The following is a 57,671-nucleotide window of genomic DNA, read 5'->3' as shown; positions in this document are numbered from 1 at the left end:
CTAAATTATTGAACGGTTCTGTCCAGGAAGCCATCCTTAAGAAATTAGATCCCATAATTCCTAATGCATTGAAGGTAGTCTCTGCAATGAATAACGTTGGACCTACTAAGAGAACAAATCCTAGTAAGAAAAAGGAAAGCCATAGATTCATATCACTAAGTAGGCGAATACCTCGCTTCAAACCAAAATATGCGCTTAAGGCAAATATGCACGTACATACTATTAATATAAATGCTTTCATAGCTTTTGTTTCTTCTAGTCCAGTCAGGTCATGTAGGCCTGCTGAAATTAAAGGCATTGTTAGACCTAATGTTGTACCCGCTCCTCCTAAAAGACCAAACAAAAATAGGATGTCAATTACATTCCCAAGAATACCATCGACTTTATTGCCTAATAGAGGACGACACGCTTCACTTATTTTTAAGGTAGGTTTCTTACGTACATAAAAAAAGTAAGCCATTGAAACGGCAGGTAATGTGAAGATTCCCCACGGTACTAACCCCCAATGGAAAATCCCGTACGCAGATGCCCAGCTTAATGCTTTATTGGATTCCGGTTCTATTCCCATCGGTGGTGCAGTGTAATAATATACCCACTCAATGGCAGACCAGTACAAAATACTTGCACCAATTCCCGCAGTAAATAACATGGCTGCCCAGGATAAAGTAGAGAATTCAAGGTTTTCCTTTTCGCCTAGTTTAATACTTCCAAATCTACTGAAAGCAAGGTATAGTAAAAAACCAAATATCCCAAGTCCAAAAGAAAGGTACACGAAACTCAAGTTTTTTGTCATCATGTCCTTTAACATTAGTACTACTTCTTTGCCGCCTGTTGGGAAAAGTATGAGGGGCAATGTTACGAAGGTTAATAAAGCTAATGCACCTATGAAAGTAGTCCAATTAATTAGTGATCTGTTCAAGATATCGCTCCTTTATGTAATTATTTCATATTATAATATGTTTTATACTTATTACTATAACAAAAGTATAACCGGTGTATTAACTTATTGTGAAACAGTAAATTTACGAAAAATAAAGGATGAGCGATAATCATAACCATACATATTACCAATATTAGCATTTTACTTCAAAATACTCTGAATAACTTTAATATACGTTTTATACAGACTAAACAGAATAATAGTATTAATACACGTTATCCTTGTGTACGTTCTCCCAGCTACACTAACCTCCTAAAGTAGAGACGCATAGTTGTTTTCTAAACTGTATCGAATACCCTTATGCCCCTTCCTATAACTAGAACCAATATATTAATCATACAAACCCTGCTGCTTTAGGATTTGTCCCTTTTAAGTTCGATTTATATAGTTATGTGATGTACAACAAGCTAATTATCGAAATAGCTGGCAAATACCATATACTAATTCAAACAAAATAAGAGCGATCTCGCTGTTTGAGATTCGCCCCATTCTGGAATAAAGTTGAATATATCTAATTCTTTAAGTTAACTAAACAAAATATTTCCTAATAGACCAAAAAGGATCATTAATACAATGCCTCCATATAGAACATATCCTATTAATCTTATGGGAAGGGGAAGTTTACCCTTGCTTGGCTGAGGATACCCCTCTATCTTCTGCTGGTGGTCTACAACATCATTAAATGGCTTATCATCATCTTTAGACACGGTATCACCACCTCTATATATAATCATTATTCACTTAAAGTAATTAAAAGCGCTGGGAGTAGGATATTTGTAAAAGTTGATTGACGATGTTCTTCTTTCCATTTATGATTCTGCCATTTTGGACATACAAAAGTTCACCGACTATGCTGCCGCAGCTGTTTAACCATCGTTCTTTACTTGTAAAAATGATTGCGGGCCTCCATGACAAAAGAAAACAGAGGACACTTTATACCCCTGTTTTCCTTTTATAACCATTAAGCATTACTATTGTTATAGTTATTCATCACTTTTGGAACATAAGCCATTGTTTCTTCAAACGGTGGGATTCCCCCAAACTTCTCTACATTGCCAGGACCTGCATTATATGCTGCAAGAGCAAGCTCCGTATCTCCATTATATTTATCCAGCATTTGACGCAGGTACCTTGCTCCCCCATTAATATTTTGCTGTGGGTCCATAATATCTACAACGCCTAGCCCTCTTGCAGTGGCAGGCATTAGCTGCATCAAGCCGCTTGCCCCCGCCTTACTGACGGCATTGGGATTATAATTCGATTCTTGTTTAATGACGGCGTGTAAAAGATTGGGATCAACATTATGCTCCCTCGCCGCCGTGTTTATGTATGACTGTATAGATTCAGAGCCAGTGTTATTGGGTGAGCTCATAGACAAATAAGATGCAGTTGGCATAGAAGGCAACGCAGGAGCTGCTCCAGTAGGAATTTGGGTCGTTGGTAATGGAGATTTTGACATTTCACTTGTAAGCATTTGGGAAAACAAAGAAGATACACCCATATCAGAAGAAGGGCTGTTAGTTCCTATGTTTCGTATAGCTTGAAGCTGTGCAAATTGCTGCCACAACTGAATATTAATATTCACGTAACCATCCCCTAAAGAAATCATTTACTACTTATTATAAAGGAAAAACCAGTTAAAAGGGAGATTCCTACAAAAATTAAGGAGATTTTACATTTTTTATATATTATAGATAGGATGAGATTGCTCCAAGACCTATCCACCCTAAGCCTTTCAGTGATGGGTCCTATCCGTTTTTCAGGGAAAGGTATGGCCTGGAAAACGCTCGCTTTCCTGCTGATGAATGGCCAAGCCTCCTCGAAAAATGATGGAGTAAACTCCACCATTTTCCTGTGGGGTCTTGGCTCATCCATTTTTCAGCGGGAGTCTCCCATTTTCCAGGCCATACCTTTGCCGTAATAGGCGAACGGAACCGTCGTTTTTGCAGTCAACTTATTGTATAAGAGGAATATTATCGTATTTATAAAAAAGCTATGTTAAAGGTTATTGTTGATAAATGAGATAAAAAAAGGGGAACCCCGCCAACAGCGTGGATTCCCTTAGTTACTCAACAATCGCTCCCTTTTCTGGAATAACCCGTAGCTGGTTCATTGGAGTTGGTTTATTTAAAGACATTTATCATACTTTCATTTTGCTATCACATCTTGATAAAACTTTAATTTCGAAGGATGAACAGTGTAGAGCAATAGTACAACTGATACAATAAGCATGATTGAAGCTCCGGAAACAACAACAAATCTTATAGATATCAGGTCAGAGACAATACCAAAAATGGCAGTGAATACGATAATAAGTAAGGCTTCGACCAAACTATAAGCACTTCCTATCCTTCCCATAACATCCACAGGTATATTTGTTTGATAAAAGGTATAAAAACCTGTATTAGCAAAGGCAGTAGCAAATGACAGTCCGAAACAACCTACAGAGGCTATTAAAAATGTATTAGATGATGTAAAGACCATATATCCTATTGCAGTTATCATTGAACCCATACCAATTAGCCAAGAGGTAGGGATTTTTTCAACAGTGATTGTGTTTACTAAAGAGCCTACTAATACCCCCGCACCAGCAATACTAACTAACATACCATATTCTCCTTCAGATAAAGAAAGGATCTGAGTGGCAAATGCAGCTTCTAATGAATCCGTAGCTGTCATCATAACGAGCATGGCACTAAATAGAAAATAAATCATCATAATATAAGAATACTTACGGCTAAAACTAATAACAATCTTCCAATCCTCTTTCAATAATTCAACAGATAACTTCCCTCCTGATGCTCTAGCAAGTTGTGTAGACGATTCAACATTAGGCATTCCTATTGTAATAGATGCCGATAAAAATAAGGCAATTGCATTAATATAAATAGTCATATTAGGTGTCCCAATCATAAACATCATTCCTGCTATAGCTGGCCCCGTCAAAAAAGCTCCCGAATCAAGCAAACTACGTAAAGAATTAAATCGTTTTCTTTGTTCTTCTGGTATTAGTTTCGTGATATAAGTCATAGATGTTGGGTGATACATAGAGCTAGCCATCGTGATAATAAAGGTCATACAATAAATATAAGCTAAAGAAGAAAACAAAGGTAATAATGCAATAAGCACTGTTTGAATGAAATTAAGTGCTATCATGAGATATTTCTTGTTCATACGATCTATCAGACTTCCTGACCAAACATTCGTAAACACTGTTGATAGAGCCCTTATAATATACAATCCAGAAACAGCAAGAGCTGATGCTGTTAGGTTGAGAACAATAAGGTTTAAAGCTATAAAATAAACCCAACTACCTACGCTTGAAATACCGATACTCAATAATAAGATGGATGGAAACCGCCATTTTTCTAATAATGTTTTAAAACGCAATTAGATTCCTCCTAAATACTTAACGTTTTGAACAAAATAAAAAATCTCACCCCCAAGACATTTTGTCTTGAGGACGAGATTAGAAATACATCGCGGTGCCACCCCAGTTTATTAATATGTCACCATATTAATCTTATTAGGTACGACAAATAAAATTTGTTTATACCCTATCTCTATAACGGGAGATCCCGTCACACTATCCCTTATAAAAGTTCCAGTGTGAAGCTCTGAGGCTTGCTTCAGTAAATAAATCCTTACTCCTTTTCACCAATCAAGCGGAGCTCTCTGGAAAAGATTACTTTTACCTACTCTTCTCTTCATCGCATTTTAATATTTATATATTATCTAATATTCAATAAATTTTGTAAATAGTTAATTTACAAATACAATGTGGTCAAATTCAGAACAACATATTCACTTCAGATATGCTCCCCATTGCTTGTAAAACTGGAAGGATTACTGTTATCTACATGTATTTCGGAGTATAGCCTTTACATAGAAACTCCGTTCATATTTTGAACGGAGTTTCCTTTCTGCTAATCTTGCTGCTTCTTCAATGCTTCTTGTAAGGAGACCTGTTTGAGCTTTCTTCTAGAGAATGCTAAAGAAACGTAATAAGTGAGCATGATAATGGCAAATCCCACCACAACCATATACCAGCTCAATTGCACCGGAAAGGAAAATCCAGTTTGCTCTACTAATGAAGCCATCATTTGATCAATACTTACAATTCCAATAGGTACAGAAACAATATAGGCTAATACCACTATCGGTGTGTACACATTGACGATTAGCTTGGATATCTCTTTATCCATATATCCCATTACCTTGAATAAAGAAATGGAAGGGGAATTTTCCTCAACTATTAAATTAGTAATCAATGTGAGAACGACAACACCAATGAAGAAGGCAAATACAGAAATACCTAAAATAGCATATCTTGTTAAACTAGATGTACTTTCAAAGCTCTCAATTATATCTTGTTTATTCTCAATAAAGAGTACATCTTGTTCATCAGATGGGTCTTTATTAGTCCATTTAGCAGTATAGGCTTCTTCGGGATAACCAAAGAAACTATTTACCTGTTCCTTCTGATAGTATATGGAATTTCCAATATATAGCTTAGCTATACTGACTATTTCTTTCTCAAGCTTTTGATTGTTTACGCTATTTTCGACTGTAATGGTATCTCCCGCTTCTACATTTAAAATGGTAGCTAACGGCTGACTAATTACGAAGCCTTCTTTTGTAACCATATTTACGGTTTCATCTGCTTCATTTGTCAGTTGAATTAAATTCGTTTCAGGCTCCATTCCATATAGTGTAATACTTGAATCAACATCCTCTTCTTGATCCCCTATTTTGGTTACAGACACCTCATTTGTCGTAAAAGGGCTTGCTGCTTCTTCGGTATTACTTTCTTGCAACGTGGTGTAATGGACAGCATAATCATATGTTAATATTTGTTTATACGTAGAATCGACTAAGTCACTCATAGCTGTAGAAGTAACGAAACCAAACATAAGCAGGATAGTAGAAAACATTACCCCAATCCATATATATACGGCTCTAGTTTTACTTCTAATCATCAAGCGCAGCCTAAACCTAGTTAAGAAGGACCCTTTTTGGAAAATAGGTAGTTTTTCTAGCATAGACTTTTTACCGGTAGACATATCCTTTGGGCTTAAGAGCGTCAAAGGTGATTGTTTCAGCGGCTTCCTGATTACAAAATACGTAATGGCAAGCAGTAATATATTTGGAATAATAAAACCTATAATGAGCACCGTTATATCCCAATCGAAAAATGAGAGACTCGGTAGGTTGTAATAAGTAGTATATAAATTTGTTAGTGGGATGGAAAAGGCTGCCCCTGCGATGATACCAACGATGGTGCCTACTAGTCCGATGACGACAGGAAAGGTCATATATAATTTTAGCAGCTCCTGACGACGATATCCTAGAGCCATTAATGTTCCAAGCTCTTTTCGTTGCATTTCCATTCTACGCTTAAGGATCATTACAGCCATCATAATCGATAAGGCTAAAATGAATAATGGTAAGGTTGTCGTTACTGCTTTCGAGCCCTCTATTTCGGATTCAACGAATTCAATTCGAGGATTGTCATCTGCCTCCAGCCATTTTAGGAGGGTATGGGTACTCGTCAAATTGTCCTTGAACTCTTCGATTTCTTCCTTACTTGCTTTATCTGCAGAAATCTGTGTAATGACATTGCTTCCTAGATTATTAATCGTCTCCTCTGAACCTATGGCAATACCAAACAACTTCGGGTCATTAATGAGGTCACTTTCTCTTTCCAAAATATAAATGTAATCTGGAAGGTACATGAAGCCTGTCACCGTTACTTCTTGTTTTCCAAGAGAGATAGTATCTCCTACTTCTACATCATGTGTATTTGCGAATACTGGAGAAACAGCTATCTCCTTTTCCTTTTTCGGCATTTCTCCTTTAGAAATATATGGCTTGTTTACATGATTACTCACTTCCAGTAACCGAAGTGTTGTATCGTTCGCAAAGTCCAAATCAGTATACATTCTTTTTTCAAGTGTTACATCAAATTCTTCCTCCCATGTAGAGAGCTGACTCCCCTCTACTTGCTCAGAAACAATGAAATGAAAGTCTTCTTGATTATAGGCTTCTTTAAACTCTTCATTTCTGGTTTCCATTGTCGTAATTGCCATGGATAACGCTACATATAACAATATAGAAATGGCTAATAGGACAATTACCCCCATATATTGAAGCTTCTTTTCCTTCATTTGACGGATAACACTCTTCCGTAACATCATACCCAGCTCACCTTCTCCGGAGCGAGAGGTTGTTCATTAAAGTAATTATCCATAATTTCACCGCTTTTCATACGTATTACCGTATGTGCCATTTCTCCGATGCCATTGTTGTGAGTAATAATACAAACCGTTGTACCGTATGTTTCATTAACATATTTTAATAGGGTTAAAATTTTCTTCCCTGTCTCTTCATCTAAAGCACCAGTTGGTTCATCACATAATAAATAAGCTGGATTCTTCACCAGGGCTCTAGCAATGGCCACCCGCTGCTGTTCCCCTCCACTCAACTGAAAAGGGAATTTATCTTTCTTATCCCACATCCCCACTTTTTCAAGAATATCCTTTTGGTCGAGTGGATTTTTACTCAGCTGACTTCCTACTTCTACGTTCTCTGACACCGTTAAGGTAGGAATGAGATTATACTGCTGAAATATGAATCCTAGCGCATGGCGCCTATACTCAGTTACTTGCTTATCTTTCATTTCATCTAACATATAATCACCTACAGAAATGGTGCCACTATCATGACGATCAATTCCACCAATTACATTTAGCAACGTAGATTTCCCGGAACCAGAAGGTCCTAAAATGGCTACTATTTTATTATCAGGAATGTGTAAAGAAGCATTTCGCAACGCATGAACCTCGACTTCACCGCTTTTGTACACTTTGTTTACATTTGTTAACTCGATCCCCATACGCTCATCTCCAATAAGATTTTTTGAAATATTATAGTTTCATCATTTCAATTCTATATGTAAATCGTACAGCAAATTCCATTCGATTACAATCCTTTTGAAATATATATTTTAATTTATTTCAAATTATTCATATGAGTGCCTGGTGGGGAATCGGAATACAAAAAAACCATCCTAATATGCGCTTATTAGATGGCTCCTTGTTCTGGAATATGTAACTTTGTACTTACATTACGTTTTATGAATAACTAGATGCATTACCTTGTTTCTTTCAGACAAACATAAACACCACCACACCAAGAGATAAGCATACCCTATTAAAAGCAATATAAGTCTATACAGCCATGCTCTGGAATTACTAGAACATAGTATGGATGTTTTTTTAACTCGGTATTCGTAAGCCGACCACTCCTTTGATCACCCGGGGAGAGACTCTATGTAAATGGACACTCCACCTTTTCACTATTACACATTTTGATCAAAACACTTATCCGAATGAGTCGTAACGACAGATACATGTTACGGTGCAACTCTTCTTCACTTAAACTATTTCTTTTTATAGTCATCCAGAAAGTCCTTTTGATAGCTCGTCGTAACGTTATTCTGATTAGTTTCTTTTACCTGCTTGAAGGGGTTCGCTCCATATTTCTCAGTAAGTTCATCAATAGCTGAATATAATGGCTCTTTCTTTACCTCGTCCTCATACGTAAACAGATTTAATTGCATGCCTGCTTGTTGTTTTTCTATAAAGCTTTGTGCAGTGACTCCTAGTAAACGGATAGGCTCCTGATTCCAATTTTCATCCCATAGCTTTACTGCATAGTGATAAATTTCGTCTACTTTTTCAACAAATTCTGGCAGCTGCTTACTGCGAGTAATCGTCCGTCGATCTGCGTATCTAATCATAACTTGAATGTTTTTCGATATGACTTGCTTTCGATCCATTCGATCCGCTACTTTTTGGGAGAGATTCCTTAGCATACTGGTTATTTCTGTTTCATCCGTAGTGTCCTGAGGCAATGTTGCTGAATTACCTATACTTTTAAATTCTGATACTGCATCTGGATCAACAGCACGATTATCCTGTCCATTGGCACGGTTTTGCAAACGCTCACCATTTATACCAAGAAGACCTTTTAACTGCATAACGTCACCGGTTGCTAAATCTCCTATCGTTTTTATGTTAATGGCTCGTAATTTCTCGGCAGTTTTTGCTCCAACTCCATACATTTCTTCAATATCCAATGGCCATAGCTTAAGGGATATATCCCGTTTGCGAAGAACGGTAATTCCCATTGGCTTCTTCATATCGGAAGCCATCTTGGCCAAAAATTTATTCGGAGCGATACCGATACTGCAAGGTAATTGCAAGCGCTCAAAAATGGTATTCTGAATTTGTTGAGCAATGTCAAGCGGCGTACCAAGCTGACTGCATTCAGTAATATCCATGTATCCTTCATCAATAGAAACTGGCTGTACATAAGGAGTAATGTCAGCTAAGATTTGAAAAATCTCTCGTGATGCTTCCCGGTACCGCTCGAAATTGGGACGCATCACAAGAAGCTCTGGACAAAGCTTCTTGGCTTCCCATAAAGGCATGGTTGTTTTTACACCTTTAGCCCTAGCTTCATAGCTGCTGGTGACCACAATTCCTTTCCTTTCTTCCGGATTTCCGGCAATAGCTAAGGGCTTTCCTTTTAGCTCAGGATTTCTTGCTATTTCGACAGAGGCATAAAAACTGTTCATATCCACATGAAAAATAACTCGCCCTTTTTTAGGATACCAAGTTGACATAACCCCCCCTCCTTTCACGAACATAGGTTCTAATATTATTGTACCATACTCCCAGTCGTAATAACGACATACGTACTTTCTCTTGAGCATTGTGATTGCTACAGAGGAAAGATACGTGGTATATTTCTCACGTACCTACCAGTTGGTATGTAATCAAAGGAGGTTAATGGAATGTCTGAAAATAAGCTAATTATTTATTCTGATTTTATATGCCCATTTTGCTACATTGGCAAAGTGAATGCAGAGCGTTTACAGGAGCAGAATCCTGGAATGGAAATTGAATGGAGAGAATTTGAACTCCACCCAGAGGGTCAGCCTGATCCAAACAATGCCTATATGAAACAAGCATATGAAAATGTAAAAATGCTTGCAGAAAAATACGACATTGATATGAAGCCGGAAGTATTAACAGATGTAACCAGCGAATCTCGTAAGGCACTATTAGGATTTGAATATGCAGATGAGCAAGGGAAAGGCTCTGATTATCGCGAGGAAGTATTTAAAGCGTACTGGCTGGAAGCACGAGATATTAATGATGAGGAAGTACTACAAGATATTGCTCGCACGGTAGGGTTGGATACAAATGAGTTTAGTCAAGCTCTGCGTAACGATAAATACTTTAATAAACTGAAATCTTCCATCCGAGATGCTCATCAGTCTGGTATTACAGGCGTACCCACTTATGTATATGGTGACTACAAAACAGTAGGCGCTCAACCTGTTGAGCAATTGCAGCGTATGGTGGATGCACAAAAAGAAAAAGATGCGATAGAAAATCCAGAAACGGGGATGTCTTGCGGTCCTGATGGCTGCTAACGCATGCCATTAAAAAAATCCTTCCAAATGTAGTATGTTGAAACAACATAAGCTAATTGGAAGGATTTTCTTCCCCTTCATACATGCAAACGGCCACCCCATTCTGCTCTGCTTCTATTTGTTTTTCTTGTATATTTCTATTTACGGCTCTACGATAAAGCATATCAAATTTTGTTTTGGCCAATCTGCGTTTGGCAATGGCTTCATGTGGATTGTCTAATATCTCTAGCAATTGCTCTAATTGCCATCTCTCTTTTGACGTTAAACGTACCTTCATACATGACCTCTTCCCTTTACTTATACTTTTTCTCTTGTGGCAGCCACCTCATTTGACGCATCTTCTTTTATGTCAGAAGTAATATATTCCTCTGTGTCTGCCAATTTAGCTTTATATTCTTTTCCTACACCATCCAGTGAGTCCTTTTGGAACTTTTGAATATAAGATAATCCCGCGAAACCTGCTAGTAATGCAGTGACAACAACCGAAAGCTGGTTGTGTGTTCCTGACATTGTAATGGTACTTTGGGCAATCACACCTGCCCCAACTCCAATAATCAAATCTCCTAACACACCTAACTCAAATAAGATAGGGTCTGTATCTTTATTGTCACCAAAACGAACTCCTACTAGAAACAATATAAAATATACGAACGCCTTCAATGTTGTAAGCACAAACATGACACTTCTTACGATGGTTGAGTAAGATTTCCGTTTAAGCTTCTTAAAATCTTTAAATTTATAGTCTAAGCTAACAATCGGCAATAAAATACAGGAGTTTCGTTTGTAATGCCCTATCAACGCCCCCACTAAACTAACCAGAATCGCCACTTTGTATGCTTCCCACAGCTCCATCAGTGATTTTACCTCTTCCATATCATCACCCTTCTCCTAGTATTAACTATAGGATACCTTATTTGTAAGAATTTTCAATATTTTTAGATTAATTTGAACCAATAGTATTAGCTTTTTTAGATTCCATCTAGGGACAAGGAAACTGACACGAACGTATGTTGGGACTTTTTACCGTGATGGACAAGGCTAAGGATACTGTTATAAGAAATCTCCACAAAGCCCTCCTGGTATTTGCCAGCCCTTCACCGAAAAAGACTCTCCTTCACCTAACACACCCTTGATAGGTGAAGGGCAGTCTTCTTCATGTTCTGACAGGCAGCTGTCAATAACGCCTGTTCGCGCACATTTTCTTTTCCGCGCAGGCGACAATAACGCAGCCCATGCAGTTCTTTTTACAAGAGGATCAAGTGAGGGACGACCATTGTCTTCGGAATAGTAAGATCGCACTTTTTCTGGAATGAAGGAGAAGTCTATGTACCGATCGATTTTACGGAGGAGATGGTCTTCAGGAACAAGCTCTTCAATCGTGACCATTTCGATTTCATTTTGACGCTCTTTTTTGGATTGAAACATCGAATCACCTTTCGTTAGAGAATATATAACTATTATAACAAATTAACGCGGTGAATAATGAAAGTAAAAAGAAGTAAATAAGGCTGTCGAGACTTTCTCGACAGCCTGACAAGCCGCAACTTAGTTACGGTGTGTGTTTTCTCTATTAATTTCCCATTCAAATTTTATAGATGGATTGTTATGTTACTCTGCTGCTGCTTCTTCCACAATGGATGTTACCAGCTCTGCTGTTTTAACTAATTCATCAATGGGCATCCGTTCATTTGTTGTATGAATCTCTTCATAGCCTACAGATAGATTCACTGTTGGGATGTTGTGACCAGCAAAAATGTTGGCATCACTTCCTCCGCCACTTTGTAGCAGCTCACTAGTACGGCCAATCTTCTTGGCTGCTCTTCTAGCTACCTCTACCACTTGCTCCCCTTCTGTATGTTTGAAGCCTGGATACATAACATCCACTTCTACCTCTACGCTTCCGCCCATTTCTTCTGCTGTTTCATGCAATGCTTTTTTCATCTTCTCCACTTGCTCTTCCATTTTTTCAGGAATAAGAGAACGAGCTTCAGCTAGAATTTCTACATGGTCGCACACTATGTTCGTTTTTTGTCCGCCTTCAAAGCGACCTATATTCGCTGTAGTTTCCTCATCGATTCGTCCTAACGGCATTTTGGAGACCGCTTTCGCAGCCATTGTAATAGCGGAGACGCCCTTTTCGGGTGCTACGCCAGCATGAGCAGTTTTCCCTTTTACAATTACATTCAACTTTGCCTGTGTCGGCGCAGCTACTACGATATTACCAACTTGACCATCACTGTCTAATGCATAGCCGTATTTCGCTTTAAGAAAGTCTGGATTCAATGCTTTGGCTCCGCGCAATCCAGATTCCTCTCCAACCGTAATAATAAATTGGATATCTCCGTGCTCGATATGATTTTCCTGAAGAGTCCGAATCGCTTCTAGCATTGCAGCGAGACCCGCTTTGTCATCTGCACCAAGAATAGTTGTACCATCAGTTACGATATAGCCATCTTTTTCGGATGGCTTAACGCTGTTTCCGGGAACAACTGTATCCATATGGGATGTAAAGTAAATAGTATCGATTTCCTCTTTGTGACCTTTAAGGGTACAAATTAGGTTTCCAGCTCCATGGCCTGTTTCTTCGGTCGTATCATCTTCTGTAACATCCAAACCAAGAGCTTCAAATTTCTCTTTTAATACTTTTGCTATGTTGGCTTCTTCGCCTGTTTCTGAGTCAATTTGAACAAGCTCTAGAAATTCCTCTAATAATCTTTCTCTATTTACGCTTGGCATATAGTTCTCCTCCTTTTACTATGTAACCATTATGACGCCTTCTTCAGTATGTGTATCTTCCTTCATTTGTACTTGCGAATAAACATAAAAAAAGAGATGGCTATAATAGTACGTTAGCGAATGCCATCTCTTGTGTCAAATGAATACCCTTGTGCCCCAAATGTCATTAGAGCGGTATATTCCCATGCTTTCTACCTTCTTGCCTATCCTGCTGTACAAGGAACGTATCAAGGGCTTGGAGAAGGTGAATCCTAGTTTCTCTAGGGTCAATGATGTCATCAACCAATCCAAGGGCAGCAGCTCTATATGGATTAGCAAAATGCTCTCGATATTCCGCTATTTTCTGAGATCGGACTAAATCTTTATTTCCGCTTCTTTCTATCTCTTTCCCAAACAATACATTGACAGCCCCTTCTGGTCCCATTACGCCGATCTCCGTGTTGGGCCAGGCAAAAACCATATCAGCACCGAGAGCTTTACTATTCAGGGCCACGTAAGCCCCTCCATATGCTTTACGAAGAATAACCGTGAATTTAGGAACAGTGGATTCTGCAAAAGCATATATTATTTTCGCACCGTGTCGAATAATGCCTCTATGCTCCTGCTGCACACCGGGGAAGAACCCAGTCACATCCTCTAACGTAATAATAGGAATATGAAAGCAATCACAATATCGAATAAACCTAGCAGCCTTATCGGAAGCATCCATATCTAATCCCCCGGCCATCCATTTTGGCTGGTTACACACAAGTCCTACAGGGATCCCGTTCATCCTCCCAAAGCCTACAACGATATTCTTCGCAAACTGTTTATGAATTTCCATAAAGGAATCCTCATCTACCAATTGGTGAATAATAGTACGAACATCATAGGGACGAGTGGAGTCAAAAGGGATCATGTCACTTAATTCGGAACGATACTCTTCCTCCCACTCCCAGCAAGAATTTGTAATGCTGGAATCTGGTAAAAACGATAATACCAAACGGACATAATCCAGTGCTTCCTCTTCTGTTCCAGCCTTTACATGGGCATTACCGCTCTTACCGCTATGGATGTCAGCTCCCCCTAATCCTTCTAATGAAATTTGTTCTCCTGTCACCATTTCAATAACCTTTGGTCCGGTAATAAACATTTGGGATGTCTTATCAACCATAATAACGAAATCCGTTATGGCTGGAGAATAAACTGCTCCCCCTGCACATGGACCCATAATAACGGATATTTGCGGAATAGCTCCTGAGTAACGAACATTTCGATAAAAAATTTCCCCATATCCGTGAAGAGCAGCAACCCCTTCTTGAATTCTAGCTCCTCCTGAATCATTCAGTCCGATGATGGGTGCATTGTGCTTGTAGGCCATATCCATAATAGAGGTAATCTTTTTGGCATGAACTTCCCCTAATGCTCCTCCATATACAGTGAAGTCCTGGGCATACACATAAACACGTTTCCCGTCAATAGAACCGTAGCCAGTAACGACCCCCTCCCCTTTGGAACATGGATTGTCATTCTTTTCCATAAATGCGTATAACTCTACAAAGGAACCGGCATCTAACAAATACTCTAACCGCTCCCTAGCTGATTTCTTCCCCTTTTGATGTTGTTTATCGAGCTTATCTTGACCGCCACCAAGCTCAATCTCCTTTCGCTTATCATATAGTTCATATAGCTTATCATACATATTCATTACCGATCCGCTCCTCTTGGCTGACATAGCTCTACCAACACGTTGTGGGCGGCTTTAGGGTGGATAAAGGCAATATCCATACCGAGAGCCCCCTCTTTTATTTGCTCTCCTATAACAGGGACACCGTGTAACGCATAATGGGTAATTCTTTCTTGCAAATTCATTACTTCAAAAGCAATGTGGTGAATGCCTTCCCCTTTTTTGTTGATAAAATGGGCAATGGAGCATTCGTCATCAGCTGGTTCTAGTAATTCCAAATACGAATCCCCAATAGGAATAAAGGCAACGTGTACTCTTTCTGAAGTAATTTCTTCTCTCCTTTCTACCTGAAGTCCCAACACTTGTTCATAAAATGGCATAACCGTATTTATCTGCTTCACTGCAATTGCAATATGGGCAATACGGGAAGGTGGCTGGAGAGCTCTCATAAGGTTCCCCCTTCTGTCCTTTATACCAATCTATTCAAACCTACAGGTACCTTATTAATGAAAGTAAAAAAGTTTAACTATACTAAGAAAAGGGTATCTTGTCCTTTTTGCTGAATCAGGTTAAAATAGGCATAGTACTTCTGATGAAGGAGGATATCTACGTGGCATCTGCAACTGCAAAGAAAAAAAACCAACAGCAAGAAGTTTCTCGTAAGCCTTCTAAACGTGAGAAACGCCAAAAATTTGTTATCTTTTTAATGATTATTTCGATGCTGTTATCATCATTACTAGCTGGCGCATCTATGTTTCTATAGGAAAGCTGGACATTGAGGACCTCCTCAATGTCCTTTTTAATGAATTCAATCCATCTTTGGTCCCACACTCTACTTACAAATTGTTAGAAATATGTTAATATTTGTACAAATACTACATATATAGGGAGATACGAGACGGCATGAAAAACCGAAGATACTACATAGGGGCAGCATTGATATTTTTAGGTATCATTATTTATATGACGCTTGATTCCCCCGCTACTGTTGGAACGGTCGATAACCAACAAGTAAAGCAGGTAAATAGTATAGAAGGTGTACAAGCGTTTTATGAGAAGCATATTCCCGGCTTAAAACGTGCGAGGAATCAGGACTTTACACAATCTATTCAAGAGGAAGTCGATTTAGGAGGTTTTCAGCAGCAATTAACCTTTGATGAAGTATGGTATAACGAGGATTTAATATTTATTTTTTACCACAGAGATGTAGAATCTATTGGAAAAGGAAGCGATGAGAGTCATTTGGAGCAACGCAGGGAGCAGGATATCCCCCACATCCAAAATTTCCAGCTAACAGACTTTCAAAGCAAGGACTATTACGATACGAGGCACTTCCTCGGATTTATTCCACCAGGCAGTGGTGTTCAGTATGACGATCAATTTTATTCTGTGATGGTGCTCTCCAGTTTTCGAGACATTGGCAAGAGGGAAAAAGTCACGAAAATAGACGATATTATGAAGGGAGAAATTACGGTAAATGTAGAAGGGGAAAACAAAACCTTCGACGTATCTATCCCAATTGAATTCAATCAAGCATTACAAGCAGTAGAGCCCAATGAGATTGGAACGACCCTTTCCAGTAAAGACGTGTCCATCAGATTGGAGGAAATTCAGTTAGGGATTAGTAAAACAGTACTCCATCTCAGCGTGCAATCGCCAAGAGGGCATCTACCTAAATTGTTGGAGCTTTCCCTTGGCAAACAGGAACAGTACATGCTCTATTTAGAACCTAAAGATAGTCACCCTAAGGATAATAGCTATGACCGGAATACATGGCAAGCCTTTCAAGTTGTGGCGCCTCCTCTTCCTTCTGTACCCGATCATTTAAACATCCATATTCAATCTGTTCATTTAATTGGCAATGAACAAGCGACATTTACTTACGATGAGGACGAATGGACAGAAGAGGAAAGGAAGGGAAAACAATTATTTACAACCAATCATGGCACTGGGGTGGTAAAAGATTATCAATCATCACAAGATGGGACATCCATCTCCATAAAATACAGCCATAAGTCGGATACACCTCTTCCTTACACAACATTAAGCGAAGCCAGCCTACCAATCTTTGATATTTCTACCCATGATAATGATTTCACTCTAACAGCTGAATCAGCTGACAAGGATCAATTAGAATTGTCTGATGTTCAAAGCGGCATGCACCATCCAGATCATCAGGAGAATCCTTTTCACGGTATAAACCTCGTTTGGGATAGAGACCTTTCTAAGGAGGCTCAGCCTATTACTGTTAGAATGAAGAACTTACCATACAAGCTTATGTTAAAAGAGAAGGTGACCGTGCCAATCCAATAACGCACATACTAGAAGCCTGAGAAAATCTCAGGCTTCTTTATTTATATGGTAACGAGTCTTGTATCATAAGCAAAGCTAAGCTCTATCCCTTTCTCCTTTAGCTGCTCCTCAATTACGACTAAATCGTCATAGGACAGCTTGTCCTCTTCTTCAATATGGGTGAGTATGGTTTGTTTGGCTTGAAGGTTTCGAACTATTTCAAGGGTTTGTTCAAATGTACATTCCTCCTGTAATACAGGATGGTGATCAGGAATCATTCTTTCGCCGGTAGAAAGATGGATAGGATCAAGGCCCTTCGGTAAAACAGCTACATCAAGAGCTGGTAACCATGCTGGCGGCTCCCACCCGTTTAATTCATCCATGGCAATCAGCACATTTTTTCCTTGTGATTGGAATAGGAAAGCATAGACATAATCTTCAGCTAACCGGAAAGGTGTTATGGCAACGTCGTTTATCGTAACAGTATCCCCATCCTTTATTTCATGAGTAGAAATAAAATGCTGTTCCTTGAAAAAGGACAAATGATCAAAGGTACCCAGTCTTTCTTGAAAATCACACCATACCTGTTCTGGTATGAACACATCGAGGGTATTAGGCTGAGGTGGATACCTTTTCCAATCAGCAGATATAGATTCCAATACACGCCTTCCCATAACATGGTCTGGATGCCAATGCGAGAAAAGAACGCCATCTATTGAGGTAATGGTGGAACGGTTGATCTCTGTATAAATATCCTCTGAAGTATCGATTAATACATTCGGACCATGAACATACACACTTGGCCCTCCCCGGCTATATGGGACTCCTTTCTCCCTCGCCTCTTTGCAAATGTGACAAAAGCATAAAGGCCTTGGAGTCGGTATAGCCCCTCCTGTGCCTAGAAACTCTATTTTCATGCTACTCCCTCCTTCTATTGTTCTAACCATATCCTACCTTCGAATTCTTGAGAAGGGGGTCGCTTAATAAAATGATTCCATTTCTCAAATTAAAAATGGGGTGGATTGGACATAGTAAGGTGGACAATAAAAAAGATGGAGGGTAACTATGCTTAGTATTATTATTGGTCTAGTACTCTTGATGCTATTAGCATATCTCGGTTGGTCCATAATATGGATTGCCCCGCTCGTATCAGGAGTTGTAGCCCTATTAAGCGGTATGAATATTTTAGAATCCTATACTGGAACGTATATGGAGGGATTCGTTGGTTTCGCAAAGGATTACTTTCCAATATTCTTGTTTGGTGCGATATTCGGAAAATTAATGGAAGATACTGGGGCAGCACAGGCTGTTGCCTATAAAATTTCCAACCTTATTGGAGAAAAACGCGCTATCTTAGGAATGCTATTATCCGCTGCCATTCTGACATATGGAGGGGTTAGCCTCTTTGTCGTAGTTTTTGCTGTATACCCAATCGCCGTAGCCATGTTCCGTAAAGCGAATGTATCCAGAAAGCTAATTCCTTCCACATTTGTGTTAGGGGCATTCACCTTTACAATGACAGCCATACCTGGAACACCTCAGATACAAAATATTATCCCTATTAACACGTTTGAAACAAGTACAATGGCTGCCCCGATACTTGGTATTGTTGCCGGTCTAATTATGGCAGTTGGTGGTTATTTCTATCTTAAGTTCAGGGAAGGCCAGTTTACGAATAAAGAGGATACCTTCACAGAGCCTGAAGGGGATAACAAAGTGAAGGAGATTAATGAGGACGAGCTGCCAAACTGGATTCTATCCTCTATCCCGCTCCTCGCTGTCGTTATCACATTAAATGCATTTGAAGATATGAGTATTCTCATTGCACTAGGAATCGGCATTATTCTTGTTATGATTTTTAACTGGAGTAAGTACAAAAATTTCATTGGAGCTATTAATAACGGAGCTTCTGGATCTGTTATGGCGACGATCAATACAAGCGCCGCTGTAGGATTTGGTTCCCTCGTAACCGCTTCACCCGGATTTGAGACTGTTAAAGAATTAATATTTGATATACCACTCAGCCCCTATTTTTCAGAAGCATTCGCTGTTCAGCTCCTTGCTATGATTACAGGCTCTGCTTCAGGTGGGATGGGGATAGCACTAGAAGCATTAGGAGAGCAATACTATAACATAGCCCAGGAACAAAATCTCAGTCTAGAAGCATTTCACCGAATCACATCTGTAGCGTCCGGAGCTTCTATCCTCCCTCATAACGGAGCATTGTTAACATTATTTACAGTTACAGGGTTAACCCACAAAGACTCTTATAAGGATATATTTATCGTAGGACTTATCATTCCAATGGTCGCAACGATTGCCATCATTTTGTTAGCAATGATGGGAGTTAACTAAACTAATCCATAAAAAAACACATGCTCTGTAACGGCAGCATGTGTTTCTTTCTTTACTGAACTGTATAACCGCCATCAATGACAGCAGCTTGCCCAGTAATACTCTTCGCCTTATCACTAACGAGGAAAATGGAATAATCAGCTATTTCCTGTACTTGTAGAAGTCTCTTTTGGGGAACTAGCGGATAAATGACTTCCTCGAGAGCTTTTTCTTTTTTTATGTTTCTTGTGTTAGCTAAATCCTCCAGCTGATTTTGGACTAGTGGTGTATCTACATATCCTGGACAGATGGCGTTTACCGTAATACCATGGTCCGCTCCTTCTAAGGCTGTCACTTTAGTTAGACCAATTACACCATGCTTTGCGCTATTATAGCCAGCCTTCCCTGCAAATCCAATTAATCCATTGATGGAAGCCATGTTAAGTATCCGGCCATATCCTTGTTCCTTCATAATCGGAAAGGCATGCTTAATCCCAAAGAATGGGCCTTTAAGCATAATATCCAGGATTAGCTCGAATTTCTCTGATGGAAATTCCTCTACTGGAGCCACGTGCTGAATTCCAGCATTGTTCACAAGTATATCAATCCGCCCAAATTTTTCTACTGTTTGATGCACTGCATTCTTAACATCCTCTTCCTTTGCTACGTTTGCCACAACCCCTTCTACAGTAAAGCCTTGTGCATTGAGTTCCTTTACCGATTCTTGAAGAGTATCTTCATTAATGTCATTAAGCATGACTTTAGCTCCAGCCTTTGCAAACTCCGTGGCAATTTCCAATCCAATCCCTTGACCTGAGCCTGTTATAAGTGCAGCTTTTCCTTCTAGCATGTAATATCCTCCTTCGTATTACTAGTTCGCTTTTACTTTGCCCAATTTTTAAAGATACAGTAATACAAAATAAAATTAGTAAGTGCTGAGGTTTTGCAGATTGAGCAGATATATTGTTTCCATAGAATCGGAAAGATATATTTACACATGTACGGAACCTAATGACGAAAGGAAGAATTCAATATGGATATGCAATTACAAAACAAACTAGTACTCGTTACGGGGTCAACACAAGGAATCGGAAAAGAAACCGCCCGCCAATATGCAAAAGAGGGTGCACAAGTTATTGTGAACGGCCGTACACAGTCTAAATTAGACAACATCGTTAAAGAGCTGTCAGCAGATGGAGAGGTTCACGGCATAGCAGCTGATGTGTCCACTGAAGAAGGAGCAAACAAGCTGATTGAAGCTGTGGAGGCTCTAGGCGATCTTGATATATTAGTGAACAACACAAGTATTTTTGAAGTGAAGCAAGTTGAAGAAGTAACAGACGAAGAGTGGATGAACTATTTCAATACGAATATCCTTAGCGTTGTTCGTCTGGCACGTCATTTCCTTCCAAACATGCTGGAGCGTAATACAGGCCGTATTATAAATATTTCAAGTGAAGCAGCTGTCAAACCATTGGCAGAGATGATTCCTTATTCCACTACGAAGGGTGCTGTCAATTCACTTACAAGAGGACTTGCAGAACGGACAAAAGGCACCAATGTTACAGTTAATTCCGTTTTACCCGGTCCAACGTGGACAGAAGGTGTTGCTGGGTTCATGGAAGGTGCTGCAGAAGATGCAGGGGAGGATTTAGAATCCTTCACAGAGAACTACTTCAAGAATAACGAACCAACATCACTTATTCAGCGATTTGGTACTGTTCATGAAGTGGCTAGCACCGTCATATTCCTATCATCTCCTCATGCATCTGGAATTAATGGCAACACACAACGAGTAGAAGGCGGAATTATCCGCTCTGTATAAAAGGAAAGGGATCATCTGATGAAAGATGATCCCACCTTTATTTACCAATTCCACAGCTCTACTTCACCAACTGCAATGCTATGTATCCATTCTTCCTCTGTTAAAGAGAGCAGCTCCTTCGTGGGACCTGTTACCACCATACCATAGATACGCACACCGTTTTCTTTTACGTATGCAATGTCTTCCTCCAGCTTATCCTCCTTGAGCCAAACATTCACATCACGAGCAAGAGAAAAATGGCTATTCATTAATTCGAGCATCTTTATAAATTGCTCATTTCTCATCTCAGCATCTTCACTGCCACCCATCGAGTAGGATCTCTCGTTTGTACTCTCAAAATCCTTCCAGGGTTCGTCATAATCGTGAAATTCCATGACACCTCCATAATACGGAAAGCCTAGTGGATCCCCTGGTCCATTTTCCGGGTTATGTACATCAACACCGGTATCGACCGCAAACCACACCGGGTCAGCATTATTCATTTTTTCCATTTTATCCATTATTTCTTTTGTGCTGAAATATGTATCAAAAGAAACATACACTTCTGACACTGTCCCCTCGGGCAGATTAGTCAATCTATCTACTCCATCCTTTTGCTCATATATGGATTTATGTTCAGGATAGACAAAAAAAGGTTCGTCCTGGAGATTGTCTGGTGTTTCGACTGTTGCATTGCCCAATAGAAAACTGGCGGATACATTGCCAAAGTCTTTAGATTCATGACCCACCCTTTTTGTTAGCTCCCCTTCAATTTCTAAACGCGTATATCCAGAATTACCGTGGGTAGAACGCAGCTCCATATTTGGCATCGTCGTGGAAACTGTCGCTTTGATGGTATCTATGTACTGCTGTTGCTTGCTTGGGCTGCCTGAAAGATAAAATAGAGCATTTCCAAACCAAAGCACCAGCATTAATAGAATAAGAAGAGATAGAGCAGTCCAGGCATTTTGAAACCTTGCTTTCCAAATTCCGCGCTTTACCCACTTTTTAGATGTGGATGAGTCCCTTTCCTCTTCCATTTCAGCTTGAAAATATTCTTGATAGGACTCTAATTTATCTAAATCTGCTTCTATTTCTCTTTCTTCTTCCTCACTCAATTCACCTTTTTGATAGGCATCAAGTTTCTTTTTAAACGGATTTCTCACTATAATCCTCCTCCATAGTTCTTAATGCTTTTCTTGCTCTAAATAGCAAAATGCGAAGGTGATTGGTATTTACTCCCATGATTCGTGATGCTTCTTTATGGGTAAAGTCGTAATAGCCGATAAGCCAAATTGCTTGTTTCTGAAGCTCTGGGAGCTTATGAATAGCTGCCTTGGTTTGTTCAAGCCGTTCTTGTACTAACAGCTGTTCATCCAATTCCCCCTTTGAGCACTGAAGGTCAAAATAGGCACCTTCTTTTGGTGTCACTCTTTTTTCTTTACGTTTATAATCAATTAACACGCGATGAGCGACTGTGAAAAGCCAAGGCTTCACTTTATCCCCCTGTAATTCCTCTATATGTAAATATGCACGATAGAATGTTTCCTGCATCATATCCTCCGTCACCACTTTGCTACGAGAAAGGAAGAACAAATAATTATAGACGTCAGCTGCATATTGTTCATAAATGGTTTCTAGTGAATGGCTAATAAATTGTTCCCCCCTTCTACCTTAAACACGTAAACAAAGATAATTTGTTACAGATAATATGAAAAAAAATATAAATTACCCGATTACTGCTAATTTAAACCTGTTTTTTTACAAAACAATTAAATTTCTATTACACCTCTCGAAAAATTCCCGCAAACGTTCTTAACAATTTTATAATGACAAGTGGAATAACAAAACGATTTAATTAGACAAAAAATGACACCAACTTATTTATTCCTGATTAGACTAATATAAGATCAAGGAGTTTTAACGTGAAAAAAATCATTTTCCTAACTCTAATATTACTTTGTTTTACAACGACAAGTATATTAGCAGATGCAAGCATTTCTCCTGCGGACGCTCCAGAGGTAAAAAGTGAGACTGCTGTATTAATGGATGCTGATTCCGGTCAAATTATATATGGAAAGAACGAAGAAAAAACCATGTATCCTGCCAGCTTGACCAAAATTGCCACAGCGATTTATGCTATTGAAAACAGTAATCTAGATGAAACGGTCACCGTAAGTGAGAAAGCCCGAAAGACTGATGGGACACGAGTTTATTTAGAGCCTGGAGAGGAAGTACCCTTACAAAAGCTATTACAAGGATTACTAGTAAATTCAGGCAATGATGCCGGAGTAGCTATTGCCGAACACATGGAAGGCTCTGTTTCGGCTTTTGCTGACTCTTTGAATGCATTTTTGGAGGAAGAGATCGGAGTAGTAAACACCCATTTCGAAAATCCCCACGGTCTTTATCATGAGGATCACGTAACTACAGCCAAGGACTTAGCAGCCATTACCCAATATGCGATGCAAAACGAACACTTTAGGAACATTGTTGGTACCAAAAAGCTTAATTGGAAAGGCGAATCGTGGGAAACCACTATCTTCAGCCATCACAGACTTATGCGGGAGGACCCGTATGACGGTGTCACCGGCGGGAAAACAGGCTATGTTGACGAATCTGGATTCACCCTTGAAACAACAGCAGAACGGGACCACATTCGTCTAATCGTTATCACTATGAAAAGCGATTCCCAAAACACAGCATATGAAGATACAAAGCAATTATTAGACTACGGCTTCAAAAACTTTGAATCCGCCAGCATGGCAAAAGGGAAGACGTACGAGGACGAAGGAAAAACCTACACGCTGAAACAACCATTCTATTACACAAAGCAAAAAAAACAAACCACATCCAATTATATAAAAAACGATACCTTATATTTGATCGACCAACAAGGAAACGACGTAGCTTCCCTAATACTTGAACCAACCAATCAGGAAAAGAGCATGCCAAGCAAATCAATAAAAACCAACACGCACCCACTCACTTGGCAAAACATTATATTCGGCAAAATGATGCACTCTCCCTTCTCCATTAGCCATATCGTGCATTAAAAAGAGGACTGTCTAGAGGACAGCCCTCTTTTTGTATTGTGAAGATAAACTATAAAATGCAAAGGATTTTGCCGTGCTAAGGACTTTTCCGCCACGATTCAGCAGTCCCCCACCTTGCCCTTTTTGTAATGCAGTTCTTTTCTATTTCTCCATTTCAAAAGTTGTCGCGCCTATCCCCATATTCGTATGAATAGTAATAATGGTGTCCGCTGTAGTGTATGCTTTGTTTACATAGATGCCGTCTCCCTTGGAGATGAAGTCCTTAAAGCTTGTTTCTCCTAAGCCCATTTCTGCTTCAATGATGACGCCAGTTTCATTTGGAACAATAATGGTGGTGTCGCCTACTCCAGCATCTAGGTTAACAGCAAAGCTTTGCTTCCAGTCCCCACTCATATCTACCGTTAACTCTCCTACTCCACTTTCTATGTTTACCTTTTCTAGATGCATGCCTGCTAGGTTCAGAACCGAGGAGCTTGCTCCGGCATGAACTGTAAGATCAATAGGCACTTTATTTGTCAGCTGAATATCCCATTCATTATCCATTTCGCTGATGTCTACTTTCTTCTTCTGATTTAGAGTGATGATTCCCGTTTCACCGCTTCTTGTGTATGTTATTTCCGGTTTGAGTCGCTTTGGTTTGTAACGTATGTCTCCTGTCAGCCATTCAGAAGAACCTCCTTCAAGCTGTAATTCTCCTGCACCAAGTGTTAATGCTACATCAAGCTCTTCTGCATCATCTTTTTCCACTTGCACTGTTTCATTAAATACCTCACTCCCTTGTATAGCACTTATTTCACACCCTGCTAATACAAGGAATGCACCTGCTAGGATGGTCAACAGCATATGCTTCATATTGGTTCGCCCCTTTTTGATTTCATGCTTTTATCCTACCATGATATGGGAAAAGTCAGAACTGTCTGTGGCATTAATTGCTACTACGTCTAGAGACTTAGTACACAAAAAAACGCAGGAGCTTATGCTCGTGCGTTATTTGATAGCGCCATATTCTTTTGCTAATTGAGGAAATGTTTTCTTCGAGGAGACGACTGCTATTTTCGTCCCTACCGGTATCCGATCAAATAAATATTCCACATCCTTATTGTGCATACGAATACAGCCATTGGAGATGTACTTTCCTATCGAAGCAGGATTATTTGTACCATGTACTCCATATATTCGGCCATCTGTATCTTTAGCATCAAAGCCAATCCATCTGGAACCAAGCGGATTCTTCGGATCTCCACCTGGAATATCTAATTTACGGTAATATGGGTCTTTGGCTTTTACCGTAATAGTGTGAAGCCCCTCTGGTGTGAGATCATTCGTTTTTCCTGTTGCAACGGGATAGACGTTTTGAACAGCACCATCGTCCACATATGCTAATTGATTTGTTTGCTTGTTCACCATTAAGAAGGGATAGCCTGGTGTTGGATTCTCTCCGATAGGCCAAATAGGGGACGCTAACAATAGAAAAAGGAGCAAGCTTTTCATGCACACACCTCCATCATGTTTTGTAGGTATGCTTAGCTTGCCCCAAGGCGGACATTTATACGTCACTTTTCTTGAATAATCGTTTAATAATCAAGTACTGCTCGATTTCATTTAGTAAGGTGTACAGGCTTGCTCTTGCTTCGAACTCTTCTCTTGATTGAGGCAGCTCTGTCTTTTCAAACTCTGCACGCATATCTTTAATTTGCTGTAAAAACAAGACGGCTGTATTACCTGGGTGAACATTTTCAGATAACTCATCAAAGAATTCAGCAATGACCTGTGCTTCTTCCGTTGTTTGATGAATACGGCTTATTAACGGGAGCATTCGTTCTAATAATTCAAATTGCTTCTTCCTCATTTGAAAATAATGATAATATTCATGATGCCCTTTTGTCATCCTATTTTCCACATCCTGATAGGCTAACGCTTTGGCTTCATCGAGAAGGTCAGCAGTTGCTGTTAATTCCTGTCCTGACCATTGTTGATCTCCTGTTCGTAAGAAGCTGGCAATCTCTCTTAATATAGTCCGGAAATTGCCTTCAATTTTATGCTGCTTTTCTTTTAATTTTCCTTCTAGACTAGGCATATAGAGGTTAAGTAATAAAGCAACCCCTATCCCCACGACAATAAGTAAAAACTCGTTCAAAATAGTGGACCAATTAATGTTATTCGATCCGTATAAATGAAGGATAATAACAGAGCTCGTCACGATTCCTTGCGTAATATTTAACCGCACTGTTGCAGGAATAAATAATAATAACATGAGACCAATTGCAATGGGATTATATCCAGCTGTTTCAAAAACAACAAATGAAAACACCATCGCTAGCATGCATGCTGCAAACCTTGATGTTGCACTCTCCATAGACCGTTTCCTCGTATTTTGAATACAAAGAATCGTAAGTATCCCAGCTGATGCAAAGTTTGTGAGGGAGAGCAGTTGAGCAATCCAGATGGCAACTGGTGTCCCAATTGCTGTCTTAAGTGTTCGATATCCGATTTTCACGTTTCAATCTCCTTCTAGAATTCGTACTTACCCTAGCTAGAACGAGGAAAAAGATGGCCTTATGACCATCTTTTCCTCCACTTTCCTATTATACTTCCTGACAATGTTGATCGAAAATAGCTTGGAGCTTGTTCACTACTTGAATGGGGTCAAATCCTTCGATATCATGACGTTCTACCATCGTTACAATCTTCCCATCCTTCAAGAATGCAAAGGATGGTGAGGAAGGTGGAAATCCTTCGAAATATTGGCGAGCGCGCTCTGTCGCTTCCCGGTCCTGCCCAGCGAAAACCGTCACCAAATGATCAGGGCGTTTATCATAATGTATAGCATGTGCTGCAGCCGGACGCGCTACGCCGCCTGCACAACCACAAACAGAGTTAACCATTACTAATGTCGTACCTGGACGATTCATTACCTCATCCACTTCTTCTGGAGTACTGAGCTGTTCATAACCAGCTTGTTCAATCTCCGTACGAGCTTGCGTTACGACATCATTCATAAAAATATTAAAATCCATGTATGCATAGCTCCTTTATATAGAGTTCCTTACTATGGTCATCTTATCAATATTTGGTAAGGGTTTCAACGGATTCCTATTGGAAGAATAGGAGTTTCACTACTAGTATCATACTTCAAGTGCAGCTGAATTTCTAGCAGAAGATAACACTCTTCTTGCTAATATTTACGGATTGGTGTAAACCTTTCTTTACTTATAGACTTCACATGCACTGTATCGGATTGTTTACCGCCTTTCTTCTTTTTGCTGCTAACTCCTTTCAACCCTATATTTCGTTGTATCTCTTCCTGTATAGATCCGAACACTCCGTGAATGGAAAAAAGGAATAACAATAGTAATACAAGAGCAGGGAGTACCATCAGATATTTCCCTGTCATGATTGCTTCACGCTGCAATGAAATTAATCCCGCCCATTCAAACGTAATCGGTATATTCGGATTGTTCGCTTGAGGGATTACACCGCCAAGCAGGAGCTCATACACCCCTAAATGCACTAAAATATATATGACCTGGATGATTTGTTGGCTTGTCTGATATATAAGCCTTGGAAGTAGGTGTGGTGTAATGTGTCGAAAGAAAATGTGTGTTTTACTAGCCCCCATCGTAATGGCCTGGTATATATATTCGTGATTTAACATGTGCTTTGCTTCATTCCCAATAACATTTACCATAATTGGAATTACCACAATGGTAAGCAACATGCCTTCAAACACAATTCGCTCGAGTAAGCTACTCTCAAACCCTGATTGCGGGCGTACTAGCGGTCCTCTTAATAGTAGGTATGCAATTAAACTTAAGGGTAAATATTGAATTCCGTCTGATATCTTGCTGACAACATTTTGCAGGCTGTTATTCATATAGAACAAAAATGGAATACTTAATAAATATCCAACTATTACTCGAAGGAATGCAATGATTATAACAAACAGTATGGTATATTTGGCTCCCGCAATCAATTGATCCAGTATGGAGAATCCGAAAGCATCTGAGCCAAGTATAAACGGCTCCGGCGGGTCATGTGGTGGTGCACTAATGACCTTCCCTTCTTCATTCTCATGAAATTTCACGTTGGTGATGGGCTTCTCTTGTACTGCACTAAATCCAATGCTTACTAGCAAAAAGCCTACGATATACACAAGGCCTAATACGAAGGGGAGGCGCTTCCATAAACGCATCATCATTTCTTTAGGGAATCGAGTATAGGAAGGTGTACGTCCCTGTCTTTTTTGAAACGTAGGTTGTTTTTGGAACAATTTCTGTACCCTATTTACGGTCTCATCAGCAGTAATACCCCAAAGGTCAAAAGCAGTGTAAAGGAAATAGAACGGTGTAAAAATCATAACGAGGGAGAAAAATATAATAATTGGTCGCGAGTCTGTCGTAACTGTCTTCAATATTCCATAGAAGTTAAAAAAATGCTCTATAATGAATAAGCTCGACAATGTAATCCATACAATTGTTTTAGATTGGTAAAATAAGCTCTTATGTATATTGCGAATACAATGCCTGACAAGGATGACACTATCCCGAACTCCTTTACTTCGGGCTAAATATACATACTCCTTCGACCATTCATCCTCTAATAGCAACAGGATAATTTTAAAAAACATAACTGTTGGCAGCAGCGAAAGCGTTATAATAGGTCCTAGGTAAATCCTCTCTTCCCCAAGATACGCAAACTCCATAAGTATAAACCCGAATCGCTGAAAAATGAACACAATAAGCAATTGTAACAAAATAATAAACATGACATCAGGAAACGATTGAATCACGTTCGACCATTTATGTATGTAGTCTTTAAATCGAGATGGCAGCAGCATAGCAACTAAAGCCAATAGAAATCCTGCCAAAAGGGATAAGGCAAGGGCTGCTAAAAAAATGGTCATGGAGTATGCATACCGCTCCGGTAAAAGCTCGAAAATAGGAACCATTTCCACTTTCGGATTCATTATTTGAGAATTAGCATTCATCATCCATTCTCTTGGTTGTGTAAGCTCGGCAATCAGCATATACATTTGTTGTAAAAAAGCAGCACCATTCCCATTCAATCCACCATAAAATAGACTAGGAACACAACTGATAATCCCAATACCGAACACTCCGAGTATGTAGTACCCTATAAGCCTAACAAATTTCATCCAACCAACCTCCACGCTTTTACTGTTACAAGAATACGTAATAAGAAAATTTTACCACACCCCTTCCAAAGACCGAATACTAAAGCATTGTTTAATTTTAATTTTCTGAGTAATCCGCATAAAAAAGAACCCTACCAAGTAACGGGTCTTACTCCTTTCCTATTGACGCTTAACAACAGCTTTTCGAGCACGGAACAATAATACTTACCCAAGGTGGAATATAAACATTACTATCTTAGGTGATATACATTTAAAACTCTTTACGAATTCCTAATGCTATTCTTCCAAGTTCAGGTTGCTTTAGTTGAAGAAGGATATACCTAAATCAAACATTTCCACCTCGCATGTAGACTATACTATTCGTGCTGTTATGGTTTTTAAATATATTTGGTACACGAATTCGCAGGTATCTACTAGAAAACAGACTCCTGCGAATTGGTATGTAAATTTAGTCAAATCCCTTTAGTGATGGGAAAAAAGAGGGCCAATTCATATGCGAATTGGCCCTCTTTTTGGGGTGTTATTCTATTGTTTGTACTGCAAATCCGAACCCTTTACCTACCAAAGGGGTTCTTTATAAGAGTAAAAACCCTATAATTAATAATGCAATAATTATGAGCAGCATAAGCAGCTGATACTTGCGATTTAATTTCTGAAAAATACGTATGAACATTGGAATCGCCTCCTCTCGAGAAGCTTACCTATACATACGGATAAAATGTACTAAAAGATTCAGTTACCTTTCACTTTCAGTTGCTGATTTGCAAATTCCCGGTAAGTGGCGTGATCTTTGTACAGCCTCTCATGATCGCCAATTCCTGTTACTTCCCCTTGATCTATAAAGACAATTTGCTCAGAATGGACGACTGTAGATAAGCGATGTGCGATAACAATCGTTGTTCGCCCCTGCATCAAATTATCGAGCGCTTTTTGCACCACCATCTCCGCCTTACTATCGAGACTGGAGGTTGCTTCATCCAGAAGCAGAATATCTGGATTTCGTATTAGCGCCCTAGCTATCCCAATCCGTTGACGCTGTCCACCTGATAACTTAATTCCACGTTCGCCAACCTGAGTATGGTAACCCTCGGGAAGGTCCTCTATAAATTCCTTCGCATATGCCATTTGAGCAGCTTGATTTATCTCTCCTTCGCTGGGTTTATAATCCAAGCCATAACAAATATTCTCCTGAATGGTTCCTGAGATGATAGGACTCTCCTGAGAAACATAGCCAATATGTTTACGCCAGTCCTCGAGGTTAATATGCTGGATATTCATTTCCCCTAACTTGATGACGCCTTTTGATGGCTGATAAAAGCGTTCTATTAATGCAAACAAGGTCGTCTTGCCACTACCACTTGGTCCTACAATTGCTGTTACAGCATTAGGAGGAATAGTGAATGAGATATTATTTAGAACAACACTAGTTTCCTGATACCCAAATGATACACCATCGAAATGGATATCCTGTTTGGCTTCCTTAACCCTTGCCCCTTTATGTAATGCTTCCTCTTGTTCATCCAGAATCCCAATGATACGCTCTGTAGCTCCTGAGGCTTTTTGAAGTTGAGTAAAAAAGGTAGTAAATTGACTTAGTGGGACAATGATTTGAAATAAGTACAGTATAAAAGCTACGAGATCACCTGCAGAAAGCCCACCTGAAGACACTCTGAAACCTCCATAGCCAAGCACAATAACTAGCATTGCCATGAGTACTAGCGTCATTAAAGGACCAATGATGGCTTGAATGGTAGCTTCCTTCAGTCCATATTGAAATAGGTTTTGAATTCCTGTTGTTCCCTGATTGAACTCTCTCCTTTCGGCATTAGAGGCCTTTACTAGACGTATTTCAGAAAGCACTTGGGTCGTTGTGGCTGTAAAGCTTGCTGTCTCATCCTGCAACCCACGGGAGACCTTATACATTTTCCTGCCGAGCGGTAAAATGATTCCAATCGCTAATGGTACGGCTATCAGCATTACCATAGTCATCTTCCAATCAAGAATTAATAGAATAATAACCGACCCAATAATCGAAATAAATCCTGTAAAAAAATTGGTGACATGCTCTGTTATTAAATTTTTGACGATACTAGTGTCATTTACAATCCGACTAATTAGTTCCCCTGTCTTATGTTCATCGTAGAATGGTACAGGGAGCTTAACATGCTTATCCCACAGCTTGGAGCGTAGTCCTGCTACAATTTGCTGCCCAACATAATTTAACAAATAAATGGAAAGTCCACTTGTGAAGGCTTGTATTAAGAACACTGCAAATAACATCGCTACAAATGTCCATTCAAAAGAGGCGATACTGAAATCATTAATAAAATCCCTTGTTAATAACGGTATGAACAGGCTGACGATGGTGGAAATCACACTGAACGAAAACGCTATGCCCATTCTCGCAACAGATGGCTTTGTATTTTTAATTAATTGAAAAAACTGTTTCCCCTTTTGGGGATATGTCATTTCTGTCAAATTGTATCCCTACTTTTTTCTTATGTACTATTGTCATTTTACCACAAGTTCATCCATTTATTTGATATAGCCCATTCCCCTCATCTAGTGCTGTATTGCTACTTTATTATCATAAATTTTCGAAAAAGTTCAAAAAAGGATTGACCTCTCTTACAATCTCTCCTATAATTCAAATTACAACTTAATAGCTCTTATCAAGAGCGGCTGAGGGAATAGGCCCTGCGAAGCCCGGCAACCTTTCAATTCGTTTGAAAAGGTGCTACATCCTACAGACTACGGTCTGAAAGATAAGAGGAGGAAACGTGTACATACACCCTCTTCTTATGGAAGAGGGTTTTTTAGTGTCCTCTTCTATAAAAACTACTTAATGGAAGGATGAATAACAATGAAAAGATCACTAGAACAACGTTTACAAGACGGTCCAGTCATTTGTGGAGAAGGCTATTTATTTGAATTGGAAAGAAGAGGCTACCTGCAAGCAGGCTCCTTTGTACCAGAGGTAGCTATTGAAAATCCAGAAGCATTGAAACAAACGTATCGAGATTATATGAAAGCTGGATCTGACGTGGTTCTTGCTTTCACCTATAATGCCCATCGTGAGAAAATGAGAATTATTGGTAAAGAAGACTTGCTAGAGCCTTTAAATCGAAATGCTATCCGTTTAGCTAAAGAAGTTGCAAAGGAACACCCAACCGAAGAAGCACTTGTAGCTGGGAACGTTTCCAACACTAATATATTCGATCCGGACGATCCCGCATCAAAAGAGAAGGTTCGTACGATGTTCGCAGAAATGATTAAATGGTGTAAAGAAGAAGATGTTGATTTTGTGAATGGGGAAACATTCTACTATTATGAAGAAGCAAAAATTGCCCTAGAAGAAATACAGAAACAGGACTTACCAGCTGTTATCACATTTGGTCTTATGGGAGAAAACATCCTTCGTGATGGGTACACCGTTGAAGAAGGCTGCCGATTACTGGAGGAACAAGGCGCACTCGTTGTAGGAATGAACTGCTTCCGTGGTCCAGCTACCATGCAGCCATATGTAGAAAAGATACGAGAAACATGTGAGGGCTTTGTAGGAGCACTGCCTATTCCATATCGTACGACAGAAGAGCATCCAACATTTTTTAATCTGCCAGATGGAGGTTGTTCTTGTAGCTTGCCAACTGAAACCACCTTCCCTACCTCTCTTGATCCGCTTTACTGCAATCGTTATGAGCTTGCATCCTGGGCAAAAGATGCTCTCAACACAGGTGTGAATTATTTCGGTTTATGCTGTGGAGCTTCACCGAGTATGCTTAGAGAAGTAGCTGAGACAGTTGGGCGTGAAGCGATTAATTCTACGTACTCACCTGATATGGAAAAGCACTTCCTATTCGGCACAGATGATACACTGAAAGGGCATAACCTTACCTATCGGACAAAAGCATAATAAAAAAGATAGGCTATTATAAAATGCTCCCTTTGTAAAGGACATTTTCAACGACATCCTAGACCGTTTTTGGGAGATGATCTCTGTATTGAACAGGGATCATCTCCTTTGTTAATACGGATATAAGGTGTGCCAAGTCACCTAGGAAATGTTAAGAGCTATGATAACCATGTTGATTGATGATTATAGGTAAAGAAGGGGATATGTTTTCATGCGAAAGATTAGCTAAGTAAGCGGAGGATTACTTAAGAAGCGGGGTAGAAAGCGACAAAAAAATTCTCTGATGCTAACCATCAGAGAATATATCCATGTTATATTTCAAAATCCACTGCAAGAATATCTGTAAGACCGATTTCCCTTAAGTAGGCTACAACCTCTTGGTGTTTCTCATGAGGGCTATATGCCTCTAAAGCTTGTTTATCTTCAAAGCGTACCGTTAAGCCTACTTCATAGCCTTGATTCCTATCAGAGAAATTCAAACCAGCTTGAATATCAACGATACCAGGAATTTCTTGTTTAAGTGATGTCAGCTTATGTATTGCCTCTCGCTGCTGCTCTTCTGTAGTTTGTTCAGTAAACGTGAACAAAACAATATGTTCAATCATTTAAGATCCCATCCTTCCTAGTGTATATCCATAGAAGATCCTTCATTCACTATATTCTTCTGGTGCTTTCAGGTCAAACGATAGAATACAAATTCACTCGCCCCATGGAATCAATTGAGAGATAGCTAAAGTCATCAAAGGGTACCAAGTATCCCAGAAAGAGATGATGACATTATGTGTCTTCTTTTAATGTTTGATTTAACAAATCAGCACTATATAAAGCTTTTTTATCTTGTTCAATTTCCCCTGGCTTGTTCGCTTGTCCAAGTACGTAACCTTCAAATGGAAGGTGTACAAAGTCAAAAATATACTTAAATTGTTGCAGCAGCGGTAGTCCTTTTATATAGGGAGAATCTCCGCCCACCGCAATAACATACCCTTTTTTCCTAGCCATTCGCTCGCGGAGATCATGATATCTATCCTCTCTCATGGCTTGAGACCAGCGATCAATAAACTGCTTCATGGTACCTGTCATCGTGTACCAGTAGATGGGAGTGGCAAAGATAATCTTATCGTATTCCATTACACGATCCATTACTTGCATGAAATCGTCTGCTACTTCTGAAAAGCCTCCCTCAGCGTGACGTTCATCTACAATGGGGGAAATATTGTACTCATCCAATTGGATAATATCTACCTCTAAACCATGAACTGCTCGAGCAGATAATAGATTTGTATTTCCATTTTCACGGCTTCCACCGTTAATCATAACAATGCTCATTCCTTTTCCCTCCTAGGTTTTGTCTGTTCATACTATTTAGCTTATACTATACATGCAAATCAGAAAAACGAATAATTTCGATAAGAATAATAGATAAAACCGATAAAGGAATGGTGAGTCATGGATCAAAAGCAACTGACTACATTTTTAACAGCTGCAGAGACACTTAATTTCACGAAAACAGCAAACACGTTAAACTATGCACAATCCAGCGTTACAGCACAGATTAAATCGTTAGAGGAGAGCCTTGGAGCTCTATTGTTTGAACGGTTAGGAAAACGGTTAGTCCTAACAGAAGCAGGACACCGATTTAAAAAGTACGCCGAGAAAATGGTTAAAATGAGTGAGGAAGCAAAAATGGCCATTAGTTCGGAAAACGAGCCAACCGGAACTCTCGTCATCGGAGCGCAGGAGAGTCAATGCACTTATAGATTACCTCCTGTTTTAACAGAATTCAAACACCTGTATCCCCATGTCAAGCTTATATTTAAACCCGCTCATTCCGATGAATTAGCTCGGGAGCAACTAATGAATGGAGCATTGGATGCTGCTTTTATTATGGATGTATCTAAGCCTGAAGAGTCTTTAACCATTGAGCCTTTAGTAAAGGAGGAAATTAAATTAGTAGCCGGAAGAGAACATCCGCTTGCGGAAAGGGCTTTATCGTTAAAGGATTTAGAAGAAGAAACATTTTTATTAACAGAAACAGGCTGCTCCTATCGAAATCTACTAGAGATATCTTGTTCCAAAGCCCAAGTTTATCCTCTAAACAAGTTTGAATTTGGCAGTATAGAGGCCATTAAGCAGTGCATCATTGCTGGTTTAGGTGTAGCTGCTCTACCAACAATGGTAGTAGAAAAAAACCTCAAGGATGGTGATATGGTAGAATTGAAATGGGACAATGATATTCCGCTCATTCATACACATATTGCTTGGCATAAAGATAAATGGATGTCCAAGCCACTGGAAGATTTCATATCCATAGCTCACAAATTATTAAAGACTCCTGTCCTCAACAATACACATAGCTAAGAAATTATTATTCTTAGCTATGTTCTCTTTATATTCTATTTGGTGCGTATAAAGACTTCTGGATACTCCAATACCAAGCCAGCATCATCTACCGTTAGAATCGTTTGATAGTCCTTACAAGCATAACGGAACTGTCTTCCCCTTTCCGTTCTTCCCAAATAGGTGTACTGCTGTTCTACCGTTATCGTCTTAAGTGTTCTCCCGTCGATATAAAGCATTAGAAAATTCCTTTTTTCACCTGTCCGCCAGTTAAGCCTGTTAATGGGGAGGGAATTGGAAAACGGGGTTACAGATAAATCGACGTCCACAGCTTGATCAGCATAGGAAAGGTGGTCCCCTTGACAAACCCATCTCCCTTCTTCCCTCGTGAGGCATAACTCCTTCTTTGACTCTTCATTTCTCACTTGAACCTTTTTTACATACCAGCTGAAATCCATTTCTATGCAATAGGTAGTAACCTCCCCAGTGCTACCTTCAACCTCCACTCTCCCCTTTGCAACAATCGTCTTTTCTTTCCATTCTAGCTGCGTATATTGCTGTCCTTTTAACTCCAAATGCTTCCAACCTATTATTTTCTTCACGGTGATTCCTCCTTATCCAAAAAAAGCACCCAACTTTTGTAAAAAATTGAGTGCTTGCGTCTAATGATCATATACCATATGTAATTCCCTTATTTTAATGGAACAGTTTGGCAGGCAAGACGAAAACCGTTGTCCAGTTCGTCTTCAATTTGCTCGTGCTCTTTTGGAGTCGGCTGATTCACCAAATCCTGTCCATTTATTAGCTCTACTTTACAACGGGTGCAGTTCCCTTTTTGACATTTATAATCTAAAGGAACCTCCTGTTCAAAAGCAGATGCTAAGAGAGACTGGCCTTTAACCGGCTTAATAGAATATACTTCTTCCACCTGCTTAACCTGTATGGATGAATTGCTACTCAAAGTTATCTTCCTTTCTTATTTATCATTTCTTACTACCCCAACCTCTATTGTAGTGCTAAAAGGAGGATGGTACAAGATACACAAGCTATTTCTCTTCCATATTTACCTCAATTGATTATTCATTTCTCAATAATTTTTAAAAAATCCAATATTTAGTGAACTTTCTCTGTCAGTCATTGGTATAGTTTAAAAAGTATTAAAGCAAGGTGGGGCGATTCCTTTGAATAATACATCCGAGCAATGGATGGCCCATTTTCAACAGGGAGATACAGAGGAATTAGAACATCTATATTTATTAGTTTCCAGCACCATTTTATGTATGTTCCTCAGTGTGAAAACCTTCAAATGGGACGCTTCCTAAACGTAAGCTAAGCGCAAACTCTTCCTGGCGCTTAACTTTTTTATCGGACAGATGCCTGTCCTATCCGTTTTGAGTATTTGGTTAAAACATATAAAGCACTCCCAAACACACTTTGGATAATGACTATTAGAATAGGATACCAGAGCGATTTAGGGAATATCGTAAGACACAATTCAGGGGCGATAAAGTATATACCAATGTGATACACCCCAAATATCATGCTGGCAAGAATAGGTAAGAAATCGTTGTTATGATATAAAGTCATTCCAATAACTACCATAAAAATAAAGTGATACTCTACTATTCCATCCCCGCCTAACATGATAGATACGGCGATAAAAGATAAGGCTAGCGTATGAATGAACGGCAACATGTGTGCAAACCGCTTTCTCTGGAACGTAATCTCCCACCATACACAAAATAGCACCGGTACCCAAAGAGCTACATTAACTAACAGCTGGTGATCCCAATAAATAGATGGTCTACCAACTTGAAGGGCTAAGTCATGGATACGATGAAGATAGTGGATCAGGAAGGAGAGCAATAACATCAACCATATACTATACCTCATTATACGAGGAGACATCATTCTCTCCCCTCCTTACCACCGTGATTAAGTTTCTCAGCTATTGCTTCTAATTCACCCAGAGCATCGTCTGTATGTTGATGTTGCTGGGACTGATCCTCGACATGACTCGTAACTTCCTGAATACTAGCAGCTGATTGCTTCGAAAATTCCGAAATATTCCCCATTTCTTCTGAAATAGTTTGAGCTTGATCATGTATAGAATTAGAAAGACTATCTGCCTGCTGTGATTGTGAGAGTACACATTGAACACTATCCTCGATTTTCTGGAAGGCAGCTTCCACATCTGTGGTGTAGGATTGACTTTGATCAATAATCGTTGTTTCTTCTTTTATTTGATGCACCACCTGCTGTACATCTAACAATATTCCTGACAAGATGTTTTCGATTTCATTTGAGGATGCGGTACTTTGTTCAGCAAGATTTCTTATCTCATTTGCTACCACACCGAATCCTCTACCTGCATCACCTGCTCTAGCTGCTTCAATGGATGCATTTAATGCTAGAAGGTTCGTTTGATTAGCAACTTGTTGGATGGCGTGGATGATTCCCTCAATTTGTTTTGTTTTCTGAGCTAGCTCTGTAATAGTCCCATCGGTAATATGAATATGTCCAGCAAGGTCCTTCATATGAGAAGTTAATGTCTGGAGATTCTCTTTGCCGATGTCAAGTGCTTGCACACTATGAAACGTCTCCTGGTTCATTGTGTTGGCAACGCTTGACGTTTCTGTAATGTCTTCTGCCATTTGGCGGAGGTGCTCGTTAATATGAACTATACTACTTGCATGTTCTTCTATTCCAGATGCCATTTCATAAAAGGTCCTCGAAGTTTCCATACTGTTTAGCGAGGAAAGGGAGCTACCTTGTTTGATAACACGTAAGTTTTCAATTAGCTTATTCGAAATGACGCTTTGCTCCTTCATTACATGTTCCAATCCTTCTTGCTTAAGTGTTGACTCCTGGCGGGCTTTCTCTGCATCAGCTATTCTTCGTTGGGACCACAGGACTCGTTGTACTAATGGCACTGCTATGGAAATAACTGCAACGGCATGTAGCATAAACGTAAACCAGTAATGTGCATTATTATTGTTGACACCATGATTGAATATCATAGTCGGATCAACAAACATAAATACTAAATGGTGCAAAGCAAATAAAGAGGCAATAAGAATGACCGGTTTAGCCCTATTATAAATAGCAATAGCTACCATACCAAAAGCAAAATGGAAATGGGCTTCAATCATTCCGTCTAAACCGTGTATAAATAATGAAAAGTACACTACTAGTAATATAGTATTACCGTACATCCTAACAGTAGGCGCCTTTCCAAACCAATACGATAAAATACTCAGACATGTAAGGACACTCGCCGTTATCACGAGCCAGGTGATGGAATTAATGGAGAAAAAGGCAAAAGGGACAGCGACCACTAAGTTTAACAATAGATACCATAATACTAACCTATCATTTGAATGTACATGTTTCTTCAAATTGAATATCATCCTTTCACAAAGTAAGCTTTTGTATAACAAAGCCCTGCTTCTATATAGCAGATAAGTCACTCAGACGAAGTGAATGCATCATTAACCGTTGTTCCAAACCACCACACCATTCATTAAGACTACAAAACTTCTTTTTAATGGAAATAATTCAGCGTTGTTTACAGGCCTTCTAATTATATATCGGTACAACAATCTAAAATTAAAGACTTTAGACCTATAAAAAAAAGAGACCAACAATTATGGTCTCTTTCCATATGTAAGGGTAAAGATACTATTCGCTCAAAAGCTTTCAAACCTCCCTTTGTTTTATCTAAAGGGAGGCATTTATCATTATATATGATAATCTCTGCTAACCTGTTTCAATAACCGAGACATATTACCGCCGAGCTTGAATATTAGCACTCCAACAATTAAGATGCATAATCCCACAGCTTTATTCACCGTAAAGGCTTGAGAAGGAAAACCGAACAACCCATATGTGTTCACCACAGTCGCTATGGTAAGCTGAGAGATGAGAACAATAGATACCGCATAAGCAGGTCCCAACAGACTAATTCCTCTCATTAAACAAAAAACAATGCCGACACCAAATACTCCGCTAAATAAATAAACAGGGTTTACTCCACTAAAAACAAAAAGTTGAGTGTCATCCAAGAGATAGAATACTGGTAAGGAGCTGACAAAGCCAACACCTAACACGATAGTGGTCGTAGCCCAGGAACCCCCTTTTTCACTTATTCGGGAATTAAAAACATTCTGCGTGCTGATACATACACCTGCTATTATAGAAAATAGTGCTCCAATCATGTATTTCCCCCTTCTCTACTCATATATATTGCCATTTGCTCTCTTTTTTAAAGTCTCCACGTCCTTAATAATAATCATCCCTCTTGTTCGTTCTATAATATTGTGCTGATGGAAATCTTGCAGCACCCGATTCAGGTGTCGATAGCTTGTCCCTATGACGTCAGCAATATCCTGAAGTATAGAGGTCCTCATTTCTTCATGAAACAATGACCCTTCTCCTTCTTTGGATAAGGAAAGAAGATAGCTTGCGAGTCGCACATCTACCGGATATAACATGTTAACCGTTGATGCGTGTGATTCTGTATAGAATTTATGGGTAATAATCTCCAACAAAAACTGAAGGAAGGCATGATTATGAGCTTCGTGCTTCTTAATATCATGAAAAGGCAAACCAATTAGATATCCATCTGAAACGGACTCAACTGTGTTAAATACTTCCGTTTGCTTGACGTATTCGACATCCCCGATAATGGCAAAAGGTGTCTTAAAGCGAAGAATGAGTGATTTTCCCTCTAGAGTAGTGGTAAATATCTTTACCTTTCCCTTCACTAATAAATACATGGTGGATAAGGAATCTCCTTTTGTACAAATGGTTTCTCCTTTGCTTATTTCATATAAGCGAAATGCACCAAGTGATGGCGAAGAGAAGAAAGAATCCAATTGAAATTCTTTCACATATTTTTGTAGCAGTTGTTGATCCAAAACCTCTTTCAAACAAACACCTTCCTATCTGAATAGTATTATTTGGTGATTAGCTATTTAAATTTTAAATAACATTACTCCCACTATCATCATGCATATCCCAAGCAGCTGATGGGGACGAACGGAGAAGGACTTTTCTCCAAACCAGCCGCGAGCTTCAATAAGAAAGGCTCCTAGCAATTGCGCTACAAGCAAGATGGCTATTGCTGAAGCAGGGCCTACTAAATGAATGGCGGTTAACTCTGAAAAGACAACGATAACTCCTAGGGCACCACCTGCGAAGTAAATAGGGGGCACCTTTGTCATGCCTTTCGAATCTCCGTCTTTAACGAATAAATAAATGGTAAGAGATAACATAAATCCAACTAAGTGTACGATGGATGTCGTATGCCACCCTCCTATTACACTGCTCATCTTTGTATTAAAGATACCTTGTAGGGTTATACAAAATCCTGCAATGATGGAGAATAGAATTCCTTTCATTCCATCCTCTCCTTTCTGTCTATTATGAATCCATTACAATACAAGTTGCTTGCAGAAGAAAGGACATATGTCCCAAAAGATATTTATAGTTAACCTAGACATATCATGCTTATATAAAGCTTACATTAGGATAAAAGTATGGGCTGGAACCCCAGAACATGGATGAACTAAAATTCCCCACATAAAAAGAAGTGCAAATGATACATGCACTCCTTTGAACCACAGGGTTTATAGAATAAGTAAATAAACTACTATTGGTATGACCGTGATAAAGACTCCTATGCCTTTAGTTCTTGCTTTAAATTGTAAAATGAAACCGATTGCCCACAAAAGGAAAAGCGCCAGGTAATACCATCTGTACACAGGAGAGTCCGTTTCTGCGATGCCTGGCCCACTCATCCAAATGGAGAGCAGCAAAACAAATGCACCAGAAAGAGTATTCCAAGTGTGCCTTATTATTTTTCGGATCATTTTCCCCATCCTTTTTATATTAGTGTTAGTTAACGAATCTTGATACTACAAACTAAGCCAATTCTAGTCTATGATTTAAATTGAAAGATTCTTTTCTCCACGTCTTGCACTATTTTTTCTATAATAGTATGCGCGGGTAAAATGGTACTCAATCTTGGAGACTGACCAGACCAGAGAGACATCCATTCAGGGTTATTCTCTTCTGCTGCTCGTTTTCGTATTTCTTTCGTTAGCGTATGCTGGATTGGATATGCAGGCAAATCATTTTCAAACGGTTGAAGATCCCGCATCAACTGGTTTTCTATGCCTCTAGCAGTTTTCCCTGTGATGGAAGAAGTCAACAATACTTGATCCTCATTAGCGCTGAGAATAGCAGACTTATGCCATACATTAGCTCCGCTTTCCGCACACGTAACAAACGCAGTTCCCATCTGTACCCCTTCTGCTCCAAGAGCTAGCGCTGCAAGCACGCCTCTTCCATCCATAATTCCTCCAGCAGCAATAATTGGTACATGGACTGCATCCACCATTTGAGGAACTAGGGACATTGTTCCAATACAAGCGTGAGAATCATCGCTGGTAAATGTCCCTCGGTGCCCTCCTGCTTCACTTCCCTGTGCCACAATGACATCTACACCAGCATCTTGATTCAATTGGGCCTCTCTTACAGTTGTTGCTGTGCCTACAACCGTAATATTACGTTGTTTCAACGCAGCAACCGCAGGTGCAGGAGGAATTCCAAATGTAAAGCTTACAACCGGAACTTCATAATGCAGCAGTATATTCATCTGTTCATCAAACAAGGCAGCACTTGGATTAGAATCACACTCTGGGAGTGTAATATCATATGCTTCCAGGTAATGAGCTAGAGCCCTATTGGCAGTATTCCGTTCCGCTTCACTTACTTTGGGATTAGACGGAATAAATATATTTACACCAAATGGTTTATCGGTTAAGGACTTTGTTTGATTAATGTATTTTTCTAGTTGAGCAGAGCTGAGGTACCCTGCTCCGATTGTACCGAGAGCACCTGCATTTGATACTGCTGCTACTAATTCCGGAGAAGTTACCCCTCCAGCCATACCAGCTTGAATAATTGGAAAATCTGTTCTTAGCATTTGCTTTACATGATTATTCGCCCACATGTAATGCCTCCCCTTTAGTATAAATGTTCATTTTTGTTTATTTATTCATATATGAATACCCTATATAATGTAGGCAATCGCAGACCATCCAGATAAACCTTCATCTAGTGGAATGTCTCTTCCATCGCTTTGTTTGGACCCTGCTGTCATTTCTTTATTAGAAGGTGAGTGCAGTTCGGACTGGAGTTGTATAAGTAAAGCATCCTGAGCATCATCCCTATTCTCTAGCAGAAGGTCAAAAGTTCCGGAAGTAGTATGATTTTTGACATGTGGGGAACTATGTATTTCCTTAGCTTTTCCAAGACGATGCACTTTCGCTTGAGCTGACGTTTCCTTTGGAATCCCATCACTGTAAATCTCGTTATAAAATGCTTCATTTACCTGTTTACAGGCAAAGAAGGAACTAGCTTCTTTCCACATACCGTCTATCCGGAAATCCTCATTTATCAACTCCCACTTGCTTTCCCACTCTTCACTAGAGTCGAACAGGTTTATTTCCATCCATTGGGAAGACTGCGAATCTGAATGCAAAAAAATGAAGGTGCCTTTCCAGATACTCTCTATAAAGACGGCATACCTCTTCTTGCATTTCTAGAAAAGCATCTTTATTATCCGGATTAATTTCGTATGAATAACAAATGGCAAACAATGTAACCCTCCCTTTACCAGTTTTGTACTATCATACCTTTTATTACGTATTTTGTGTGTGATTAGTTCCATTTTATAGAAATTTTCTATCTAATTGCTAGGCTTAACTGACAATGTTATACCTATCGTTTAATCGGTATTGTTTTTCTTTATGTGCTGGTCTATTTTAATAGGAATGGTTTGCTTAATTTTGCATGGAATTGCTTGTTGTTGATAATGCTGTATAGCGGCTTTATGTGGAAGACTTGGATTCGAGATGGTTTTTCAGGGATGGGTCATATCCGTTTAACAGGGAAAGGTATGGCCTGGAAAACGCTCGCTTTCCTGCTGCCCCAAACGACGTGGGGTAGTTCGGTTTTGCTACAGGATGTAGCGGTTTTAACCGAACCTCCTTACTTCGGCCAAGCCTCCTCGAAAAATGATGGAGTAAACTCCACCATTTTTCTGTGGGGTCTTGGCTCATCCATTTTTCAGCGGGAGTCTCCCATTTTCCAGGCCATACCTTTGCCGTAATAGGAGAACGGAACCGTCGTTTTCGCAATCAACTTATTGTATAAGAGAAATATTACCGTATTTATAAAAAAAGAAATTGTTTCCTATCATTGGTTACGTGTTAGCTTTCATCACTTGGCTTGGTTCAAGAAATAGTTTTTTCAGCATATTTGGTTTAACACTATATAATGACATAATAATCGGATATCTCTAAAACCATAAGCAATAAAAAGCGCAGGGAAGATAGCTCCCTGCGCTTCCTAAATCTATGATTTATCTGTTTTCTAAACCATTCTTCTTGACATAGTTAATGACTATATCCACTAGCTCAGGACCTTCACGTAATACATCGCCTGCTGCGAATTCTTTAAATCCGTCTCCTCCATTTGCTAAATAGTGCGTTACAGCTACTTCATAGTGCTTGGTAGGTTCAATAGCATGGTTTTGTTGATCCTTTAAATCGCTAACTTCTACTCCCTTTGCACTCTTCTTCCAGTCATATGTCATTCCAGAAAATTGTAATATATTCTCTTTCTCTCCACTCCATTGTGCCATCAAAACCGATTTGATTTCTTCCCCTGTCATAGAAAGAACAATACCGTTATGTTTGAAGGGTAAAACGGTATGAAAATCAATGGGGCGCACTGGTCCAGCTGATACATTTGTTCGAATGCCACCATGGTGAACAAAGCCAATATCTGCATCCATCTCTTCTTTTAACGAGCGTGAGATCAGCTGTGCAAGCGGCGATTCTCCATTTTTATTCGGCTTTTTGGCAATATTATGGTCCGTGTTCGCTATAACATCTTTATATTCGTATTTTAGTTGGTCGTCATATTTTTTTAACAGAAGCTCCGTTTGGTTATCAGGGGTCATCCCTTTATGATATGTATAAATGATATTTGATTCTATGTTCGTGATTTCTTGTGTTGTTGGATCTATCGTCAGATCTACTTTGGAAAATGCTTTTCCATATGAATAGGCTTGAACAATTAATTTTCCATCTACTTCTGTGTTAGCATACGTATGATTATGACCTGCGAACATTACATCGACTTCATCATCAATTTCAGAGGCCATATCGACAAATTCCCGCCCTGGGTTTTGGCCATTTTTATTTGATTTCGCAGCTACATGACCTAATACAACGATAGAGTTTATGTTCTTTTCCTTTAATTCTGCTACTGCTTTATTAATGGCTTTTACTTCGTCAGTAATTTCGACATTTTGAAGGTTTTCAGATAATACATAGTCTTTGGTATCCGTTGTTACAACACCGATAAAGCCAATTTTCACGCCATGTACCTCTTTAATAATATAAGGAGGGAGTAATGAAGAACCTGACTGTTTATCGATAACATTTGCGGTAGTATAGGGAGTCGTCGAACCTGTAAAGTACCCAGTATCTTCATGATAACCACCTTTAAGCATCCGCTGCATTTCCGGAACACCTTCATCAAACTCATGGTTACCAAGAGTGCCAACATCAAAGTCGACATAATTCATCCACTTTACGGCAGGTTCATCTTGGAATAAAGAAGAGATGGGAGGACTTCCTCCTATCATATCACCCGCATGTACTAGCAATGTGTTTGGGTTTTTCTGCTCGTATTCCTGCAAATAGGAAGTTAAATACGATATTCCCCCTACCTTTTCCCCTTTGTACGTTAGCGGGGTATTTAGTTGACCATGCAAATCATTTACACCAAGCAGTTGGACCTCCACGCTGTCTTTTGAATACAAACTTTCCGAAGCTAATACCACAATTGGAAATACAAGGATAATGAAAAAAAATAACGTCAATACCTTTTGCTTCTTCCACATATGAACACCCCTCCCTCATTACCTTCAACATAACAGGAGAAATTGAACATAGTCTTAAGCAATCATTAATATTTGTTAAACCTCATCATTATTTCTTCATAAAAAAGCACTCCATCATACGAAAAGAGCGCTTATACTAACATGTTTAGAAAGATGCGGGAACTAATAAGTAACGTTTAATTGCCATGAAACTCCGTACCGATCACTAACCCAGCCGAACCTCTTACTGAACCCATACTCTCCAACAAGCATCCATGCTGATCCACCATCCAGAAGCTGCTCATAAAGGTCATCTAATTCCTGGAGGCTGGTGCAGAAGGGTCTGTCAAATATGCTAATTTTCACATTAAAAGGCAGGAAATGATGTGTATCAACAGCCCAATCTCCCATGATTTTTCCTTTACGCCATCTTTCTCTTTTTATGTAACGTGTGACACAGAAAATCGGTCTGTTTCCAATCCTGTTTCTGCCTTAACTGTAGAATTAACAAATTTGTTCGTTTGATTACTAAAATAAGAAACCATCCATACAAACCCAAAAATAATAAGGCTTCCAAAAAAGAAAGTGTCAATGAAGCCCCAGCCCACTCCATTTGAAACACCCAACAGCACCATGCATTCTACCAATATAGTAGCTAACATAATAATGTCTTTTTTCACAAAAATCCCCTCCCAAGAGAAAGGTAACTATCAAAGTCTACGACGGGAATGATACAATGGATTCATAAATATGGAAATTAATCGGTGTGGAAAGGAGCCTGAACATGCATCTTTCTTATATTCCAGACTGGCTTCTATGGCTTGCTGGCCTTGTCTTTATTTGTTTTATCTTATTTGGAGAATGGTTTATTAATAAATAATTTTGAGGTGCTGTTACATATACAATAACAGTAAGTCGTAACTACTTATACATATGCTATTGCCATTACTTAACCCCACTTAAAGAATACTTCGTTTTATGTGAGAAGTGGCTAACAAACAAGCATATCGCTGGAATAGCGATATGCTTGTAACTTGTTCCTATCGATGCTGATCAATTAGTATAGCATTCCCATCTGGATCAACTACGGTAAAGCTTTCAGGTCCTTCTGTATTTTCGTCCGCTTCTGAAACCATCGTAACACCTAGCGACTTTAGATGTCTCTGCAGTTCGCGTACGTCCGTGAATGTATCAAGCTCTTGAGCATCCTTATCCCAGCCTGGATTAAAAGTAAGGATATTCTGTTCGAACATCCCTTGAAACAGACCAATCGTACTTTCACCATTTTTCATGATGAGCCAATTTTGGGTCATGTCGCCCCCGAATACTGTAAATCCGAGCTTTTCATAAAACGATTTGGACGCTGCTATATCCTTTACGGTTAAGCTAATGGAAAAGGCACCAAGGTTCATACGTTATCGCTCCTTCTATAGTTATGTCTTACTTCTATCATCAAATGCAGTAGGCATGTTAGACCGAAAGCTCACTAGCTTCCCGTTACCAGGGTGAGTAAACGTAATGGTCTTTGCATGCAATCCCAATCTGCCAATCGGATTACCTTTTGCCCCATACTTCTTGTCGCCAACAATAGGGTGTCCAACCTCTTGCATGTGTACCCGTATTTGGTTTTTACGACCTGTATCTAACTGGACCTCTAGGAGAGAGTAATGGGCATTGGCTTGTAATATTTTATAATGGGTTATAGCCTTTTTCCCTCCATTTGGCTTAGGGCTGGAATACATGAGGTGTGTTGCTGTTTCATTCAGCCAGGAAGTAATCGTCCCTGACTGCTTAGCCACTTTACCTTCCACTAAAGCTACGTAGGTTCTTTCTTGTACATTTTTCTTCCAATCGTCTTGAAGCTTTCGTTTCACATGCTCCGACCTCGCAAAAATCATTACACCTGAGGTGTCTTTATCTAACCGATGTACAATGAAAATTCTTTCTTTAGGATGCTGTTGCTTCACATATTGTGACAGCTGATGGTAGGCTGTCATCTGCTTTTCTTTGTGTGTAGCAATCGACAATAAACCCGTATCCTTTTCAATCACAATAATATCTTTATCTTCATGAATTATCGTTAGTCCCGTCAGCTTTGGTTGACTAACTCTTGCTTGATGAGAAACAGTAATGGTTGTCCCTTTGGCGAGGTGATAGTTATATTGAGTTACCACCTCTCCCTCAACCATTACTCTTCCTTGCGTTAAGATAGATTTTACTGCATTACGGCTACGCTTTGGATACAAGGTATGTAATAGCGGGAGTAATGTCGTTGTTTCGTGTACAGTAAATGTATCTGATGACTTACCTTTGCGTATGCTTTTATTCCTCTTCAATGCGGGGGTACCTCCAAGATGTATATTATCCTCTATGTACTTATTAAACCATAACCGGCTCTTTCTGGCGATGTTATTTGCGTGGAGATCTTCTACTTTCTATATCGTGATATAACCGTTCTGGATGATCAACAAGAAGCTGAACTTTCGTAACCTGTTTGCGGAATCCGTATATGTAAGAAACGGTAATCGCACTTTTAAGCTCTATTTCAATAGAAGGTGCTTCTTTAAAAAAATCAACTGGACGTGCATCAAATATATGTTTTCGCTCCTGGCTGGAGAGTGTTTTGGAGGATTGATAAAACTGGACCGATTTAATAGATGTAATCGGTATTGTTACAGATTTAACCATACCTACCTGCAGATGTATCTGCTCATTCGTAACCGTAAAGGGGACTAATCTGGTTACCTGTAATTCTGCCAATATAAAAAGCAGGGAATACATATGGATGATAATGACTACTATGGAGGCAGCTGGAATGATTTGATGAAGAAGGATATGGATTCCAATTGCTTCCACCACCAGTAGATGGATTAACAGGATATAAACAGCAGTGGGATTTGCTTTTTGATGATAGGTGTGTACCGAGACTTCGTCAGTAGATTGTTGCGGCTTCCTCCTCCAGGATGCAAGAGCATAATACAATATGGTTATTTCGTCTAACATGATGTCTATTATTTTAGAGGAAGAGAGATGGTGATGACATGCTAGTTTCACCCTCTCTGGAAAGCTTATAGACGCATCCGATTCCTTCCAATAGCTTGCTAAGACAGGAAGCTTCTTTAGGATGGTATAGAGAAAAGATAATTCTACTGCTATAAATGCTATCTCTCCTGAAATGATAATATAATGTACATATGGATAGGCAGCCAATGAGCCTTCGGGAACGATTAACATCCCAACCCCATATCCAGCTAGCACTACAATAGGCAAGTACCTTAAGGAATACTGTTTTCTGATAAGGAGAAGGAAGGTAACAACCGGGATAATGATAACGAAATCGATAATAGTTCCAATCACTACACCAGTAGGGAGCGGCTGAAAATACTCAACATGATAAACGGCTAGATTACTGCCAATAATAAGAGAAACTATTACACAAAACAAAGCTGCTCTAGATTTAGACAATACCATTTTGCGCTACCTCCTTCTTTTCTATGACAGTTCGTAGGCCACTTCGTCCTCTCCCCAAACGAGAACCTTGCCCGTTTCCTCTCCATTTATGTATCCCATGATTACATCTGCCATTTCCTCTGGAGATAAGGAAGAGGACAAGCTATGTTCTTGCCCACCCCTCTTTGGTAATTCACCAGTATAACCATTAGTACAAATTGTGTTGATTGTTATATCCCTTGCTGCTAAATATTCAGACATAGCACTCGTTAATCGTATCACTGCAGCATTACTCGCTGCATATTCAGGTGCATCATGAGCATTCGTTCCGACACCTGCTAGAGAGGAAATATTAATAATAGATCCACTATCTATCATCGATCGAATACAGGTTTGGATTCCTGCCATTACGCTCTTTATATGGAGATCAATTACCTTACTCCATTTAGCAAACTCTGATTCTGGATACAATTCTGACGGTACGGACTCCGCATTATTAATTAATATCGAGATGCCACCATAGTATTCAGCAATATTTTCTAATATAGTAGAATATATTTCGTAATCCGTTACATCCACCTGATAAAATCGGGCTTCACCAAATAGGTTTATTTTTTCTTCCGTTTCAGAACCGGCTTCTACCTTTTTATCTAGCAGAAATACACGATACCCCTCCTCAGCGAGCCGGAGTGCAATCTCTCTCCCTACTCCTTCACTTGCTCCTGTAATGATAGCATTCTCCATCCTAACCCCTCCTTCATAGTGTGAGCATAGCACCTCTGTCATCAAAGGTTGCAGTAGGATTATAGGTCACCTCCCATACATGTAATTCCGGATCAGCAAAATAAAAGGAACGTCCCCCATTATCCCCAGAAGCAGGCAACTGAAGAATATCTCCCCCAATAGCTTGTAAATGATGGAATATGCCATCTACCTCACTTGCTTCCTGTACATTAATGGATATACTGATAGGTTTATATTCTCCCGTATTCTTTCTAACCGTTAAGCCAACGTCTTTTTCCCAATCCTCGATTGGATACAACGTCAGCATGACGCCAGCAGTCGTGTACACGGCATAATAATCTGAACTAAAATCTGTTTCCCTCCAACCCAATTGTTGATAAAAGGTTCTTAACGCTGCTACATTTCTAGCAGCTAATGTAATGAGCGACACTCGTTCCGGTACTATCACGCCATTTCCTCCTCTTCCTTGTTAAGAAATCCCCTTCCCCAAAAGGTTATTCCAGCTGATAGTCCTAATGGCACAGCTAAATCGGACCAGGTGATAGCTGCAGAACCTGACAGCTTTCCTATAACAATAGCAATAGACATACAAACAAACGTTGAGGTGAATCGTTTAATAAGCTTCCATCTTTCTGCTCTATGTATTTTTTTCCAATGAGAGATAGATTGTATCAGTCCATATATCGTAATACCAGTAAGATTTACAAGAAATACCACTACAATCCAGAGCGTTATCGGTCTTTCAGGCATTCGGTATAGGCTAAAGAATGTAGTCAACGTAAAAAGAATAATGGCTATACAAAATATTACTCGTCTGTTCATAAAGTTCTTCTCCTTCTTCCTACAACACTTAATCACGCACTCCTGCATGGTATCCCCATGATGGCAGAGCATTTCCTCTCATTACTCTTACTCATTCTATATAACCAGCCTCTATCCCTTCCTTGTTTTCATATTACACTCACTTATACTACCCGATGAGATTGTTTTAGGAAAATGATGCTTGCCTTCCATTTTACAAAAAACTACAATATCAATGACTACATTCGAAGGAGTTTTAGGATTGTACACCATTTGGATAGTTGAGGATGATATTAAGATTGCAGAACTGCTAAAGGCACATATATCGAAATATGGGTATCAGGTAGGAGTAGTGAGAGATTGGAATAATTTAATGGAGGAGTTTGTTGAACAACAGCCCCACCTCGTATTAATGGATGTAAATTTACCACAATTTGATGGCTTCTATTGGTGCAGAAAAATACGTTCCATTTCTAATTGTCCTATTATCTTTCTATCAGCTCGTGATGGGGATATGGATCAGGTGATGGCATTAGAATATGGGGGAGATGACTATATAACCAAACCGTTTGCCTATGAGGTCGCTATGGCAAAAATTAAAAGTCAACTGCGTCGAGTTTATGGGGAATACTCCCAGCTTAATTCAAATGAAAGAACCATAGTAGTCGAACAACTTAAGTTATTGCCAGAACGTCTGCTTCTTCAAATGAATAACCAAGAGGTCTCCCTCTCCAAAAAGGAAGCTGATTTATTACAGCTCTTAATGACTCACTACCCTAAGGTTGTCAGCAGAACGACTTTGCTAGAAGCATTATGGGATGACGAACTGTTTGTCGATGAAAATACACTCAGTGTGAATATAACAAGGACAAGGAAGAAGCTCGAGGAATTAAATATAAGCCATGCTATAGAAACTGTACGTGGGGAAGGCTACAAACTGAAGGCCACCTGGAACAAAGGGGATGCGATATGAAACTGTTTCTACGCGAGCAATTACCGTTGTTGATCATGGTTCCCATTCAATTGTTACTCACACTTCTCATCTATTCATTAGCAGGTTTTCACGATTGGATGCTCGGAACTTACGCGATATTTATTGGACTAATTGTGTTATCTGCCTATTTAGTTTACACATATAGTACTCACAAGGAGTATTATCGCCGGTTATCCACTCCTGTTACATCTCTGGATGAGTCTACCCAATCCCATGGCCAACACCCCGTACCCCAAGCATTTGATCATCGGTTTTTAGAACAATACAATTTGTATCAGCAGGAAATGGCTGCATTCAGATCCAAGCAGGAACGCCATTTAACTTTTATTAATCAGTGGGTCCATCAAACGAAAACGCCCTTATCCGTTATTGAATTGTTACTGCAGGACGATGGAGAGCTGAAAAAAGAAAGTATGCAGGAAGAACTGGATAAATTGAAACAAGGACTCACAACCGCTCTCTATCTTGCAAGACTTCAATCCTTTCGTCATGACTTTCAAGTAGAACGGGTTTCTCTCTGCTCAATGGTGAGAGAAGTCATACAGGACAATAAGCGCTTCTTTCTTCAGAATGACATATATCCTGATATGCATATCAAAAACGATGTAGATATATTTACCGATAAAAAATGGTTTACCTTCACTCTTTCTCAAGTCGTTATCAATGCTATTAAGTATTCAAACAACCCTCACCAGAGAGTAACGATACGTACCTTACATAAAGATACATATATTGAACTACAAGTGATAGACCGTGGGGTTGGGATTCCGCTTCAGGATATAAATCGTGTTTTCGAGCCTTTTTATACAGGGGAGAATGGGAGACATTACACGGAATCTACAGGGATGGGGCTGTATCTTGTAAAGGAAGTAATAGAAAGCCTAGATCACAAGTGCTATATCGAATCTCAGCCAGGAAAGGGTACAACATTCTCATTTGTCATCTACCACTGGGAACAGTAGCTTACAACATTGTAAGGAACTTGAAAGATAGTTCGATAGTAGAAACCTCCTAACCGATGTACACTACCATTAACATCAAAAAAGGAGTTATGTTATGGAAATGCTAACGATCAATCAATTAGGAAAGATATATGGAGGAAGAATTCCATATAAAGCATTAGAGAACATTGAAATGAAGATAGACCAAGGAGAATTTGTCGGCATTATGGGCCCGTCCGGCAGCGGAAAAACAACGCTTTTAAATCTCATCTCCACTATTGATCGCCCATCCTCAGGAGAAGTATTAATCGAAGGAAAGAATCCATATACGCTAAAACAGAAAGAACTGGCCAAATTCAGAAGACAAGAGCTCGGCTTTGTGTTTCAAGACTTTAACTTGCTAGATACGTTAACAGTAGAAGAGAATATTGTACTTCCCCTTACACTCGAGGGTAAACCTTTAAAGGAAATGGAAGAGAAAGTAAATGATGTAGCTCAAAAGCTCGGGATAGAGTCCATTCTAAGGAAGCGAACGTATGAAATCTCCGGTGGTCAATCGCAAAGGGCCTCTATCGCAAGAGCTATCATTCATAATCCGAAACTGCTGCTGGCTGATGAACCGACAGGGAATCTTGATTCCAAATCCTCTAAAGCAGTTATGGAGACAATGGAATATATTAATCAATCTGAAAAAACGACCATGATGCTTGTAACACATGATCCACTTGCAGCCAGTTACTGTAATCGGGTAATCTTCATTAAAGACGGTGCTCTCTATAACGAAATCCATCAGACTAGTAATCGGCAGGATTTCTTCCAGAATATTATTGATGTCCTGTCCATGTTAGGAGGGAATGCACATGACCTTTCGTCAGTTCGCATTCCATAACGTATTTCGTAATAAGCGTATATACGCCGCTTATTTTCTTAGCAGTGTATTCTCTGTACTGATGTTTTTTGCATATGCAGTCTTTGCCTTTCACCCTGGTCTTGATGACGTTGCTATCGGTTCCGCTGTTTCTAGAGGGCTTCATGTGGCAGAAGGTATCATTTTCGCCTATTCTTTCTTCTTTGTTTTATTTAGTATGAGTTCCTTTTTAAAATCAAGAAAGAAGGAACTTGGTCTACTTGTCTTACACGGAATGACCAACGGGCAGATGAGAAGAATGATCTTTCTTGAAAACCTTATTATCGGGTTAACATCTATCTTTACAGGCATTGGTATCGGCCTTATTTTCACGAAACTAATGCTGCTTCTTGCAGAACAGCTGCTAGGACTAGATGGGCTTCTGAACTTTTATATCCCAACAGAAGCATTATTGCTAACCTTCGGAAGTTTTTTACTTCTATTCATGTTTATATCCTTTTTTACGGTTTCTGTATTAAGAGGAAATGAGTTAATCACCCTCATTAAGGGAAACAAAATGCCTAAAACCGAGCCAAAAGTATCTAAAACACTTGCTATATTATCTGCACTACTCTTAACGGCAGGTTACACAATAGCACTTTCAGCGAGGGGTGTACAGGTTAGCTTTGCATTAGTACCAGTAACGCTTCTCGTCATAGCGGGAACCTATTTCTTTTTTACGCAGCTTAGTATGTTTATAATTAACCAAATGAAAAAATACCGAAGCTTGATTTGGAAAAATACAAACCTGTTGTTGTTTTCAGACCTTGCCTATAGAGTCAAAGATAATGCCCGCACCTTTTTTCTCGTGTCTATCATTTCTACCGTTGCTTTTTCGGCCATTGGTACATTAGTAGGCTTTAAATCTATGTTAGAAAATAGCATAAAAGAAGAGAACCCCTTCCCTTTTGTATATAGTGCAATGGATGACTTTGAAAAAAGAACACAGCAACAAAAGCTAATTGAGACCACTCTTTCAGAAGACAATATTTCATATGACAAAATCAGCATTACTGCACTCGTTCAAACAACCAATACTCCTGACGACTCCATTAAACTAGTGAAGCAGTCAGAGTACAATAAGATGACCGAAGCAGCTGGATATAAGCCTGTCACCATATCAGCTAACCATGCGATACGCGTCCACCATAAAATGATCGGTAAACCTATTACTCCTGATATAAATAATAGCGATGGAACAATCCAGCTAAAGGAAGCTGGGATGGAGATAAACCCTGTAAAAGCGATAACAGCAAGTGGATACCCCATTTATTCTCCTTATTATGTCGTATCCGATTCCTTCTACCATAGTATAAATAAATCTAAAGGGAAGCAGATAGTTTCCATCTATGATACAACAGACCTTTCTGCTGCTACGCAAGCAGGTGAGGTGTTAAGTCATAAGCTTCCTCAATCGAACTTTGGGGGAGATTATCGATTCTTTGCCCGTCAATTTCAAATTGAAAAGCTGAATCAAGGTTATGGGGCTATTCTATTTGTAGGGTTATTTATCGGGGTTATTTTCTTCGTAGGAGCTGGGAGCTTTTTATACTTTAGACTATACAATGATCTGGAGGAAGACAAACGCAAGTTCAAGGCAATCTCTAAAATTGGATTATCTGAACAAGAGCTATCCCGCGTCTTAACTATTCAAATAGCTCTCCTGTTCTTTGTTCCAATAATTGTAGCAATTATTCACGGTGCTGTTGCCCTAACAGCTCTCCAGCACATGTTTCATTACTCCCTAGTAACAGAGTCAGTACTCGTATTAGGCGCATTCTTTGTCATTCAGCTACTCTACTTCTTGTTTATTAGAGCGTCCTATATTAAAAAGGTTAAAGATGCTGTACTTTAATGTATTTCTTACAAAGGCTTAACTCCGAAATTTGTGTGAATAGATTATATTTCAGAGTAAAGCCCTCAGGAAACAAACATAGCTTTAAAAATGCTTACTCTCCTGTTGCCCCACACGACATGGGGCAATAGGAAAGCAACGCTATTGCGCCCTCTCCTTTCTTTCCTTTTTACTAGTCCATCATAACGCTTCTATCTATTATTTCATTAGGAATATAAGTCCATTATCACAAGAATGAACGGCCATCCTCGTGCTACATTTAATATTAATAACAAAATTGGATAAGGAGTGACACGCATTGAAAAGATTGCGATTGATTGCCACCATAGTCTTAGTCGTATTAATAGCTGTAGGACCATACCCTGTCAAAGGGGCTGCAGCATCTTCCACGCATGCTGACCAAATAATAGACAAGCCTCAACAGCTCACAGACCAACCTCCCGAGGGAAAAATCACTACACAAGGTGTAAAATCAAAGGCAGTGGTCAAGGTGGCAACATTACTAAGAGCGGGTGGAGACGAGGTAATATATGCAGCGAAACGATTTCATATCATAGATAGCAGCACTGCCAGAACTTTTAAGCACAACAGTAAAAAGATAGGAGATTGGCTGACGAAATTCGAAAACGCTGGTAAAAAAGCAGCCGGTGATGTTCGTAAGCAACTCCCTATATACTTGAAAGAAAACACTAAAATGAGTAACAGTACAGCTGAAAACATATCCGTTGCGGTTAGTTGGGCCATAAGAGGTGCTGACATACTTTTTCTTTAGGAGTGTAGCCACATGAAAGGACCAACAATCACAGAATGGCTGAGATGCAATCAACTTTCCGAGAAGGACATCTCATTTATTGAGGCGTTTCTTACCTTTTCGTCTATGGTAAGACAATCAACGGTCGGAGAAGATAAGGTTAATGATACACTTCATAGCCAGTTCTCCCATTATCAAGCTGACATAAAAAAAAGCATAACGCTAGATCAATTTAAGTCTATATTAATTAATAACAGTATTGATATAGATGCAGAACAACTTTTAATCCGGTACAAAAACCAAGGTATATGCAAAGATTTCTGCAAATATCTTCTTCGGCAAAAGGACCTTTATAAGTAGACTTTTCTTTCGCTTGTTGCATATTTTTCTGTATAGCCCCCTTATTTTACGAGAATGTAAGATAAGGGGTTGCTACATTTCTAAGAGGAACATTTAGCCTCACCTATCACTCACCTCCCCTTTATCTCTCCTTAGTAGGATAAATCCGCATGGTGTTTCACCCATTTAATTTCCATTTTTTATATTGTAGATTTATAATAATAAAGTAACTTAAATTAACAAACTGATTGGGAACGTTCGTCTCTACTACGAAAAGATATTTTCGTAGCAACTAAATGTAAAGGGGGGATTGTATGGACTTGTTTAGCCTTACATGGACGTTAATGGTAGGTATTATTGCTGTTCCTATTGGATATTATGTAACGATGAAGGTCAACAAAAGACTAGGAATAGCAACAGCAGCAGGAATCCCTATTGGGTTTGGCATAACCTTTACAACATTGAATACTTTCTACGCTGCTCCAATTGCAGTACTCCTACTCATAATAATAATAGGCTTTCAAGAAGATAATTAATCATCATGGTTTCATACCATGAACTCACCCTAGACATATGTCCTTTTCCATCCCATTGGAAACGTGCTATCTTATAGGAAGCTTTGACTACATAACAAAAGGAGAAGACGATGAGACAACCAGCTATATGTATTATAGGAGCAGGATTTCACGCTACAACCAATATCTATCCTTCCTTATTAGAGGCAGGTGCTTGTATTCAAGCTATTGCTACAAGAGATGTGAATCGATCACAAGAAACGCTCCTCCGTTTCGGTAGCAAGGGTGTTGCGTATGACAATCACCTCACTATGCTACAAAGTGAACCTTGCGACGGGGTGATTGTCGTGGCTCAGCCTCAAGATCAAGCCCAATTAGTAATAGATTGTATCAATGCAGGAAAGCATGTATTTGTTGAAAAACCGCTTGGGATGAACAAGCAAGAGGCTCAAGCTATTGCCGATGCAGCTGATGAAGCAGGTGTATTGGTGATGGTAGGATTTATGAAACGGTATGCTCCAGTGTATGATTCGCTTCGCACTCTTATGGAAAAGGAAGAGCTTGGGACAGCTAAATCCTTTGAGGTTCGGTTTGCTGTAGACAGCACTCCATTTTGTGAAAATAATGAGCAATATTTACAATTTGCAGCTATACATATGATTGATCTCGTTCGGT

Annotated in this window: 62 protein-coding genes, 2 pseudogenes, 1 riboswitch and 1 other annotated feature (2 of these 66 cut by a window edge); of the genes and pseudogenes, 19 read left to right on the top strand and 45 right to left on the bottom strand. The window is 39.4% G+C overall.

Features of this window, described 5'->3' with window-relative positions:
* The 8 genes from ACFFGV_RS04370 to ACFFGV_RS04335 form a co-directional block, all read right to left on the bottom strand.
* Positions 1-919 carry the 5' portion of a BCCT family transporter gene (locus tag ACFFGV_RS04370; RefSeq protein ID WP_377345354.1) on the bottom strand. It extends 641 nt beyond the left edge of the window, so the window shows 919 of its 1,560 coding nt (coding positions 1-919); it begins with the start codon at positions 917-919; the stop codon falls past the left edge of the window.
* Between the two features lie 545 nt (positions 920-1,464).
* Complete coding sequence (locus ACFFGV_RS04365) at positions 1,465-1,647, bottom strand: hypothetical protein (protein WP_377345353.1); 183 nt, start codon at positions 1,645-1,647, stop codon at positions 1,465-1,467.
* Between the two features lie 254 nt (positions 1,648-1,901).
* Positions 1,902-2,519 (bottom strand): lytic transglycosylase domain-containing protein, encoded by a 618-nt coding sequence (locus ACFFGV_RS04360; RefSeq protein WP_377345860.1) that lies wholly within the window; start codon positions 2,517-2,519, stop codon positions 1,902-1,904.
* A gap of 26 nt (positions 2,520-2,545) precedes the next feature.
* The gene (locus tag ACFFGV_RS04355) at positions 2,546-2,815 is read right to left on the bottom strand and encodes a hypothetical protein (protein WP_377345352.1); all 270 of its coding nucleotides are present in this window, start codon (positions 2,813-2,815) and stop codon (positions 2,546-2,548) included.
* Between the two features lie 273 nt (positions 2,816-3,088).
* On the bottom strand, positions 3,089-4,330 hold the full coding sequence (locus tag ACFFGV_RS04350; RefSeq protein ID WP_377345351.1) for an MFS transporter: 1,242 nt from the start codon (positions 4,328-4,330) through the stop codon (positions 3,089-3,091).
* Between the two features lie 66 nt (positions 4,331-4,396).
* Positions 4,397-4,660, bottom strand: a binding site (T-box leader).
* Between the two features lie 206 nt (positions 4,661-4,866).
* Entirely contained in the window at positions 4,867-7,137 is a 2,271-nt protein-coding gene (locus ACFFGV_RS04345; protein WP_377345350.1) for an ABC transporter permease, read from the bottom strand.
* Positions 7,134-7,835, bottom strand: a complete 702-nt coding sequence (locus ACFFGV_RS04340; RefSeq protein ID WP_377345349.1) for an ABC transporter ATP-binding protein — start codon at positions 7,833-7,835, stop codon at positions 7,134-7,136. The genes ACFFGV_RS04345 and ACFFGV_RS04340 overlap by 4 nt, the downstream gene beginning before the upstream one ends.
* A 546-nt stretch (positions 7,836-8,381) precedes the next feature.
* On the bottom strand, positions 8,382-9,629 hold the full coding sequence (locus tag ACFFGV_RS04335; RefSeq protein ID WP_377345348.1) for a DNA polymerase IV: 1,248 nt from the start codon (positions 9,627-9,629) through the stop codon (positions 8,382-8,384).
* Positions 9,630-9,800: 171 nt separating this feature from the next.
* On the opposite strand from ACFFGV_RS04335, the gene ACFFGV_RS04330 reads away from it, so the two are divergent.
* Positions 9,801-10,445, top strand: a complete 645-nt coding sequence (locus ACFFGV_RS04330) for a DsbA family oxidoreductase (protein WP_377345347.1) — start codon at positions 9,801-9,803, stop codon at positions 10,443-10,445.
* A 52-nt stretch (positions 10,446-10,497) separates the two neighbouring features.
* Here ACFFGV_RS04330 and ACFFGV_RS04325 read toward each other — a convergent pair whose 3' ends face one another.
* The 7 genes and pseudogenes from ACFFGV_RS04325 to mce all read right to left on the bottom strand — a co-directional run bounded on the left by ACFFGV_RS04325 (position 10,498) and on the right by mce (position 15,296).
* Positions 10,498-10,722 (bottom strand): hypothetical protein, encoded by a 225-nt coding sequence (locus ACFFGV_RS04325; RefSeq protein WP_377345346.1) that lies wholly within the window; start codon positions 10,720-10,722, stop codon positions 10,498-10,500.
* A 20-nt stretch (positions 10,723-10,742) separates the two neighbouring features.
* Entirely contained in the window at positions 10,743-11,318 is a 576-nt protein-coding gene (locus ACFFGV_RS04320; RefSeq protein ID WP_377345345.1) for a hypothetical protein, read from the bottom strand.
* Between the two features lie 245 nt (positions 11,319-11,563).
* A pseudogene (locus tag ACFFGV_RS04315) lies at positions 11,564-11,689 on the bottom strand (transposase); the annotation flags it as partial.
* A gap of 1 nt (position 11,690) precedes the next feature.
* Positions 11,691-11,870, bottom strand: a pseudogene (locus ACFFGV_RS04310) (transposase); the annotation flags it as partial.
* Positions 11,871-12,053: 183 nt separating this feature from the next.
* The gene (locus ACFFGV_RS04305) at positions 12,054-13,181 is read right to left on the bottom strand and encodes a M20/M25/M40 family metallo-hydrolase (RefSeq protein ID WP_377345344.1); all 1,128 of its coding nucleotides are present in this window, start codon (positions 13,179-13,181) and stop codon (positions 12,054-12,056) included.
* 166 nt (positions 13,182-13,347) lie between these two features.
* Positions 13,348-14,868 carry an acyl-CoA carboxylase subunit beta gene (locus ACFFGV_RS04300; RefSeq protein WP_377345343.1) on the bottom strand — a complete coding sequence of 507 codons (1,521 nt, stop codon included), beginning with the start codon at positions 14,866-14,868 and terminating at the stop codon, positions 13,348-13,350.
* Positions 14,868-15,296 carry a methylmalonyl-CoA epimerase gene (mce, locus tag ACFFGV_RS04295; RefSeq protein WP_377345342.1) on the bottom strand — a complete coding sequence of 143 codons (429 nt, stop codon included), beginning with the start codon at positions 15,294-15,296 and terminating at the stop codon, positions 14,868-14,870. Before mce ends, ACFFGV_RS04300 begins: the two co-directional genes overlap by 1 nt.
* A gap of 161 nt (positions 15,297-15,457) precedes the next feature.
* On the opposite strand from mce, the gene prli42 reads away from it, so the two are divergent.
* On the top strand, positions 15,458-15,610 hold the full coding sequence (gene prli42, locus ACFFGV_RS04290) for a stressosome-associated protein Prli42 (protein WP_377345341.1): 153 nt from the start codon (positions 15,458-15,460) through the stop codon (positions 15,608-15,610).
* 140 nt (positions 15,611-15,750) lie between these two features.
* Positions 15,751-17,160, top strand: a complete 1,410-nt coding sequence (locus ACFFGV_RS04285; RefSeq protein ID WP_377345340.1) for a hypothetical protein — start codon at positions 15,751-15,753, stop codon at positions 17,158-17,160.
* 41 nt (positions 17,161-17,201) lie between these two features.
* Here the strand turns inward: ACFFGV_RS04285 and ACFFGV_RS04280 are convergent, their stop codons facing one another.
* On the bottom strand, positions 17,202-18,056 hold the full coding sequence (locus ACFFGV_RS04280; RefSeq protein ID WP_377345339.1) for an MBL fold metallo-hydrolase: 855 nt from the start codon (positions 18,054-18,056) through the stop codon (positions 17,202-17,204).
* Positions 18,057-18,204: 148 nt separating this feature from the next.
* Here ACFFGV_RS04280 and ACFFGV_RS04275 point away from each other — a divergent pair, with 148 nt between their 5' ends.
* A complete protein-coding gene (locus tag ACFFGV_RS04275) occupies positions 18,205-19,494 on the top strand; it encodes a GntP family permease (protein WP_377345338.1) in 1,290 nt (429 codons plus the stop codon).
* Positions 19,495-19,546: 52 nt separating this feature from the next.
* Here the strand turns inward: ACFFGV_RS04275 and ACFFGV_RS04270 are convergent, their stop codons facing one another.
* The gene (locus ACFFGV_RS04270; RefSeq protein ID WP_377345337.1) at positions 19,547-20,323 is read right to left on the bottom strand and encodes a 3-hydroxybutyrate dehydrogenase; all 777 of its coding nucleotides are present in this window, start codon (positions 20,321-20,323) and stop codon (positions 19,547-19,549) included.
* Positions 20,324-20,506: 183 nt separating this feature from the next.
* Between ACFFGV_RS04270 and ACFFGV_RS04265 the strand changes: the two genes are divergently transcribed.
* Entirely contained in the window at positions 20,507-21,298 is a 792-nt protein-coding gene (locus ACFFGV_RS04265) for an SDR family NAD(P)-dependent oxidoreductase (protein WP_377345336.1), read from the top strand.
* 41 nt (positions 21,299-21,339) lie between these two features.
* Here ACFFGV_RS04265 and ACFFGV_RS04260 read toward each other — a convergent pair whose 3' ends face one another.
* Both ACFFGV_RS04260 and ACFFGV_RS04255 read right to left on the bottom strand, forming a co-directional pair.
* Positions 21,340-22,443, bottom strand: a complete 1,104-nt coding sequence (locus ACFFGV_RS04260; protein WP_377345335.1) for an anti-sigma factor — start codon at positions 22,441-22,443, stop codon at positions 21,340-21,342.
* A complete protein-coding gene (locus ACFFGV_RS04255; protein WP_377345859.1) occupies positions 22,427-22,909 on the bottom strand; it encodes an RNA polymerase sigma factor in 483 nt (160 codons plus the stop codon). The genes ACFFGV_RS04260 and ACFFGV_RS04255 overlap by 17 nt, the downstream gene beginning before the upstream one ends.
* Before the next feature lie 293 nt (positions 22,910-23,202).
* Here ACFFGV_RS04255 and ACFFGV_RS04250 point away from each other — a divergent pair, with 293 nt between their 5' ends.
* Positions 23,203-24,333 carry a D-alanyl-D-alanine carboxypeptidase family protein gene (locus ACFFGV_RS04250; protein WP_377345334.1) on the top strand — a complete coding sequence of 377 codons (1,131 nt, stop codon included), beginning with the start codon at positions 23,203-23,205 and terminating at the stop codon, positions 24,331-24,333.
* A gap of 141 nt (positions 24,334-24,474) precedes the next feature.
* On the opposite strand, the gene ACFFGV_RS04245 is transcribed toward ACFFGV_RS04250, so the two are convergent.
* From ACFFGV_RS04245 to ACFFGV_RS04220, 6 genes are all read right to left on the bottom strand, one after another.
* Positions 24,475-25,185 carry a toast rack family protein gene (locus ACFFGV_RS04245; protein ID WP_377345333.1) on the bottom strand — a complete coding sequence of 237 codons (711 nt, stop codon included), beginning with the start codon at positions 25,183-25,185 and terminating at the stop codon, positions 24,475-24,477.
* A gap of 135 nt (positions 25,186-25,320) precedes the next feature.
* A complete protein-coding gene (locus ACFFGV_RS04240) occupies positions 25,321-25,824 on the bottom strand; it encodes a L,D-transpeptidase (RefSeq protein WP_377345332.1) in 504 nt (167 codons plus the stop codon).
* 55 nt (positions 25,825-25,879) lie between these two features.
* Positions 25,880-26,830: an aromatic acid exporter family protein gene (locus ACFFGV_RS04235; protein ID WP_377345331.1), complete on the bottom strand. Its 951-nt coding sequence runs from the start codon at positions 26,828-26,830 to the stop codon at positions 25,880-25,882.
* A gap of 88 nt (positions 26,831-26,918) precedes the next feature.
* A complete protein-coding gene (locus ACFFGV_RS04230) occupies positions 26,919-27,350 on the bottom strand; it encodes a BrxA/BrxB family bacilliredoxin (RefSeq protein ID WP_377345330.1) in 432 nt (143 codons plus the stop codon).
* 158 nt (positions 27,351-27,508) lie between these two features.
* On the bottom strand, positions 27,509-29,488 hold the full coding sequence (locus ACFFGV_RS04225) for an ABC transporter permease subunit (protein WP_377345329.1): 1,980 nt from the start codon (positions 29,486-29,488) through the stop codon (positions 27,509-27,511).
* A gap of 732 nt (positions 29,489-30,220) precedes the next feature.
* Positions 30,221-31,957 (bottom strand): ABC transporter ATP-binding protein, encoded by a 1,737-nt coding sequence (locus ACFFGV_RS04220; RefSeq protein WP_377345858.1) that lies wholly within the window; start codon positions 31,955-31,957, stop codon positions 30,221-30,223.
* Positions 31,958-32,154: 197 nt separating this feature from the next.
* Positions 32,155-32,260, top strand: a riboswitch (SAM riboswitch).
* A 91-nt stretch (positions 32,261-32,351) separates the two neighbouring features.
* On the opposite strand from ACFFGV_RS04220, the gene ACFFGV_RS04215 reads away from it, so the two are divergent.
* Positions 32,352-33,401, top strand: a complete 1,050-nt coding sequence (locus ACFFGV_RS04215; RefSeq protein WP_377345328.1) for a homocysteine S-methyltransferase family protein — start codon at positions 32,352-32,354, stop codon at positions 33,399-33,401.
* Positions 33,402-33,712: 311 nt separating this feature from the next.
* Here the strand turns inward: ACFFGV_RS04215 and ACFFGV_RS04210 are convergent, their stop codons facing one another.
* Together ACFFGV_RS04210 and ACFFGV_RS04205 are read right to left on the bottom strand one after the other, a co-directional pair.
* The gene (locus ACFFGV_RS04210; protein ID WP_377345327.1) at positions 33,713-34,006 is read right to left on the bottom strand and encodes a Dabb family protein; all 294 of its coding nucleotides are present in this window, start codon (positions 34,004-34,006) and stop codon (positions 33,713-33,715) included.
* A gap of 172 nt (positions 34,007-34,178) precedes the next feature.
* Positions 34,179-34,727: a flavodoxin family protein gene (locus ACFFGV_RS04205; protein ID WP_377345326.1), complete on the bottom strand. Its 549-nt coding sequence runs from the start codon at positions 34,725-34,727 to the stop codon at positions 34,179-34,181.
* A gap of 120 nt (positions 34,728-34,847) precedes the next feature.
* Between ACFFGV_RS04205 and ACFFGV_RS04200 the strand changes: the two genes are divergently transcribed.
* Positions 34,848-35,759, top strand: coding sequence for a LysR family transcriptional regulator (locus tag ACFFGV_RS04200; protein ID WP_377345325.1), 912 nt, complete (start codon positions 34,848-34,850; stop codon positions 35,757-35,759).
* 35 nt (positions 35,760-35,794) lie between these two features.
* Here the strand turns inward: ACFFGV_RS04200 and ACFFGV_RS04195 are convergent, their stop codons facing one another.
* Both ACFFGV_RS04195 and ACFFGV_RS04190 read right to left on the bottom strand, forming a co-directional pair.
* The gene (locus ACFFGV_RS04195; RefSeq protein WP_377345324.1) at positions 35,795-36,340 is read right to left on the bottom strand and encodes a putative glycolipid-binding domain-containing protein; all 546 of its coding nucleotides are present in this window, start codon (positions 36,338-36,340) and stop codon (positions 35,795-35,797) included.
* A gap of 89 nt (positions 36,341-36,429) precedes the next feature.
* Complete coding sequence (locus tag ACFFGV_RS04190; RefSeq protein WP_377345323.1) at positions 36,430-36,699, bottom strand: 2Fe-2S iron-sulfur cluster-binding protein; 270 nt, start codon at positions 36,697-36,699, stop codon at positions 36,430-36,432.
* A gap of 220 nt (positions 36,700-36,919) precedes the next feature.
* Here ACFFGV_RS04190 and ACFFGV_RS04185 point away from each other — a divergent pair, with 220 nt between their 5' ends.
* Positions 36,920-37,060, top strand: coding sequence for a hypothetical protein (locus ACFFGV_RS04185; RefSeq protein WP_377345322.1), 141 nt, complete (start codon positions 36,920-36,922; stop codon positions 37,058-37,060).
* 40 nt (positions 37,061-37,100) lie between these two features.
* Here the strand turns inward: ACFFGV_RS04185 and ACFFGV_RS04180 are convergent, their stop codons facing one another.
* The 8 genes from ACFFGV_RS04180 to ACFFGV_RS04145 all read right to left on the bottom strand — a co-directional run bounded on the left by ACFFGV_RS04180 (position 37,101) and on the right by ACFFGV_RS04145 (position 43,287).
* Positions 37,101-37,649 carry a hypothetical protein gene (locus ACFFGV_RS04180; RefSeq protein ID WP_377345321.1) on the bottom strand — a complete coding sequence of 183 codons (549 nt, stop codon included), beginning with the start codon at positions 37,647-37,649 and terminating at the stop codon, positions 37,101-37,103.
* Positions 37,646-39,136, bottom strand: coding sequence for a methyl-accepting chemotaxis protein (locus ACFFGV_RS04175; protein ID WP_377345320.1), 1,491 nt, complete (start codon positions 39,134-39,136; stop codon positions 37,646-37,648). Before ACFFGV_RS04175 ends, ACFFGV_RS04180 begins: the two co-directional genes overlap by 4 nt.
* A gap of 342 nt (positions 39,137-39,478) precedes the next feature.
* Entirely contained in the window at positions 39,479-39,955 is a 477-nt protein-coding gene (locus tag ACFFGV_RS04170; RefSeq protein WP_377345319.1) for a DMT family transporter, read from the bottom strand.
* Between the two features lie 15 nt (positions 39,956-39,970).
* Entirely contained in the window at positions 39,971-40,669 is a 699-nt protein-coding gene (locus ACFFGV_RS04165) for a Crp/Fnr family transcriptional regulator (RefSeq protein ID WP_377345318.1), read from the bottom strand.
* Between the two features lie 45 nt (positions 40,670-40,714).
* Positions 40,715-41,140 carry a DMT family transporter gene (locus tag ACFFGV_RS04160; RefSeq protein ID WP_377345317.1) on the bottom strand — a complete coding sequence of 142 codons (426 nt, stop codon included), beginning with the start codon at positions 41,138-41,140 and terminating at the stop codon, positions 40,715-40,717.
* Between the two features lie 228 nt (positions 41,141-41,368).
* Positions 41,369-41,611: a hypothetical protein gene (locus ACFFGV_RS04155; RefSeq protein WP_377345316.1), complete on the bottom strand. Its 243-nt coding sequence runs from the start codon at positions 41,609-41,611 to the stop codon at positions 41,369-41,371.
* Between the two features lie 68 nt (positions 41,612-41,679).
* Entirely contained in the window at positions 41,680-42,756 is a 1,077-nt protein-coding gene (locus ACFFGV_RS04150) for an NAD(P)H-dependent flavin oxidoreductase (protein WP_377345315.1), read from the bottom strand.
* A gap of 60 nt (positions 42,757-42,816) precedes the next feature.
* The gene (locus ACFFGV_RS04145; RefSeq protein ID WP_377345314.1) at positions 42,817-43,287 is read right to left on the bottom strand and encodes a hypothetical protein; all 471 of its coding nucleotides are present in this window, start codon (positions 43,285-43,287) and stop codon (positions 42,817-42,819) included.
* Between the two features lie 324 nt (positions 43,288-43,611).
* On the opposite strand from ACFFGV_RS04145, the gene ACFFGV_RS04140 reads away from it, so the two are divergent.
* Positions 43,612-43,917: a hypothetical protein gene (locus tag ACFFGV_RS04140; protein WP_377345313.1), complete on the top strand. Its 306-nt coding sequence runs from the start codon at positions 43,612-43,614 to the stop codon at positions 43,915-43,917.
* Positions 43,918-44,169: 252 nt separating this feature from the next.
* Here the strand turns inward: ACFFGV_RS04140 and ACFFGV_RS04135 are convergent, their stop codons facing one another.
* Positions 44,170-45,720, bottom strand: a complete 1,551-nt coding sequence (locus ACFFGV_RS04135; protein ID WP_377345312.1) for a bifunctional metallophosphatase/5'-nucleotidase — start codon at positions 45,718-45,720, stop codon at positions 44,170-44,172.
* Between the two features lie 162 nt (positions 45,721-45,882).
* Positions 45,883-46,110, bottom strand: a complete 228-nt coding sequence (locus ACFFGV_RS04130) for a VOC family protein (protein WP_377345311.1) — start codon at positions 46,108-46,110, stop codon at positions 45,883-45,885.
* Between ACFFGV_RS04130 and ACFFGV_RS04125 the strand changes: the two genes are divergently transcribed.
* On the top strand, positions 46,081-46,224 hold the full coding sequence (locus ACFFGV_RS04125) for a VOC family protein (RefSeq protein ID WP_377345310.1): 144 nt from the start codon (positions 46,081-46,083) through the stop codon (positions 46,222-46,224). The genes ACFFGV_RS04130 and ACFFGV_RS04125 overlap by 30 nt on opposite strands.
* 515 nt (positions 46,225-46,739) lie before the next feature.
* Here the strand turns inward: ACFFGV_RS04125 and ACFFGV_RS04120 are convergent.
* The 6 genes from ACFFGV_RS04120 to ACFFGV_RS04095 all read right to left on the bottom strand — a co-directional run bounded on the left by ACFFGV_RS04120 (position 46,740) and on the right by ACFFGV_RS04095 (position 50,715).
* Positions 46,740-47,111 carry a VOC family protein gene (locus ACFFGV_RS04120; RefSeq protein WP_377345309.1) on the bottom strand — a complete coding sequence of 124 codons (372 nt, stop codon included), beginning with the start codon at positions 47,109-47,111 and terminating at the stop codon, positions 46,740-46,742.
* Positions 47,112-47,132: 21 nt separating this feature from the next.
* Positions 47,133-48,035, bottom strand: a complete 903-nt coding sequence (locus ACFFGV_RS04115) for an RluA family pseudouridine synthase (protein WP_377345308.1) — start codon at positions 48,033-48,035, stop codon at positions 47,133-47,135.
* 73 nt (positions 48,036-48,108) lie between these two features.
* A complete protein-coding gene (locus ACFFGV_RS04110) occupies positions 48,109-49,170 on the bottom strand; it encodes a hypothetical protein (protein ID WP_377345307.1) in 1,062 nt (353 codons plus the stop codon).
* 21 nt (positions 49,171-49,191) lie between these two features.
* Positions 49,192-49,893: an SDR family oxidoreductase gene (locus tag ACFFGV_RS04105; protein ID WP_377345306.1), complete on the bottom strand. Its 702-nt coding sequence runs from the start codon at positions 49,891-49,893 to the stop codon at positions 49,192-49,194.
* Positions 49,894-49,906: 13 nt separating this feature from the next.
* Positions 49,907-50,341, bottom strand: coding sequence for a VOC family protein (locus tag ACFFGV_RS04100; RefSeq protein WP_377345305.1), 435 nt, complete (start codon positions 50,339-50,341; stop codon positions 49,907-49,909).
* A complete protein-coding gene (locus ACFFGV_RS04095) occupies positions 50,338-50,715 on the bottom strand; it encodes a hypothetical protein (RefSeq protein WP_377345304.1) in 378 nt (125 codons plus the stop codon). The genes ACFFGV_RS04100 and ACFFGV_RS04095 overlap by 4 nt, the downstream gene beginning before the upstream one ends.
* 241 nt (positions 50,716-50,956) lie before the next feature.
* Between ACFFGV_RS04095 and ACFFGV_RS04090 the strand changes: the two genes are divergently transcribed.
* The 8 genes from ACFFGV_RS04090 to ACFFGV_RS04055 all read left to right on the top strand — a co-directional run.
* Complete coding sequence (locus ACFFGV_RS04090) at positions 50,957-51,667, top strand: response regulator transcription factor (protein ID WP_377345303.1); 711 nt, start codon at positions 50,957-50,959, stop codon at positions 51,665-51,667.
* On the top strand, positions 51,664-52,650 hold the full coding sequence (locus ACFFGV_RS04085; RefSeq protein WP_377345302.1) for a sensor histidine kinase: 987 nt from the start codon (positions 51,664-51,666) through the stop codon (positions 52,648-52,650). The genes ACFFGV_RS04090 and ACFFGV_RS04085 overlap by 4 nt, the downstream gene beginning before the upstream one ends.
* Positions 52,651-52,750: 100 nt before the next feature.
* Positions 52,751-53,518, top strand: a complete 768-nt coding sequence (locus tag ACFFGV_RS04080; RefSeq protein ID WP_377345857.1) for an ABC transporter ATP-binding protein — start codon at positions 52,751-52,753, stop codon at positions 53,516-53,518.
* Entirely contained in the window at positions 53,490-55,391 is a 1,902-nt protein-coding gene (locus ACFFGV_RS04075; protein ID WP_377345301.1) for an FtsX-like permease family protein, read from the top strand. Before ACFFGV_RS04080 ends, ACFFGV_RS04075 begins: the two co-directional genes overlap by 29 nt.
* Before the next feature lie 298 nt (positions 55,392-55,689).
* Positions 55,690-56,163, top strand: a complete 474-nt coding sequence (locus tag ACFFGV_RS04070) for a YqxI family protein (protein WP_377345300.1) — start codon at positions 55,690-55,692, stop codon at positions 56,161-56,163.
* Positions 56,164-56,175: 12 nt separating this feature from the next.
* The gene (locus ACFFGV_RS04065) at positions 56,176-56,502 is read left to right on the top strand and encodes a hypothetical protein (RefSeq protein ID WP_377345299.1); all 327 of its coding nucleotides are present in this window, start codon (positions 56,176-56,178) and stop codon (positions 56,500-56,502) included.
* Between the two features lie 293 nt (positions 56,503-56,795).
* Positions 56,796-57,017, top strand: coding sequence for a hypothetical protein (locus ACFFGV_RS04060; RefSeq protein ID WP_377345298.1), 222 nt, complete (start codon positions 56,796-56,798; stop codon positions 57,015-57,017).
* 110 nt (positions 57,018-57,127) lie between these two features.
* A protein-coding gene (locus ACFFGV_RS04055; protein WP_377345297.1) for a Gfo/Idh/MocA family protein crosses the window boundary here: on the top strand, positions 57,128-57,671 show its 5' portion. 452 nt of this gene lie beyond the right edge of the window; the window shows 544 of its 996 coding nt (coding positions 1-544); its start codon is at positions 57,128-57,130; the stop codon falls past the right edge of the window.

The organism is Pontibacillus salicampi (assembly GCF_042434395.1).
Taxonomy (GTDB): domain Bacteria; phylum Bacillota; class Bacilli; order Bacillales; family BH030062; genus Pontibacillus; species Pontibacillus salicampi.
Note: the sequence above shows the minus strand (reverse complement) of the source record. Positions and strands in the feature narration are given on the sequence as shown.

Excerpts from the sequence above, each read along its gene's own strand:
- ACFFGV_RS04065 (WP_377345299.1), top strand. The coding sequence starts at position 56,176 with ATGAAAGGACCAACAATCACAGAATGGCTGAGATGCAATCAACTTTCC.
- ACFFGV_RS04150 (WP_377345315.1), bottom strand. The coding sequence starts at position 42,756 with ATGTGGGCGAATAATCATGTAAAGCAAATGCTAAGAACAGATTTTCCA.
- ACFFGV_RS04125 (WP_377345310.1), top strand. The coding sequence starts at position 46,081 with ATGATGTGTATCAACAGCCCAATCTCCCATGATTTTTCCTTTACGCCA.
- ACFFGV_RS04265 (WP_377345336.1), top strand. The coding sequence starts at position 20,507 with ATGGATATGCAATTACAAAACAAACTAGTACTCGTTACGGGGTCAACA.
- ACFFGV_RS04075 (WP_377345301.1), top strand. The coding sequence starts at position 53,490 with ATGACCTTTCGTCAGTTCGCATTCCATAACGTATTTCGTAATAAGCGT.
- ACFFGV_RS04355 (WP_377345352.1), bottom strand. The coding sequence starts at position 2,815 with ATGGATGAGCCAAGACCCCACAGGAAAATGGTGGAGTTTACTCCATCA.
- ACFFGV_RS04225 (WP_377345329.1), bottom strand. The coding sequence starts at position 29,488 with ATGAAATTTGTTAGGCTTATAGGGTACTACATACTCGGAGTGTTCGGT.
- ACFFGV_RS04210 (WP_377345327.1), bottom strand. The coding sequence starts at position 34,006 with ATGATTGAACATATTGTTTTGTTCACGTTTACTGAACAAACTACAGAA.
- ACFFGV_RS04325 (WP_377345346.1), bottom strand. The coding sequence starts at position 10,722 with ATGAAGGTACGTTTAACGTCAAAAGAGAGATGGCAATTAGAGCAATTG.
- ACFFGV_RS04110 (WP_377345307.1), bottom strand. The coding sequence starts at position 49,170 with ATGGTATTGTCTAAATCTAGAGCAGCTTTGTTTTGTGTAATAGTTTCT.
- ACFFGV_RS04270 (WP_377345337.1), bottom strand. The coding sequence starts at position 20,323 with ATGCTAGAAGGAAAAGCTGCACTTATAACAGGCTCAGGTCAAGGGATT.
- ACFFGV_RS04120 (WP_377345309.1), bottom strand. The coding sequence starts at position 47,111 with ATGAACCTTGGTGCCTTTTCCATTAGCTTAACCGTAAAGGATATAGCA.
- ACFFGV_RS04245 (WP_377345333.1), bottom strand. The coding sequence starts at position 25,185 with ATGAAGCATATGCTGTTGACCATCCTAGCAGGTGCATTCCTTGTATTA.
- ACFFGV_RS04135 (WP_377345312.1), bottom strand. The coding sequence starts at position 45,720 with ATGTGGAAGAAGCAAAAGGTATTGACGTTATTTTTTTTCATTATCCTT.
- ACFFGV_RS04200 (WP_377345325.1), top strand. The coding sequence starts at position 34,848 with ATGGATCAAAAGCAACTGACTACATTTTTAACAGCTGCAGAGACACTT.
- ACFFGV_RS04180 (WP_377345321.1), bottom strand. The coding sequence starts at position 37,649 with ATGATGTCTCCTCGTATAATGAGGTATAGTATATGGTTGATGTTATTG.
- ACFFGV_RS04300 (WP_377345343.1), bottom strand. The coding sequence starts at position 14,868 with ATGAATATGTATGATAAGCTATATGAACTATATGATAAGCGAAAGGAG.
- ACFFGV_RS04275 (WP_377345338.1), top strand. The coding sequence starts at position 18,205 with ATGCTTAGTATTATTATTGGTCTAGTACTCTTGATGCTATTAGCATAT.
- ACFFGV_RS04205 (WP_377345326.1), bottom strand. The coding sequence starts at position 34,727 with ATGAGCATTGTTATGATTAACGGTGGAAGCCGTGAAAATGGAAATACA.
- ACFFGV_RS04095 (WP_377345304.1), bottom strand. The coding sequence starts at position 50,715 with ATGAACAGACGAGTAATATTTTGTATAGCCATTATTCTTTTTACGTTG.
- ACFFGV_RS04215 (WP_377345328.1), top strand. The coding sequence starts at position 32,352 with ATGAAAAGATCACTAGAACAACGTTTACAAGACGGTCCAGTCATTTGT.
- ACFFGV_RS04160 (WP_377345317.1), bottom strand. The coding sequence starts at position 41,140 with ATGAAAGGAATTCTATTCTCCATCATTGCAGGATTTTGTATAACCCTA.
- ACFFGV_RS04080 (WP_377345857.1), top strand. The coding sequence starts at position 52,751 with ATGCTAACGATCAATCAATTAGGAAAGATATATGGAGGAAGAATTCCA.
- ACFFGV_RS04330 (WP_377345347.1), top strand. The coding sequence starts at position 9,801 with ATGTCTGAAAATAAGCTAATTATTTATTCTGATTTTATATGCCCATTT.
- ACFFGV_RS04305 (WP_377345344.1), bottom strand. The coding sequence starts at position 13,181 with ATGCCAAGCGTAAATAGAGAAAGATTATTAGAGGAATTTCTAGAGCTT.
- ACFFGV_RS04085 (WP_377345302.1), top strand. The coding sequence starts at position 51,664 with ATGAAACTGTTTCTACGCGAGCAATTACCGTTGTTGATCATGGTTCCC.
- ACFFGV_RS04320 (WP_377345345.1), bottom strand. The coding sequence starts at position 11,318 with ATGGAAGAGGTAAAATCACTGATGGAGCTGTGGGAAGCATACAAAGTG.
- ACFFGV_RS04285 (WP_377345340.1), top strand. The coding sequence starts at position 15,751 with ATGAAAAACCGAAGATACTACATAGGGGCAGCATTGATATTTTTAGGT.
- ACFFGV_RS04240 (WP_377345332.1), bottom strand. The coding sequence starts at position 25,824 with ATGAAAAGCTTGCTCCTTTTTCTATTGTTAGCGTCCCCTATTTGGCCT.
- ACFFGV_RS04130 (WP_377345311.1), bottom strand. The coding sequence starts at position 46,110 with ATGGGAGATTGGGCTGTTGATACACATCATTTCCTGCCTTTTAATGTG.
- ACFFGV_RS04220 (WP_377345858.1), bottom strand. The coding sequence starts at position 31,957 with ATGACATATCCCCAAAAGGGGAAACAGTTTTTTCAATTAATTAAAAAT.
- ACFFGV_RS04345 (WP_377345350.1), bottom strand. The coding sequence starts at position 7,137 with ATGATGTTACGGAAGAGTGTTATCCGTCAAATGAAGGAAAAGAAGCTT.
- ACFFGV_RS04280 (WP_377345339.1), bottom strand. The coding sequence starts at position 18,056 with ATGAAAATAGAGTTTCTAGGCACAGGAGGGGCTATACCGACTCCAAGG.
- ACFFGV_RS04340 (WP_377345349.1), bottom strand. The coding sequence starts at position 7,835 with ATGGGGATCGAGTTAACAAATGTAAACAAAGTGTACAAAAGCGGTGAA.
- ACFFGV_RS04060 (WP_377345298.1), top strand. The coding sequence starts at position 56,796 with ATGGACTTGTTTAGCCTTACATGGACGTTAATGGTAGGTATTATTGCT.
- ACFFGV_RS04230 (WP_377345330.1), bottom strand. The coding sequence starts at position 27,350 with ATGGATTTTAATATTTTTATGAATGATGTCGTAACGCAAGCTCGTACG.
- ACFFGV_RS04105 (WP_377345306.1), bottom strand. The coding sequence starts at position 49,893 with ATGGAGAATGCTATCATTACAGGAGCAAGTGAAGGAGTAGGGAGAGAG.
- mce (WP_377345342.1), bottom strand. The coding sequence starts at position 15,296 with ATGAGAGCTCTCCAGCCACCTTCCCGTATTGCCCATATTGCAATTGCA.
- ACFFGV_RS04335 (WP_377345348.1), bottom strand. The coding sequence starts at position 9,629 with ATGTCAACTTGGTATCCTAAAAAAGGGCGAGTTATTTTTCATGTGGAT.
- ACFFGV_RS04155 (WP_377345316.1), bottom strand. The coding sequence starts at position 41,611 with ATGATCCGAAAAATAATAAGGCACACTTGGAATACTCTTTCTGGTGCA.
- ACFFGV_RS04170 (WP_377345319.1), bottom strand. The coding sequence starts at position 39,955 with ATGATTGGAGCACTATTTTCTATAATAGCAGGTGTATGTATCAGCACG.